49 protein-coding genes and 1 tRNA gene are annotated in these 56572 nt (G+C 65.4%); 20 read left to right on the top strand and 30 right to left on the bottom strand.

What is annotated here, in order from left to right; translation table 11 throughout:
- The first annotated feature begins 14 nt into the window (after positions 1-14).
- Positions 15-1013, top strand: coding sequence for a Bug family tripartite tricarboxylate transporter substrate binding protein (locus tag ACTJK4_RS21345; RefSeq protein ID WP_440076339.1), 999 nt, complete (start codon positions 15-17; stop codon positions 1011-1013).
- A 6-nt stretch (positions 1014-1019) separates the two neighbouring features.
- Here ACTJK4_RS21345 and kdpE read toward each other — a convergent pair whose 3' ends face one another.
- The 4 genes from kdpE to ACTJK4_RS21325 all read right to left on the bottom strand — a co-directional run bounded on the left by kdpE (position 1020) and on the right by ACTJK4_RS21325 (position 3743).
- Positions 1020-1724: a two-component system response regulator KdpE gene (gene kdpE / locus ACTJK4_RS21340; RefSeq protein ID WP_260803857.1), complete on the bottom strand. Its 705-nt coding sequence runs from the start codon at positions 1722-1724 to the stop codon at positions 1020-1022.
- 68 nt (positions 1725-1792) lie between these two features.
- The gene (locus tag ACTJK4_RS21335; protein WP_232041250.1) at positions 1793-2104 is read right to left on the bottom strand and encodes a high-potential iron-sulfur protein; all 312 of its coding nucleotides are present in this window, start codon (positions 2102-2104) and stop codon (positions 1793-1795) included.
- A 324-nt stretch (positions 2105-2428) separates the two neighbouring features.
- The gene (gene hisC, locus ACTJK4_RS21330) at positions 2429-3496 is read right to left on the bottom strand and encodes a histidinol-phosphate transaminase (protein WP_440818864.1); all 1068 of its coding nucleotides are present in this window, start codon (positions 3494-3496) and stop codon (positions 2429-2431) included.
- 171 nt (positions 3497-3667) lie between these two features.
- A tRNA-Arg gene (locus ACTJK4_RS21325) sits at positions 3668-3743 on the bottom strand.
- A gap of 381 nt (positions 3744-4124) precedes the next feature.
- Between ACTJK4_RS21325 and ACTJK4_RS21320 the strand changes: the two genes are divergently transcribed.
- Both ACTJK4_RS21320 and ACTJK4_RS21315 read left to right on the top strand, forming a co-directional pair.
- Positions 4125-5018: a c-type cytochrome gene (locus tag ACTJK4_RS21320; protein WP_316870685.1), complete on the top strand. Its 894-nt coding sequence runs from the start codon at positions 4125-4127 to the stop codon at positions 5016-5018.
- Between the two features lie 175 nt (positions 5019-5193).
- On the top strand, positions 5194-5607 hold the full coding sequence (locus tag ACTJK4_RS21315; RefSeq protein ID WP_440818863.1) for a surface-adhesin E family protein: 414 nt from the start codon (positions 5194-5196) through the stop codon (positions 5605-5607).
- A gap of 16 nt (positions 5608-5623) precedes the next feature.
- On the opposite strand, the gene ACTJK4_RS21310 is transcribed toward ACTJK4_RS21315, so the two are convergent.
- Together ACTJK4_RS21310 and ACTJK4_RS21305 are read right to left on the bottom strand one after the other, a co-directional pair.
- On the bottom strand, positions 5624-6697 hold the full coding sequence (locus ACTJK4_RS21310) for a DUF2993 domain-containing protein (RefSeq protein WP_440076337.1): 1074 nt from the start codon (positions 6695-6697) through the stop codon (positions 5624-5626).
- A complete protein-coding gene (locus ACTJK4_RS21305; protein ID WP_440818862.1) occupies positions 6694-7851 on the bottom strand; it encodes a hypothetical protein in 1158 nt (385 codons plus the stop codon). Before ACTJK4_RS21305 ends, ACTJK4_RS21310 begins: the two co-directional genes overlap by 4 nt.
- A gap of 86 nt (positions 7852-7937) precedes the next feature.
- Here ACTJK4_RS21305 and ACTJK4_RS21300 point away from each other — a divergent pair, with 86 nt between their 5' ends.
- On the top strand, positions 7938-8756 hold the full coding sequence (locus ACTJK4_RS21300) for a MerR family transcriptional regulator (protein WP_232041244.1): 819 nt from the start codon (positions 7938-7940) through the stop codon (positions 8754-8756).
- Positions 8757-8847: 91 nt separating this feature from the next.
- Here the strand turns inward: ACTJK4_RS21300 and ACTJK4_RS21295 are convergent, their stop codons facing one another.
- From ACTJK4_RS21295 to ACTJK4_RS21270, 6 genes are all read right to left on the bottom strand, one after another.
- Positions 8848-9744: a metal-dependent hydrolase gene (locus tag ACTJK4_RS21295; RefSeq protein WP_232041243.1), complete on the bottom strand. Its 897-nt coding sequence runs from the start codon at positions 9742-9744 to the stop codon at positions 8848-8850.
- Positions 9741-10763 (bottom strand): alpha/beta fold hydrolase, encoded by a 1023-nt coding sequence (locus ACTJK4_RS21290; RefSeq protein WP_440818861.1) that lies wholly within the window; start codon positions 10761-10763, stop codon positions 9741-9743. Before ACTJK4_RS21290 ends, ACTJK4_RS21295 begins: the two co-directional genes overlap by 4 nt.
- A gap of 10 nt (positions 10764-10773) precedes the next feature.
- The gene (locus tag ACTJK4_RS21285) at positions 10774-11664 is read right to left on the bottom strand and encodes an SDR family NAD(P)-dependent oxidoreductase (RefSeq protein ID WP_232041242.1); all 891 of its coding nucleotides are present in this window, start codon (positions 11662-11664) and stop codon (positions 10774-10776) included.
- Positions 11665-11692: 28 nt separating this feature from the next.
- Positions 11693-13315, bottom strand: a complete 1623-nt coding sequence (locus ACTJK4_RS21280) for a flavin-containing monooxygenase (protein ID WP_440818860.1) — start codon at positions 13313-13315, stop codon at positions 11693-11695.
- A gap of 145 nt (positions 13316-13460) precedes the next feature.
- On the bottom strand, positions 13461-17801 hold the full coding sequence (locus ACTJK4_RS21275; protein WP_440818859.1) for an ATP-binding protein: 4341 nt from the start codon (positions 17799-17801) through the stop codon (positions 13461-13463).
- A 4-nt stretch (positions 17802-17805) separates the two neighbouring features.
- The gene (locus ACTJK4_RS21270; protein ID WP_232041239.1) at positions 17806-18474 is read right to left on the bottom strand and encodes a response regulator transcription factor; all 669 of its coding nucleotides are present in this window, start codon (positions 18472-18474) and stop codon (positions 17806-17808) included.
- Between the two features lie 239 nt (positions 18475-18713).
- Here ACTJK4_RS21270 and ACTJK4_RS21265 point away from each other — a divergent pair, with 239 nt between their 5' ends.
- Positions 18714-19862 carry a cation diffusion facilitator family transporter gene (locus tag ACTJK4_RS21265; RefSeq protein WP_232041238.1) on the top strand — a complete coding sequence of 383 codons (1149 nt, stop codon included), beginning with the start codon at positions 18714-18716 and terminating at the stop codon, positions 19860-19862.
- Between the two features lie 10 nt (positions 19863-19872).
- Here ACTJK4_RS21265 and ACTJK4_RS21260 read toward each other — a convergent pair whose 3' ends face one another.
- Positions 19873-21087: a hypothetical protein gene (locus tag ACTJK4_RS21260; protein WP_440818858.1), complete on the bottom strand. Its 1215-nt coding sequence runs from the start codon at positions 21085-21087 to the stop codon at positions 19873-19875.
- Between the two features lie 273 nt (positions 21088-21360).
- On the opposite strand from ACTJK4_RS21260, the gene ACTJK4_RS21255 reads away from it, so the two are divergent.
- The 4 genes from ACTJK4_RS21255 (at position 21361) to ACTJK4_RS21240 (ending at position 23045) form a co-directional block, all read left to right on the top strand.
- On the top strand, positions 21361-21570 hold the full coding sequence (locus ACTJK4_RS21255; protein WP_024977449.1) for a hypothetical protein: 210 nt from the start codon (positions 21361-21363) through the stop codon (positions 21568-21570).
- A 44-nt stretch (positions 21571-21614) separates the two neighbouring features.
- Positions 21615-21842: a hypothetical protein gene (locus tag ACTJK4_RS21250; protein WP_260803847.1), complete on the top strand. Its 228-nt coding sequence runs from the start codon at positions 21615-21617 to the stop codon at positions 21840-21842.
- A gap of 337 nt (positions 21843-22179) precedes the next feature.
- Complete coding sequence (locus ACTJK4_RS21245; RefSeq protein WP_316870699.1) at positions 22180-22602, top strand: hypothetical protein; 423 nt, start codon at positions 22180-22182, stop codon at positions 22600-22602.
- A gap of 41 nt (positions 22603-22643) precedes the next feature.
- On the top strand, positions 22644-23045 hold the full coding sequence (locus tag ACTJK4_RS21240) for a hypothetical protein (protein WP_232041234.1): 402 nt from the start codon (positions 22644-22646) through the stop codon (positions 23043-23045).
- A 41-nt stretch (positions 23046-23086) separates the two neighbouring features.
- Here ACTJK4_RS21240 and ACTJK4_RS21235 read toward each other — a convergent pair whose 3' ends face one another.
- Positions 23087-23803: a glutathione S-transferase gene (locus ACTJK4_RS21235; RefSeq protein WP_316870701.1), complete on the bottom strand. Its 717-nt coding sequence runs from the start codon at positions 23801-23803 to the stop codon at positions 23087-23089.
- 119 nt (positions 23804-23922) lie between these two features.
- On the opposite strand from ACTJK4_RS21235, the gene ACTJK4_RS21230 reads away from it, so the two are divergent.
- Positions 23923-25176, top strand: coding sequence for an MFS transporter (locus tag ACTJK4_RS21230; RefSeq protein ID WP_316870702.1), 1254 nt, complete (start codon positions 23923-23925; stop codon positions 25174-25176).
- A gap of 66 nt (positions 25177-25242) precedes the next feature.
- Positions 25243-27507 (top strand): mechanosensitive ion channel family protein, encoded by a 2265-nt coding sequence (locus ACTJK4_RS21225; RefSeq protein WP_440818857.1) that lies wholly within the window; start codon positions 25243-25245, stop codon positions 27505-27507.
- 278 nt (positions 27508-27785) lie between these two features.
- Here ACTJK4_RS21225 and ACTJK4_RS21220 read toward each other — a convergent pair whose 3' ends face one another.
- Positions 27786-28832 (bottom strand): porin, encoded by a 1047-nt coding sequence (locus ACTJK4_RS21220; protein WP_440818856.1) that lies wholly within the window; start codon positions 28830-28832, stop codon positions 27786-27788.
- Between the two features lie 289 nt (positions 28833-29121).
- On the opposite strand from ACTJK4_RS21220, the gene ACTJK4_RS21215 reads away from it, so the two are divergent.
- Positions 29122-29985, top strand: coding sequence for a MurR/RpiR family transcriptional regulator (locus tag ACTJK4_RS21215; protein WP_232041229.1), 864 nt, complete (start codon positions 29122-29124; stop codon positions 29983-29985).
- A 70-nt stretch (positions 29986-30055) separates the two neighbouring features.
- Here the strand turns inward: ACTJK4_RS21215 and ACTJK4_RS21210 are convergent, their stop codons facing one another.
- Positions 30056-30832, bottom strand: a complete 777-nt coding sequence (locus ACTJK4_RS21210) for a PepSY-associated TM helix domain-containing protein (protein ID WP_440818855.1) — start codon at positions 30830-30832, stop codon at positions 30056-30058.
- A gap of 90 nt (positions 30833-30922) precedes the next feature.
- A complete protein-coding gene (locus tag ACTJK4_RS21205) occupies positions 30923-31873 on the bottom strand; it encodes a helix-turn-helix domain-containing protein (RefSeq protein ID WP_440076326.1) in 951 nt (316 codons plus the stop codon).
- Positions 31874-31990: 117 nt separating this feature from the next.
- On the opposite strand from ACTJK4_RS21205, the gene ACTJK4_RS21200 reads away from it, so the two are divergent.
- Entirely contained in the window at positions 31991-32911 is a 921-nt protein-coding gene (locus tag ACTJK4_RS21200) for an alpha/beta hydrolase family protein (RefSeq protein ID WP_440818854.1), read from the top strand.
- 12 nt (positions 32912-32923) lie between these two features.
- Here the strand turns inward: ACTJK4_RS21200 and ACTJK4_RS21195 are convergent, their stop codons facing one another.
- A complete protein-coding gene (locus tag ACTJK4_RS21195; RefSeq protein ID WP_440818853.1) occupies positions 32924-33721 on the bottom strand; it encodes a MipA/OmpV family protein in 798 nt (265 codons plus the stop codon).
- A gap of 202 nt (positions 33722-33923) precedes the next feature.
- On the opposite strand from ACTJK4_RS21195, the gene ACTJK4_RS21190 reads away from it, so the two are divergent.
- Both ACTJK4_RS21190 and ACTJK4_RS21185 read left to right on the top strand, forming a co-directional pair.
- On the top strand, positions 33924-34655 hold the full coding sequence (locus ACTJK4_RS21190; RefSeq protein WP_102065093.1) for a response regulator transcription factor: 732 nt from the start codon (positions 33924-33926) through the stop codon (positions 34653-34655).
- A 3-nt stretch (positions 34656-34658) separates the two neighbouring features.
- Positions 34659-35966, top strand: a complete 1308-nt coding sequence (locus ACTJK4_RS21185) for an ATP-binding protein (RefSeq protein ID WP_440818852.1) — start codon at positions 34659-34661, stop codon at positions 35964-35966.
- Between the two features lie 30 nt (positions 35967-35996).
- Here the strand turns inward: ACTJK4_RS21185 and ACTJK4_RS21180 are convergent, their stop codons facing one another.
- Positions 35997-36794, bottom strand: a complete 798-nt coding sequence (locus tag ACTJK4_RS21180) for an AraC family transcriptional regulator (RefSeq protein ID WP_316881077.1) — start codon at positions 36792-36794, stop codon at positions 35997-35999.
- Positions 36795-37076: 282 nt separating this feature from the next.
- Here ACTJK4_RS21180 and ACTJK4_RS21175 point away from each other — a divergent pair, with 282 nt between their 5' ends.
- Complete coding sequence (locus ACTJK4_RS21175) at positions 37077-38168, top strand: ABC transporter substrate-binding protein (RefSeq protein ID WP_260803837.1); 1092 nt, start codon at positions 37077-37079, stop codon at positions 38166-38168.
- Between the two features lie 912 nt (positions 38169-39080).
- Here ACTJK4_RS21175 and ACTJK4_RS21170 read toward each other — a convergent pair.
- Together ACTJK4_RS21170 and ACTJK4_RS21165 are read right to left on the bottom strand one after the other, a co-directional pair.
- Positions 39081-40382: an MFS transporter gene (locus ACTJK4_RS21170; RefSeq protein WP_440818851.1), complete on the bottom strand. Its 1302-nt coding sequence runs from the start codon at positions 40380-40382 to the stop codon at positions 39081-39083.
- 8 nt (positions 40383-40390) lie between these two features.
- Positions 40391-41629: an AGE family epimerase/isomerase gene (locus ACTJK4_RS21165; protein ID WP_440818850.1), complete on the bottom strand. Its 1239-nt coding sequence runs from the start codon at positions 41627-41629 to the stop codon at positions 40391-40393.
- 276 nt (positions 41630-41905) lie between these two features.
- Here ACTJK4_RS21165 and ACTJK4_RS21160 point away from each other — a divergent pair, with 276 nt between their 5' ends.
- Complete coding sequence (locus tag ACTJK4_RS21160) at positions 41906-43519, top strand: glucan biosynthesis protein (protein ID WP_440818849.1); 1614 nt, start codon at positions 41906-41908, stop codon at positions 43517-43519.
- Positions 43520-43784: 265 nt separating this feature from the next.
- Here ACTJK4_RS21160 and ACTJK4_RS21155 read toward each other — a convergent pair whose 3' ends face one another.
- On the bottom strand, positions 43785-44411 hold the full coding sequence (locus tag ACTJK4_RS21155; protein WP_440818848.1) for a DUF1415 domain-containing protein: 627 nt from the start codon (positions 44409-44411) through the stop codon (positions 43785-43787).
- Positions 44412-44603: 192 nt separating this feature from the next.
- Here ACTJK4_RS21155 and ACTJK4_RS21150 point away from each other — a divergent pair, with 192 nt between their 5' ends.
- Entirely contained in the window at positions 44604-44969 is a 366-nt protein-coding gene (locus ACTJK4_RS21150) for a hypothetical protein (protein WP_045205362.1), read from the top strand.
- A gap of 67 nt (positions 44970-45036) precedes the next feature.
- On the opposite strand, the gene glpK is transcribed toward ACTJK4_RS21150, so the two are convergent.
- The 8 genes from glpK to glpD form a co-directional block, all read right to left on the bottom strand.
- Positions 45037-46533, bottom strand: a complete 1497-nt coding sequence (gene glpK, locus ACTJK4_RS21145) for a glycerol kinase GlpK (RefSeq protein WP_232041217.1) — start codon at positions 46531-46533, stop codon at positions 45037-45039.
- Between the two features lie 129 nt (positions 46534-46662).
- Positions 46663-48399, bottom strand: coding sequence for an ABC transporter substrate-binding protein (locus ACTJK4_RS21140; RefSeq protein WP_232041216.1), 1737 nt, complete (start codon positions 48397-48399; stop codon positions 46663-46665).
- A gap of 168 nt (positions 48400-48567) precedes the next feature.
- Positions 48568-48849 carry a DUF2160 domain-containing protein gene (locus tag ACTJK4_RS21135; protein WP_232041215.1) on the bottom strand — a complete coding sequence of 94 codons (282 nt, stop codon included), beginning with the start codon at positions 48847-48849 and terminating at the stop codon, positions 48568-48570.
- A 144-nt stretch (positions 48850-48993) separates the two neighbouring features.
- Complete coding sequence (locus ACTJK4_RS21130) at positions 48994-49824, bottom strand: carbohydrate ABC transporter permease (RefSeq protein WP_316870720.1); 831 nt, start codon at positions 49822-49824, stop codon at positions 48994-48996.
- Positions 49817-50707: a carbohydrate ABC transporter permease gene (locus ACTJK4_RS21125; RefSeq protein WP_232041214.1), complete on the bottom strand. Its 891-nt coding sequence runs from the start codon at positions 50705-50707 to the stop codon at positions 49817-49819. The genes ACTJK4_RS21130 and ACTJK4_RS21125 overlap by 8 nt, the downstream gene beginning before the upstream one ends.
- Positions 50704-51801, bottom strand: coding sequence for an ABC transporter ATP-binding protein (locus ACTJK4_RS21120; protein ID WP_440076317.1), 1098 nt, complete (start codon positions 51799-51801; stop codon positions 50704-50706). The genes ACTJK4_RS21125 and ACTJK4_RS21120 overlap by 4 nt, the downstream gene beginning before the upstream one ends.
- Entirely contained in the window at positions 51788-52906 is a 1119-nt protein-coding gene (locus ACTJK4_RS21115; protein ID WP_232041212.1) for an ABC transporter ATP-binding protein, read from the bottom strand. The genes ACTJK4_RS21120 and ACTJK4_RS21115 overlap by 14 nt, the downstream gene beginning before the upstream one ends.
- Positions 52907-52971: 65 nt before the next feature.
- Positions 52972-54549, bottom strand: a complete 1578-nt coding sequence (gene glpD, locus ACTJK4_RS21110) for a glycerol-3-phosphate dehydrogenase (protein WP_440818847.1) — start codon at positions 54547-54549, stop codon at positions 52972-52974.
- Between the two features lie 143 nt (positions 54550-54692).
- Here glpD and ACTJK4_RS21105 point away from each other — a divergent pair, with 143 nt between their 5' ends.
- Positions 54693-55466 (top strand): DeoR/GlpR family DNA-binding transcription regulator, encoded by a 774-nt coding sequence (locus ACTJK4_RS21105; RefSeq protein ID WP_045205372.1) that lies wholly within the window; start codon positions 54693-54695, stop codon positions 55464-55466.
- Positions 55467-55575: 109 nt separating this feature from the next.
- Entirely contained in the window at positions 55576-56436 is an 861-nt protein-coding gene (locus tag ACTJK4_RS21100) for a CHAD domain-containing protein (RefSeq protein ID WP_440818846.1), read from the top strand.
- The last annotated feature ends 136 nt before the right edge of the window (positions 56437-56572 follow it).

The raw sequence follows: 56572 nt of genomic DNA, 5'->3' as shown, positions 1-56572 counted from the left end.
TCTGACATTGCGCCATGACTTCCGCACGTACTGCCCGCCGCCGCCTGATTGCCTCTGCCGTGCTGCTGTGCGCCGGCCTGCCGCTGTTTGCCGCTGTGCCCGCGCAAGCGCAGGACTATCCGGTCAAGCCGATCCGCATCATCGTCGCGTACCCGACTGGTGGCATTTCGGACAACGTGGCGCGTGCACTGGGCGAAAAGCTGTCGGCGCAACTTGGCCAGCCCGTGGTGGTGGAAAACCGCGCCGGGGCCGGCGGCAGCATCGGCATGGACGCCGTGGCCAAGGCGCCGCCCGATGGCTACACGCTGGGTTTTTCGTCGGTGAGCCCGCTCACGCTGAACCCGCATTTCAGCAAGCTGCCGTATGACCCGCAGAAAGACATCGCACCCGTGGCCAATGTCATGTACGCCCCGATGATCCTGCTGGGCACGCCCGCGTTCACGGGCAAGAGTTTTGCCGACATGCTGAGCCAGTCGCGCAGCAAGCCGGGCTCGATCCGCTGGTCGACATCAGGCCTGGGTACGGTGGGGCATCTCGCGCTGGAGCAGATCAAGTCGCAGGCGCATGTGGATATCACGCTCATCCCGTACAAAGGCGGTGGCCAGCAATTGACGGATGCGCTGGGCGGCCAGGTAGAGATCATGTCGACTAACGTTGGCCCGACGCTGATGCAACACATCGCGAGCGGCAAGCTGCGCCCGCTCGCGGTGGGCGCGCCGCACCGGCTCGATACGCTGCCGAACGTGCCGACCTTCACCGAATTGGGTTACGCCAAGGCCAACATGGCGTCGACCTTTGGCGTGTTCGCGCCGGCCAAAACGCCTGCGCCCGTCATTGCCCGCCTGAACGCAGAGATCAACAAGGCGCTGGCTGCGCCTGATCTGCGTGATCGCCTCACGCAGGCCGCCGTGGTGCCGGCCGGCGGTACGGCCGAACAGTTTGCCGCGGCCATCCGCGCGGAATACGACAGCAACGGCCGCATCGTCCGCGCCGCAGGCATCAAGGAGCAGTGAACCGGCTTACGCCGTGAAGCGGTACCCGACGCCGACTTCGGTCAGCAGGTGTTCGGGCCGCGCCGGATCGCGCTCGAGCTTGTGGCGCAGGTGGCCCATGTAGATGCGCAGATAGTGGCTGCTGTCGGAATGCGCGGGGCCCCAGACTTCGCGCAGCAGCTCGCGGTGCGTCATCACGGTGCCACGGCGGCCGAGCAGTACTGCCAGCAGCCGGTATTCGATGGGTGTGAGATGCACGGCTTGGCCATTGCGGCTGACCAGGCGGCGCGCGAGGTCGACTTCCACCTCGCCGAAGCGGATAACGCTGCCGCCGTCTTCGCCGCGCTTGGCGTGCCGCCGCAGCAGCACGCGCAGGCGCGCAACCAGCTCCCCCACGCCGAAGGGCTTCGTCAGGTAATCATCTGCGCCGGCATCGAGCGCGTCGATCTTGTCGCGCTCATCCACCCGGGCCGAAAGCACGAGCACCGGCACTTCCGTCCAGGTGCGCAATTCGCGAATCAACTGCATGCCATCGCCATCGGGCAGGCCGAGATCGAGGATCACTGCATCCGGCTGACGCGTGCCCGCTTCGATCAGGCCGCGCTCGACGCGGTCGGCTTCATGGACTTCGCAGCCTTCCTCCTCCAGTGCAGCGCGGACGAAGCGTCGGATGTGCGGTTCGTCGTCGATGACGAGGACGGTGGGTGTGAATGTGAACGGCATGGCACGCATTGTAGAGGGCGCCCATAAAAAAACGGACCCCGAAGGGCCCGTTTTGCCTGCATGCGATACCGCTCCGCTCAAGCCTTCTTGGCCCAGGCGCTGCACCAGCCCTTGTTTGCGACGTCCTTGCCGGCGAACAGCGGGCAGGCGCCTTGCGCAGCCGCACCGCCTTGGTACAGAGCGCAGTTGCCGCAATGCTGATCCGGCGTGTGCTTCGGGAACTTGGCCTTGTCGGCCTTGGTGGTGTCAGCCACGTAGCCCAGCGCTTTGGCTTGCGGGTCGGTTTCCGCCACCATCGGTGCAGCCAGTGCCAGGTCCGACATCGACATGACGGCGCCCGCGGCGGCCACGATGGGGATGCTCTTCAGGAATTGACGACGATTGGACATGCTGATTCCTTTTGTGGGAGTGTGTTGTGTGGCGTCCCGTGCCGCCCGTGCAATGCTCAGGCTCGCCCTAGGGGACAGCGGACGGCGTCGGCGCGCCATTTACCCGCTCGTGCATTCTGGCACAGCAATCGGCCGGCAGCATCTGCGTAGGGTCAATGTTCCGCATACCTGAGTGCAGCAATCGGTTGCTTTCGTGGCCTTCGATCCACACCACGCAATGCCGCGGATGCACCGTGTGGTCGAGGAATGCCGGCGTCAGCGCAATCGCAGTCGTCCAAATGGCTGGTCCACTCCAGTGGCAATTTGCCGCAGAGGCGTGGGTGCTTACGCCAGCAGACCTTGCAGCGCCTTTAAGAATGCGTCGCATTCATCATCGGTGCCGACCGTGATACGCAGATGCTGGTCGATGCGCGGGAGCTTGAAATGGCGCACGAAGATGGCTTGCTCTTTCAGCCGCGCTGCCAGCGTTGCCGCGTCGTGGGCGGGATGCCGCGCGAACACAAAGTTCGCCATCGACGGCACGACCTCGAACCCCAGCGACTGCAGCGATTGCGTCAGCCGCGCGCGGCTTGCCATCACGCGTGCGCACGTGGCGCGAAAGTACGCATCGTCTTCGTATGCCGCCTGGGCGGCCGCCTGCGCGAGGCGATCCAGCGGATACGAATTGAAGCTGTCCTTCACGCGATTGAGTGCTTCGATGAGCGCCGCGTGCCCAAACGCGAAGCCCACGCGCATGCCCGCCAGCGAGCGCGACTTCGACGTCGTGTGCACAACCAGCAGATTCGGATAGCGGTCAATGAGCGCAATGGCGGACTCGGCCCCGAAATCCACATAGGCCTCATCCACGACGACGACCGACGACGGGTTCGCTGCGACGATCCGTTCGATCTCCGCCAGCGGCAACGCGTGGCCGGTCGGCGCGTTGGGGTTTGGGAACAGCACGCCGCCTGCGTCGCCCAGATAGTCATCGGCGCGGATGGAGAAGTCGTCCGCCAGCGGCACCACTTCGCACTGCACGCCGTAAAGCCGCGCGTAGGTCGGATAGAAGCTGTACGAGATGTCCGGAAAGCGCAGCGGCTTGTCGTGTTTGAGCAGTGCCTGGAAGACGTGCGCCAAGACTTCGTCCGACCCGTTGCCTGCAAAAACCTGCTCGGGCTGGAGGCCCACCTGCGCGGCCACCGTCTCGCGCAGCCGGCGCGACAGCGGATCGGGGTAGCGGCGCAGGTTCTCTCCCGTCTCTCCCAGCTCTGCAGAGATCGCGGCCACCACGCGCGGCGACGGCGGGTACGGGTTTTCGTTGGTGTTCAGCTTGATGGGCCGCGCGATGGCCGGCTGTTCGCCCGGGACATAGGGCACGAGTTGCTGAACGATATCGCTCCAGTAACGGCTCACGACTCGACTCCTGATGAGGTGACTATTTTCTAAGCGTGCTCGCAGCGCGATCGACGAATCGAAAAAGGCAGAGAAGCTGAAAAGGTTCGGGAATAGGCAGGCCTGCACGTTGCGGCAGAAGCGCGGTTCTGGCGTCGGAAAACCGTACAAGTTGCGTAAATCTTTGATTTTTGGCGCGCCCGGCTGGGATCGAACCAGCAACCCCTGCCTTCGGAGGGCAGTACTCTATCCATTGAGCTACGGGCGCATATCGGCACAGAACGCACCGAAAGAGAAGCCCCGCAGGATAGCGCATTTGGGCGCAAGCGTCCATCGCACTCCCGTGGACCCCTGGGTATGAGGCCTGCTGCTGCAACGTTTCGTTGGGTTTTTGACGCAGGTCGAAAAGCGGCGCCTAGGGCTGTCCCGCGTGTCAAAGGCCAAAGCATTACGGATATAATCGCGCGTTATTTGCCAGAAGAAAGACGGGGACAGGTCTGTTTGGGCCGACGCGGCGATTGAATCGCCATGGTCTTCCTGCCCTCATCGCGATCCAATGCGGCCCCCACGCCCTGCCGGCGATGCTCGTGACCTTGCCGGCGGCGCTCTGAGGGCTCCAAGAGCGGTTTCACCATCCTGAGAGTTGAGCATGAGCGACGCGCAACACGACGAACACGAGCCTCTGATCAAGACCCCCAAGCAGCTGATCATCGCGGTGATCGCCGCCTTTGCCGTTCCCATTCTCATCATCATCCTGTTGGCCAATTACGTCGGCCTGGGTGCCAGGGAAGGCGCCGGCGGTTCAGGCATGTCGGAAGAGGCGGTCAACGATCGCATCAAGCCCGTTGCACAGCTCGAACTGAAAGACCCGAACGCACCGCACGTTTTCAAGACGGGCGAGCAACTCTACAAGGAAGTCTGTGCGACTTGTCACGCAGCAGGCGTGGCTGGTGCGCCCAAGTTCGGCGACGCGGCAAGCTGGGGTCCGCGCCTGCCGCAGGGCCTGGATGGCCTGACGAAGGTCGCGCTGGCCGGCAAGGGCGGCATGCCCGCACGCGGCGGCACGTCGCCGGATGACGTCAGCGACTACGAAATCGAACGCGCCATCGTCTACATGGCCAACTCCGCTGGCGGCAAGCTGCAGGAACCGGCTGCACCGGCGGGCGCGGGTGCAGCTCCGGCTGCAGCATCGGCATCGGAAGCATCGGCTCCGGCGGCGGCCCCGGCTCCGGCGGCTGCAGCGCCGGCACCTGCTGCAGCGCCGGCCGCACCGGCCGCCGCTGCCGCACCGCAAGCCTCGGCGGGGGAAGTTGGCAAAAAGGTCTACGAGTCGACTTGCCAGATGTGCCACGCCGCCGGAGTGGCTGGCGCGCCCAAGTTTGGCGACAAGGCCGCCTGGGCGCCGCGCATTGCCCAAGGCAAGGCCAAGTTGTATGAATCCGCGCTGCACGGCAAGGGCGCGATGCCGCCCAAGGGCACTTATGCCGGCTCCGATGACGACGTGAAAGCTGCCGTCGACTACATGGCCGCCGCTGCCAAGTAAGCCGTCCTGCATTCCCGAAGAAGCCCGCCTCGTGCGGGCTTTTTTGTTGCCTGCTCCGGCAGTGACACGCGCGAGGCATGCCATTTGCTACGCCTAATTCGAATGTGCGGAGAACGCGGCAACCATGCTGCTTCGTCCCGCATACGTCTGTGCAATGAGGCAAACGGAGGTTGCGATGCGAATGGAACGAACGACGCTGATCTACTGGGTGGCTGCCGCGCTGGCAATCGGTAGCTCGACCGCTATGGCGGCCGACAACTGGGTCAAGCTGGCCCCGCTGGCCGACAACGGCGGCTCGCTCTATCTGGACAAGGACTCCATCGAGCACAACAAGGATGGCACCGTGCGTGCCACGACGCGCGACGCCTATGACGCGCCGCGCAAGCTCTCGGACGGCAGGGCGTATCAGTACGACACGCGCACGTCCGTCTACGACTGCAAGGAGGGGCGCATCCTGCCGGTCAGCGCGCTGATCCAGGATAGCCAGCACGGTACGGTGCTCACCAAGACCATCGACGGCCCCCGCTGGGAGGCCATCGTGCCGCGTTCAGAAGGCGAGGCGATCCTGCGCGCCGTTTGCCAGAAATAGCGCGTTGACGACGGCGTTACTGGACGGCCGCTGCCGGCGCGAGGTCGACGCGCAGCGTCCCGTCCGCATCCATGCGCGTGGTGCCGCGCGCAGCGGCCTCGCGGTAGTGATACAGGTCGAAGCGCAGCGGCCCACGCGTTGATGTATCGGTCACGAGAATGCGGCTGTTGGTGACCAGCACGTTGTACATCTTCAGGTCGCCGGACTGGATCCAGATGCGGCTGGCCGCGTCGGTTGGCGCAGACGCGCACAGGGCCGGCGCGGGGCCGAAGCCGAGCACCAGCCCGTCTGGCGTGACACGCGCCGTTTTCATCTGACCGATCAGCCGCGGCGGCGGAAACACCGTGTATTGGTCCAGCACCATCTCATTGCCGTGCAGCTTGGCGCCGTCGCGATTGAGCGGCGCCAGCTGCGACAACTCCAGCCCCATCCCCTTGAGCAGCGCCAGCGTCTGGATGCCCATCACGCGGGCCTCGGTGGGCGTATAGACGAGGTAGCGCGATTCCTTCAGCGTCAATGTGCCGCGCATGCCGAACGGCAGCCACACGCCGGGAAAATGATTGCGCAGCTTGAGCCCACCCGACACGTCGAGCACGCCGTCGCCGGGCGTGAGCGACAGCGCATTGAGCGAGCGCGGCGAATAGTCGAGCAGATACCGGTTGAACAGCGCATCGAGCGAATCCTTGGGCACCGTCACTTCACCGCCGAGGATGCGGATGTCGAACTGGCTCGGGTCGTCCATGTCGACGGGCTGCCCCGGCTTGTGCGGCACGAGCTGCGCGGTGAGTTGGTGCACGCGAAAGCCGATGTCGCCGGTGATACGGAAATCCACATCACGCATCTGCACCACGGGCGGTGCCGTGCCCGAGTCGCGCGCAACGGCGGGGCCGCTGGCGTTGGGTGCACCGGAGGACGGATCGCAGCGTTGCCCCCATTGCTGGCGCACGGTGGTCAACTCCTTGCGCTGTGCGCCGGCCATGGGTGGCTCGGCGGCGCGGGCGACGGCGCTGGCAAGAAGACCGGTCAAGCCGAGCGTCACCACCACCAGGCGCAACATCAGGGCGGCGAGAGCGAAGGCGGGGGCGATCATGGCGCGGTCCTCTTGGCGAGTTGCAGGGCGGGCTTGCCCGCTTTGGCGACGGCAGGTGCCTTGGCGGCTCTGGCAGCGCTGAGTGTGTCGAACGACGGCATCAGCACGCGAATGCCGCCATCGGGCGAGAAGCGCAGTGACCCTGCCACCAGCTGATCGCGATAGCGGTACAGGTTGAACACGAACGGCTTGGCCGGATCGGCGACGACGATATCGATGCGCGCATTCATCGGCATCGAGCGCATGAAGCGGATGTCGCCGCCGCGAAAGAGGATGTACGGGCGCTGCGCGTCGGCGGCGGTGGCCAGTGGTGGCATCTGCGGGTTGCCATCGCCGATCTGCATGAGCAGCCCCTCGCGCGTGACGCGGATGGCGGAGAGCTTCAGATCCAGCGCGGGCGGCGGAAAGAGCTTGGGCACCTGCATGACGATCTCGCTGCCGGCCAACTGCACGGCCGGCGTGGACACCGGCAACAGATCGGCCAGTTCGATATGCGCGGCGCCCATCAGCGCGCTGGCGTCCTGGCCCCGGACTTTGACCACGTTGGGGCGGAACACGATGGTCTGCGGATCGCGCAGGACCAGCGGACCACGCAGCTCGATCGGCACCCACGCGCCGCGCCGGCGCATCTCGGCACGCATGTCGAGCGAGCCGTCGTCCAGTGAGAAAGTGAAGTTACGCAGCGGCGGATCATCGCCCGGCCCGCGCGCAAAGACCACGGTATTGAACAGTGCGGCCATGCTCTGAGCCGTGACGCGCACCGAGCCGCTCACCGGCTGCAGCGTGTACGACGACACATCGTCGAGCCATACCGGGTCGCCGGGCGCACGCGGCACCATGCGCAGCGCGAGCTGATCGACCAGGAAGCCCACGCCACCATCGAAGCGGAAATCGACGTGGCGCAGATACGAGATCGCATTGGGCTGGCCGGAGTCGCGCAGCGTGGCGGGCCGCACCTCGCGCGTGGCGAGATTGCCAGACTGGAATGGCGCGCGCGCCTGCGCCCGCGCGTCTTCAAGCTGTTTGGCTTTGTCAGCCTCGATGGCGCCGTGTCCGTCGCCGGCGGTGGCGCAACTTTGCAGCAGCAGCGCCGCAACCACCGCGCCCGCAGCCCGCAGCGCGCTATTTCGATGACGCAAGGTCAAGTCCCACATCGACGGTCTCCTCGTCGTGAGAAACGCACCGGAAACGTTCCGGTCACCGACGCGGTCTGTTGCCGCGCTCGTGTAGAATTTTTTGCATGCCTGCCCGCAAACCAACCGGCGACGCCGGTCCGCCTGCCAATCCGCCCGCCCGCGAGTTCACCATCGATGAACTCGCGCGCGCGGCCGAAACCACTGTCCGCAACGTCCGCTCGTATCAGGACCGCGGCCTGATCGATCCGCCCGAGCGGCGTGGTCGCGTGGGTATCTACACCCAGGCGCATCTGGGGCGGCTCAAGCTCATCAATCACCTGCTCGGGCGCGGCTACACGCTTTCCAACATCCAGGAGCTGCTCAAGGCCATCGTCGAGGGCCATGACCTGCGCTCCATCCTCGGGCTCGAATCCGCCATCGCCAGCCCGTGGTCGGACGAGTCGCCCAAGCATTACTCGCTTCTGGCGCTTGCCAAGCTGTTTGGCCGCGCCATGTCGCGTCAGGCGCTGGCGCGGGCCATCTCGCTCGGCCTGCTTGAACCCGATGGCCTCGGCTATCTGGCGCGCAGCCCGAAAGCATTGCTGGCCGGCGCGCAGATGGCAAAGGCCGGTTTCCCGCTCGTCGAAGTGCTCGACATCATCGAGCGTGCCCGGCCGCATACGCAGGCGGTGGCCGACGATCTCGTCTCGATGGTCGTGCGCGAACTCGACAAGTACGGCAGCGATCTGCCACCGGTCGAAGACGTGCCGCGTCTGGTCGACGTGATCTGGCGCATCCGTCCGCTGGCGCTGGTGGCGGTCGAAGCCGAGCTGATGCGCGCGCTTGAGACGGCCGCCAACAAATATCTGGGCGACCGTGTGGCGCAGGTCATCGAGCACATGCATGAACCGCCGGGCAGCACGCCCGGGCCGGACAAAGGCTAGTGTCTCCGGCGCGCCCATGCGTGGGGCGCGCCTTATCTATTTCTAGTTTGATCCTGATACGACGGGTGCTGCAGGCGTTTTGAATGCCTGCTCAAGATCCGGCCGCACCGGCCGTCGAGAGCTTGCGCCGGATCGACGGCGACGGTGCTTCCCCGTTGGCAGCCGCATAGGCTTCGATCTCCGAGATCAGCTTGGGCAGGCGTTCGAGTGCGGCGCGGTTGTCTTCATCCCACGGGTGGAAGGACGGCCGGAAGAAGTCGAAGAACTCCGGAATGATCTTGCGCAGCGGTGCCGGGTGGATCCACAGGTAATGGAACGCCTTGCCCAGACCGAAGAACTTGTTCTTGCAGGTGCGGTCGGCAAGGATCAGCCGCATGTGCACGTAGAACACCATCGCCCAGAAGGTGACGGTCGTCAGCAGCATCGTCGAGGTGCGCAGGATGTAACGGCGCAGGCCCGGCTTGATGGCGAGGTTCCACACGTCGTAGCTCACCGCCTTGTGCTCGGTCTCTTCCATGGCGTGCCACATCCAGACCTGGCGGTAGCCGGGTTCGGAGTTGCGGCCCAGGCCATCTTCATGGGCGAGTACCTGGCCCGCCAGCATTGCCGTGTAATGCTCCAGCGCAACCGTCACCGCCAACTGGTGCGACTTGGGCGTGTACTTTCGCAGCATGTTCAGGAACTTGCCGACAAAGCGGTCGATGCGCGTGGCGGGCAGGCCGGCGCGGTCGAGCAGGTCGTTGTACAGCACGTGTTCGCGCGTGTGCATCGCTTCCTGGCCGATGAAGCCGGCCACGGCCTGCTTCAGCTCTGGGTCGGTCACCAGATGGCGGTAGTTGCGCACGCTGTCCATGAAGAAGCGCTCGCCGGTCGGGAAGAAGATCGACAGCGCGTTCAGGAAGTGGGTGACATGCGTGCCTCGCTCGTGCCAATTGCTGATGCGATCAGCCGGCAGGTGAGGATGCACGTCGCGGCGGACTGGCATCATGGGCGGTTCTCCTGGAATGTGGTTTCTGAAAGGCGCGTCGACGCGCGCCCTTGGTCGAGGAATGCACAGAGGTCGGTCCCCACGCGTACGGGGTCTTCCTCCATCGGGATATGGCCGAGCGCCGGATACATGCGCAGCATGGCGCCGGGAATGCGGCGGGCGAATTCGCCGGCATGCGCGGGCGGGATCCACCGGTCGCGCTGGCCCCAGAGGATGAGCGTGGGCACTCGGATCGAGGCCAGCCCGCTGGTATCGACATCGTCAAAGCGGAACTTCGGCACCATCTTGCCGATGGCCTGTCGTGCACCGTCGGCATAGAAGAAATCGGCGTAGCGGCGCAGCGTGGGCTCGGACACGCGCGACGGGTCGCCATACACATCGCGCGTGGCGGCGCGGATGATGCCTTCGGGCAGCATCCACGGCGACGTCATCCGCACGCCAATGTGATTGAACAGGTCGATGTAGATCGGCAGCTTCATCGGAAAGCCGGCCGAGTCGATCAGCACGAGCTTCTCGACGCGGCCCGGGTGCCGCACGGCAAAGTCCCACGACACCATGCCGCCCAGCGAATTGCCGATCAGCGTGAGTTTCGACAGGCCCAGCGTGTCGACAAACGCGTCGATGAAGTCGCGATACAGCGGCAGTTCCATCGTGCGCGGGCGGCCTTGCGCATCGCGCAGCGGGCCGGTGATGCCGAACGGCGGCAGGTCGAGCCGGATGACGCGGTAGCGCCGCGTGAGCTGCGGCAGCACGCCATCCCACGTGTGCAGTGACGCGCCAAAACCGTGGATCAGCAGCAGCGTGCCTTCGGAGTTGGCTGCGCCTTCATCGGTGTAATGCACGCGCGTGCCCATCAACGGCAGATAGCGCGACTGCGGCTTGGCGTAGCGTGCGATCAGCACATCGCGGCCGATGCTGCGCAGGCCGATGCGGCCGGGGCGCAGCATGGCGCGTGCAACGTTGAGCAGGTTCGCGCGCGGGGGGCTGGCGAACAATTCTCCGGTGGTGGCCGTGTTCATCGGCGGCCTCCTACTTTGCGCGGGCGGTGGCCGGCGCCGTATCGTCGCGCAGCGCTTTCTTACGCGTACGGCGGGCTTCGCGCACGACCAGCGCCTGGTAGGCCGCCGGCAGCAAGCGGGCCATTACATCGGCGGCGTGGGCGTCGGGGCCGATCAGCACGCGGCGCTTGTTCTTGCGCACGCCATCCAGGATCACCTGCGCGGCCTTGTCCGCCGAGGTGATGAAGAACTTCTCGAACTCCGCCTTGCCCTGCTGTTCGTCGCGCACCAGGAAGCCGTTCATGCTCGGCGAGACGCGGCTCGACTTGGCAATGTTGGTCTTGATGCCGCCCGGGTGGACGCACGTGGCTGACACGCCGCAGTTCATCAGGTCCAGTTCCTGGCGCAGCGCCTCGGTGTAGCCGCGCACGGCGTACTTGCTGGCGTTGTAGGCGCCCATGCCCGGCTGCGCAAAGATGCCGAAGATGCTCGACGTGTTGATGATGTGGCCGTTGCCGGTCGCCTTTAGCAACGGCAGGAACGCCTTGGTGCCGTGCACGACGCCCCAGAAATTGATGTTCATGATCCAGGCCAGCTCGTCGTCTTCCATGCCTTCGATCGTGCTGGACAGCGCCACACCCGCGTTGTTGAAGATCAGGTTGACCTTGCCGTGCGCGGCGGCCGCTTCTTCGGCCCAGCGGTACACCGCGGCGCGGTCGGCCACGTCGACGGCGTGCGTGGTCACGCGGATGCGGTCGCCTTCGTGCGCGCGCACCAGTTGCAGCGTCTGCGCGAGCGCCGCTTCATTGCGATCGGCCAGTGCAAGGTGGCAGCCTTCGCGTGCCAGCTGCAGCGCCAGCGAGCGGCCCATGCCCGACGCGGCACCGGTGATGGCGGCAACCTGGTTGTTGAATGACTTCATGGCGTGGTCTCCGTGGGGCTGGCGCGCTTCAGACGCGGTCGAGCGCTTCTTCGTTGGGGGTGTTTTGGGCGGCCGGCACCGTGCGGGCGGGCACGCGCAGCGGCACACCCTTCGGGACGGCCATCGGGCGCGTGCGGTAATCCGCCAGCCGGAAATGCGCCGTCGCACGGCGGAACTGCCACGTGAATCCCGGCCACAGCGTGGTGTTCTTACCGGTCTTCGGGTCGAGGTACCAGCTCACGCAGCCGCCGGCCGACCAGATCGCATTCGACAGCCGCTTCTGGATGCCGTCGTTGAAGCGGCGCTGCACGTCGGGGCGTACGTCGATGGCCGCCACGTTGTGCGCACGCATCGACTTGAGGGCGTCGACGATGTACGCCACCTGCGACTCGATCATGAACACCATCGACGAGTGGCCGAGCCCCGTGTTCGGGCCCACCACCATGAAGAAATTCGGAAAGCCCGACACGGTGGTGCCCAGGTAGGCCTCGGCGCCGTGCTTGTCCCACGCATCCACAATGTCGACGCCCTGGCTGCCAAGCAGCACGCCGCGCGGGAATGGGTCCGTCGCATGAAAGCCGGTGCCAAAAATCAGGCAATCCACCTCGCGCCGCGTGCCGTCGGTGGTGACGATGGCGTTGGGCTCCACACGTGCGATGCCGGAGGTGATCACGTCGACGTTCTCGCGCGTGAGCGCCGGGTAATAGTCGTTCGAGATCAGTATGCGCTTGCAGCCGATGGTGTAGTCGGGCGTGACCTTCTCGCGCAGCACCGGATCGGCAATGCGGCGCTTGATGTGGCTGCGCGCCATGCGTTCCACCGCCTTCATCAGCTTCGGATGAATCACAAAGCCGAGCACGCGCGACTCCAGCATCCAGTAGATGCCCGTGCGCATCAGCTTTTGCGTGAACGGCAGGTGGCGGAAGAGCCAGTGCTCGGCGCGCGACACCTTGCGGTCGGGCTTGGGCAGGATCCACGGCGGCGTGCGCTGATACAGGTCGAGGCGGCCGACCTTCGGCGCAATCTGCGGCACGAACTGGATGGCCGACGCGCCGGTTCCGATCACGGCCACGCGCTTGCCGCGCAGGTCGTAATCGTGCTCCCAGAGCTGCGAGTGGAAAGCCTTGCCCTGGAAGGTTTCGATGCCGGGAATGTTCGGCCAGGCCGGACGGCTCAGGCCGCCCATGCCGGAGATGAGCGTGCGGGCGCGGTAGCGGCGGCCGTCGGCCATCTCCAGGTTCCACACGCCGGCGGCTTCGTCAAACGTGGCGCGCGTCAGTTCGTGATGGAAGCGCACGTGCGGGCGCACGCCAAATTCATCGGTGCAGCGCTCCAGATACGCGCGAATTTCCGGCTGCGGCGAATACATACGCGACCAGTCCGGATTGGGTGCGAACGAAAACGAATACAAGTGCGATTGCACATCGCACGCGCAGCCGGGGTAGTGGTTGTCGCGCCACGTGCCGCCCACAGACCCCGCTTTTTCGAAGACGAGGAAGTTGTCGATGCCGTTCTGCTTGAGCTGGATCGCCATGCCCAGGCCGGCAAAGCCCGTCCCGATGATGGCGGCATCGATCAGGGCGGGGGCGTCAGGGTTGCGCGGGGTCGGCGCAAAAGCGTCGGGGCGCGGAAAATCGGTCCGTGCGTTCACGTGGTGTCTCCGTGGGCACCACATGGGCGCCTCTTAATGTGACATTGGTCGATGTCATCGTAGGAGGCCGCCAGGACCGAGTCAATCGGGCGATTGGAGTGGCACGTCTAAAAGCGATGCATCGATCGCTTGAAACGGTTTTCCCTTATGAATCCGTCACTTGCGTGCGGTGCACAACGTCGGCTGACACCGGCAAGAAGGCGTTCAACAACGCGTTGATGTGCGTTAGCAGACGCAAAGCGCGCCTGCCGGCGGCGTGGATGTCGTCATGGGTGCCATCGTGCACGGCATGGCGGAAGGCTTCCGCCACAGCGTCGACGTCGGGGCTGTGCAGAAGTGCCAGTGCGCCGCCGGTGCGATGGGCCCACTGGCGCAGGGCGGGGCGGTCCATCGCGTCCAGCAGCGGCTGGAGCCGCTGCGCATCCTCGGCCAGCGACGACAGAAAGACCTGCGCCAACCCGGCTGCGGCCGGGTCCGTCCCGAGCGCGGCGTGCAGATCGTCGAGCGACAAAGTGAATGGATCTTCCGGGGGCGTGCCCGCAACCGCGAGACCATCGGGGCTCCACAGCGCAGACAGCGCTTCCTGCAGCGTGGCGAGGGTGGTTGGTTTCAGCAGGCTCGCGTCCATTCCAACGGCACGGCAGCGCGCGTGCTCTTCAGCGAGCGTCGTTGCGGTGATGGCGATGATGGGCAGGCGAGGCCCGTCCGCGCGTTCTTGTTCTTCGTGGCGGATGTGCCGGGCCAGGTCGAAGCCGTCCATTCGCGGCATGTGGCAATCGGTGAGCAAGGCGTCGAAACGGTGTTCGTGCAGACGCTCAAGCGCAACGACGCCATCTTCGGCCAGCGTGACCCGATAGCCGAGCAGACGCAGTTGCTTGGCGATCAGCTCGCGGTTGATCGGATGGTCTTCCGCCACGAGGATGTGTGCACCGGGCGCTTCAGTGGGTGCGGCGGCGGGAAGCGCGCGTACCGTCGCGCTGGGGGCTTGCGTGGATTCGGGTTGCGGGACGGCGCGTTCGCACGCCTGCACGAAAGCGTGCCAGCTCAGCGGATTGACGCTCAGCGCGTTGCCCGGTCCCGCATAGCCTGCTTCTGACGTGATGCGGATGGCGCGCGCGTCTGCCTGCGCCGCCGAGGTCAGGAGGATGTCGGCGTTCGGTGGGTGGCCGGCCTGCAGCCCGGCCGCAACCGCGAATTGCGTGAGGCTGTGGCGCACGGCAGGGTCGTCCACCACGATGGCGACGCTGCGGCCCGCCAGTTGCGGCAGCGCATACCGCGCTTGCAGAACCGGCACGGCCAGCCGCAGCGTGACAGCCGTGCCGTATCCGGGGGCGCTCTCCATGACCAGTTCACCGCCCATCAGGCCCGCAAGCTGACGAGAAATCGCCAACCCCAGACCGGTGCCGCCGTAGCGCCGCGTGGTCGAGCGCTCGGCCTGCACGAATGGCGCGAACAGCGTTGCCTGCACCTCCGGTGAGATCCCGATGCCCGTATCGATGACAGAGACGACGAGGTGCGCCGTGCCGTCCGTAACACGCGTGCAGTCGGCTGACAGTCGTACGCTTCCCGTGTCGGTGAATTTGATGGCGTTGGAAAGCAGGTTGAACAGGATTTGTCGTAGCCGAATGCTGTCGACAGAAACGCTGGCCGGCACATCGGCGCCCACATCCATGTGCACGGCGAGCGATTTCTCGTGTGCGCGGCTTGCCAGCAGGCCGACCGTGCCGTCAAAGACTTCGCGAAGGTCTGTGGCTGAGGGGGAAATATCCAGTCGGCCGGCCTCGACCTTTGCGTAATCGAGGATGTCATCGAGGATATGCAGCAGCGCGCGCCCCGAATCCTGTACCAACGAAACCATCTGCTTCTGCTCGCCCTCGAGCTTCGTCTGCTGCAGCAGTTCGACCAGGCCGAGCACGCCGTTCATGGGCGTGCGGATTTCGTGGCTCATCATGGCCAGGAAGCGGTCTTTCGCGTGCAGGGCCGATTCCGCTGCGTTCTTGGCGGCTTCCAGCGCGTCGGCCTGCTCGCGCTCCGTGGTGACGTCGCTCAGGTAGCCGTTCCAGACCGTGCGGCCGTCCGGCTCGCGGTGCGGGATCGAGCGCGCGTGCAGCCACCGCACCGTCCCATCTTCACAAACGTGGCGGAATTGCTGGTCGAACGGCGTCAGGTGTTGCGCAGAGGCAAGCACCGTGTCGATCATGCGCTGCCTGTCCTCTTTATGGATGAGCCGTTCAGGTGTGGACAGGTAGCTCAGCAGGTCCTGGGGTTGTGCGCCGAGTGTTTCGTGCGCTTTGCCGGCCACGTAGGTGATGCGGCCCTGCCCCTGGCCCGGCGGCAGCTCAAACTGATAGACAAGCGCGGGCAACGACTCGGTGACCTCGCGCAGGCGCTGCTCAAGGCGTTCGGCCCGCGCCTGCGTTTCACGGATCTCGCTGATGTCGACCAGCGAGGCCACGGTGCCGGCAGGTTGCCCGTCCGGCAGGTGAAACGGCTCGATCCAGTACAGCACGTTGCGCGATTGGCCGTCCGGCGTGTCGATGATGAGCTCTTCGCGCGTGCTTTCGCTGGCCTGCGCCGCGCGTCGGTCGATATCGGACAGCGGCGACGTGTCGCCGACCGAATACAGCCCCAGCTCCTGTGGCGTGTGCCCGAGCAACGACGCGCGTGTCCGGCCGAACATGTTGCAGAACGCCGCATTCACGGCAACGTAACGGTGTGCGGCGTCATGGGCGACGAGCGGGAACGGCACGGCCTCCATCAGCGCGCGTTGGAAGCTCAGTTGCCGCGCCAGGCTTTCCTCGGCGCGGCGGCGCTGGTGGTTCTCGCGGCGCAGTTGCATCTGCTTGATGGACAGTGCGACCAGTGCAGCCAGCACCAGCGCCGCCGCTGGCCCGAACTTGCCAAGCACAGCCGAAGTGGACGGCCCCAACTGGTAGCTGACCGACAGCCACTTGTTGCGGATGCTCACTTGTTCGCCTTCGGGCATGGCGAAGAGCGCGCGGTTGATGAGCGGCACCAGCGCAGCGTACCGCGACGATACCCCCACGCCGATGCTTTCGATCGTATTCGCAGAACCGGTCACCTTCAGCTCGCCTGGAAAGTGATGACGGATCAGCGCATCGGCCACCGGCAGGTTCACGATCGTGAAATCGGCTTCCCCGGTTGCCGTCATTGCCAATGCATCGCTGACCGAGCGTGCAGGCAGGATGCGAATCTTCGGCACATTCTGGTTCAGCAACGTGGTCAGGGTCTCACTTGCCGGCAGGGCGACGGTCTTGCCGGAAAGTTCGGGAAGCGCAGCCACCGTGAGCGCGTCGCTGCGCCCGACGATCACCATCGGTGTGGCATCGATCGGTTGAGAGAGTGTGAAGCCGGGCGGGCGGGAATCCTGATCGGATATACCGAGCAGGATGTCGACCTCGCCGCTGCGCGCCTTCGCGAGCGCTTCAGCCCAGTCGCGCACGGTCACCCGCTCGAAGCGCAACCCGAGCGTACGCGAGAGGAAGTTCTGATATTCCGGGAAGATACCCAGCATCCCGCCGCCCGTTCCGTTGAAGGTGTAGGGCATGTAGTCGGGGTCGGCGGCGTAGCGCAGGGGCGGGAGCGACGCGAGCATGGCCCGCTCGTTGTCCGACAGCTGCACGCCCATAAACGAACCGCCGCCTTGCGTGATCCACCGCGCGCGCAGCTCGCTCATGGTGGCGTCGGGCAACTGGGCGAGATGGCGGTCCAGATAGCGGATCAACATCGCCTGCCCGCGCGGCGCGGCAAAGTGCAGCGCGTCGACCTGCTGGTTCACAAGCTGCACGATGGAAAGCCGCCGATAGCGAGGCTGCGACATCAACTCCCGCGTCGGATAGGTCACGCCCACGTAAGCGTCTGCCGCGTCATGCAGCACGGCGTCCAGGGCGTCTGCCGCCGTGGGCGTACTGATCAGGCGGATGCTCGGGTATTGGCCAGCCAACTCTTCTTCGAGCGAAGAGCCCTGCTCGACGGCGATGCGCATGCCGGAGGCAAACGGGTTCTGCGCGACTTGCGTGTTGTCGTTGCGCGCGACCACCGCGGTGGGACGTTCGAGGTATGGCGCCGAATAGATGAGGCAATGGTCGTACTGCGAGCGCGGCGCCACGCTCATGATGATGTCGACGTCGCCGCGGCAAGCCGCCTTGAGCAGCTCATCACGCCGTGCAAAGACGTGCGGGATGACGCGTACCTGATCCTGGGGAATCAGATGCATCAGCAGGTCACCGGAGAAGCCGCTGAGCCGGTCGGCCTCGACGCCCTCCAGCGGAGCCATGGCATCACTGATGACGCCTACGGTCACCTTGGGCGGAAACTGCGTCAGCCGTTGAACGGCCTGCGCCGCATCTTCCGCATCGGCATTGGGCGAGCTGCCCAGCCAGCCCAGCGCAACGGCACAGGCGAGCAACCCCGCGCCGATGCCGATGCGCAGGCGAGCCGACACCGAAAGCGTGACGCGGGCCATCGTCTCAGGCCTCGCTGCTGCCAAGCAGTCCGTGGCGCACGGCAAAGTCGAACAGCGCCGCCTCGGTGCCAAGCTCGAGCTTGCGCATGGCCGTCTGCTTCTGCGAGCTGATGGTCTTGACGCTGCGGTTGAGCTGCAAGGCAATCTCGCTGACCGTCTTGCCGGTCACGTACATGCGCAGCACTTCCAACTCCCGCTTGCCCAATTTGGCGACGGGGTCGTCGTGGACAGCCTGTGGCTCGCCGTTACGGCAGAGCAGCTTGGCATTGAGCATTGGCGAGAGATAGATGCGACCGCCCGCCGCCGCATGCATGCCTTCGAGGATGTGCTGTGGCTCGTCGGATTTGCTGACAATGACCTTGATGCCCGCGCGCAGGATGTTGCTCATCAGTGCGCGCGTCTCGAGCATGGTGAGCACCATCACGCGCAGGTCGGGGTGGCGGCGCACGAGGAATTCGAGCAGGAGGATGCCGTCGCCGTAGCGGCTGCCAGGCATGGCGTAGTCGGTGATGACAAGGTCGCATCGCACGCGACCCAGCACGGCGAGCAGCTCATCGGCGTTGCTGGCTTCGCCCACCACCTCGAAGCCGTCGACCCCCGATACGAGGCGCCGCACGGCCGCCACCACGCCAGGGTGATCATCTGCAATGACGAGTTGGACGGGGTTCTGCATTCGACGTGTCTCCGAGCGTGTAACGCGCGGCAATGTGTTTGCCGCATTGCTGAGAATCGCCGAAGCCTCCAGGGCGGAACATCGGAAACGTCCTATAAATGCGCCCCAATCCGCGCTCTTCTGGTGCAAATTTGTCGCAGCACGTTGCGATCGTGGCCATCATTTCGGATCCGGGCGGTGTACCGGTGCGTGGCACAATGCTGGCGATTGCCTCGCACGCTTGATCGCACCGATTTCCCATGACGCCCACATCCTCGACAGCACCTTCTGCGGCCGCACGCAAGCAGAGCGCCGAGCGCTCCACCTTGGTGAGCGCTGGCGTCAATTGCCTGCTCTCGGCGGGGCAGATTGCGGCGGGCCTGTGGTCGCACTCGCAAGGCCTGGTGGCGGACGGGCTGCATACGCTGTCCGACTTGATTGCCGATGGCATCGTCTTCATTGCCAACCGCAACAGCCACAAGGGGCCGGACGAAGACCACCAGTACGGCCACGCGCGTTACGAAAACGCCGCGTCGCTGGGCTTGGGGCTGCTGCTGATCGGGGCGGGCGCGGGCATGATCTGGGCCGCAGTGGAAAGCCTGCGCTCGCCGCAGGGGCCGACGCCCGTGCATGGATTGGCGCTGGTGGTGGCGCTGATCGCGCTGGCAGCCAAAGAAGGGCTCTTCCGCTACATGCTGGCCGTGGCCAAGCGCATCAACTCACGCATGCTGATTGCGAATGCGTGGCATGCGCGTTCCGATGCGGTGTCGTCGTTGGTGGCGGCCGTCGGCGTGGCGGGTAACCTGATGGGCTATCACTGGCTGGACCCGATAGCCGCCTGCATCGTCGGGCTGATGATTGGCCGTGTGGGTGTGCGCTTTGGGTGGGAAGCGCTCAACGACCTGATGGACCGCGCCTTGCCGCCCGCGCAGGTGGAGGCGATCCGGACCAGTCTGGAAGCCACGCCGGGCGTGATCAACGTGCACGACTTGCGTACGCGTGTGACAGGCGACCAGGCATTGGTGGACGCGCATATCGAGGTCGATCCGCGCGTCTCGGTAAGCGAAGGCCATGCGATTGCCGTGCGGGCCCGCACCAACGTACTCAGTGCGCATACGGCGATGGCGGTGCTCGACGTGCAGATTCACGTCGACCCGCGCGAGCACATCGCAACCGACCCCGTGCCGCTACCCGACCGCGATGCGCTGCACGCCGTGCTGGCCCAACTGCTGCCGCCCGGCACGCCGCTGGACGCACGCCACTGCGTGCTCCATTACGTCGATGGCGCGGTGGAGGTCGACTTGGTCCTGCCACCAGCGCTGGCCGCCGAAATCGCCCGCATCGCCGATGCCATCCACACAAGGTGGGATGGTCTCGTGCGCCTGCGCGTGCTTGTTACGGACGCTTGAGGTTGTCGCGCTAGCGGCACTGGTCGACCGCGTTGGCCGGCTGCGTCTTGGCGGGGTCGAAGTGCAACTGCTCCAGCCCCTTTTCCGTCAGCGACATCCAGTCGATCGCGCCAGACGTGCGCAGCAAACCGGTGCTGCCGACCGGCCGCCATTGCACGCGCTTGCCGTCGGTGTTCAGCAGCGTGGCCGATAGCGTGAGCGAATCCGGCCCCGCGTGCAGTTGCAGCAGGCGGCCATCGGCGGCGGGCGTATAGGCGGTGTTCTGGTTCACGGCGATGCCCGCTTCGCGTACCGTTGCGGGCATGCACGGAATGGACGCGCGCACTTTGCCCGTCGTGTCGATCAAGTCGGCAAAGCCGTTGCCCTTGGCCACGCCCACCAGCAAGTACCGCTCGATCGCCGGCATCCACGTGACGCTGTAGGTGTAGTACTGCAGATGCTTGTGCAGAAGCTGCTCGCCGGTCACGCGTCCGCTAACGGGATCGAACACGGCGATTTTCAGATTGGCCTCGGTCTGGCCTGGCACGAACTGCTGCCAGGCAAGCAGCGCATTGGTGCTGCCGCCAGCCACCATGGGCCACCATTCGCGCCGGCCATCGGCAACATCGACGTTGTGCAGGCGACGGCCTCGCCCGTCGTAGACCTTCAGGTAGACGCCGTTGCCGCTGCCGAGGTTGTCGACGCCACCGCCAGTGATCCAGCCGTCGGAGTAGAACACCACGAAACGGTCGCCCACGGCCGTGATGTGGCCCGAATGGCTGCCGGATTCCACCAGTTGCGGATACGGCTTGATGGGCCGGAGCGCGGTGTCGTAGATGCCGAAGCGCTGGTTCACGTTTTCCGGCGCATTCCAGCCGTCTTCAAATGACACCATCACCTGGCCCGCGCGGTTGCGCGCCACCGTCACGGGCTCCTGCGCTTCGGGCTTCTGGATGAAGATGCGTGGGGCATCGAGCACGCCCGTGTCGGCATGCCATTGCGCGACATAGACATCGTGCGGCCAGTTTCCGCTGCGATCGGCACCGCGCGGCGGCAGGCCCGAGCTACTGAAGAACACGTTGAAGGTGTCGGCCTTGGCGCCAGGCACCGCGCTGATGCCATGCATGTATTGACGCGGATCGGGGGCGCCAGCCGTCGCAACGGCGGGCAAGGCCAGCGCGCACGCAACGGTCAGCAAGGTACGGTGCAGGAAAGACAGTCGGGACACGTGACGCTCCATCTTCATCGGTGGCTCGGGTGGCGGTTTCAGAACCGATTGGGCCACGGGCACCCGCCGAAGTTGCTGCGCGAATGGGGGAGCCCGTTTGGCGGAGAGGCGCTCAGTGGCACCCGATCCCGGGCGACCGGTTTACCCCCCGCCGAGGCGATCAAGTTTCAGTCCCGTGTGCCGTTCTTCACAAACAAGAGCGGAACCCATTCCGCCAATCCCTTCCCAGCGCGGCCAGAGTGGGCACAAGCCCGCCGCCCACCGCGCCAGAACCGACCCAACGAGAACAACATGACCCAGCGACTCGACGCCCGATGGCGAAGCGAAGTGACGGAGGCTCTACGTACCGTGGAGGCGCAGTTCGGCGTGGCACCGCAAAGCCTGCCCCGCGACGCGCTGATTGCGGCCTTGACCGACGCGATCTGGGCACAGCGTGCCGCTTATGCGCGTGTGCGCCGGACGCTGGTTGCGTGTCCTGAGCTGGCAGACGAATCGATGTAATCGGCGCACCGCGGTGCCGCCGCCATTTTGAAGAAGGTGATGTGATGCGGTACTGCGGTTCGCTGGATCTGAACCATCTGCTGCGCCAGCCGTTTGCCCAACTCGGCCGGCTGGTGCGCGATGAAAATTCGGGGCAGCCCCTGCCCCCGGTGGAGGTGGCCGCGCGCGCGGTATTGCTGCGCGCTGCCGGCTACGAGGTGATGCCCACCTGTGGGCACCATGACCGACGTGGCTTCTGTCTCGGCCACGCAGACCAGATCATCGGGATGTAAGCGCCGCACCTACGACGCATGCGCCACGTGCGCGCAGTCATGCGCACATGCTGTTGCGAACGCGCATCAGGGCATGCCAAATCGGCCCGCCTGCGTGGTCTCTGGAGCACCCGCAAAGCGTTGACTGGCGCACCTTTGCGGGCAATCCGTTGCCAAAAAGCAAACGGTAAAAATGACTTACATTCCGGTCCTTTTTCGGCCCATGGTTCTGGTGCATCCTGAACCAAGATAGATCGCACGGATGGCAGATTGTGCGACGTCGGACGCAACGTCAGGCCGTAAGTCGGAAGTGAATCGAAGCGGCGGCGCCTGCAATCTTGGGGTCAGGGGAAAGAACATGAAGACGCAATATCTCAGCAAGCAAGAAATCTACGACGGCGCGGTTCGCCATCTGTTCGGTCAGGGGGGCGCTGCCATCCTGCCGCGCGGCGGTGCGGCGTACCACGGCCAGGGCGGCCGCTGCTGCCCGATCGGAAACCTGATCGGCGTGCGTGACTACACGACGTCGATGGAAAGCGTGCCGGTGCGCTACATCCTCAAGCCCACCAACGAGATTCCGCGTTATATGGACGCGGGCGTCATGGCGTTGCGCCGAGCGCTCAAGCGCGCGCGCATCGATGTGGACGACCGCGACACCGTTGAGCTGCTCTCCAAGCTGCAGAACGCACATGACGTGTTCGGCACGTGGGAGTGGAAGGAACGCCTGCAGTCGATTGCGCGCCAATTCGGCCTCAGCGGCGCTCTTGTCGATACATTCTGACCGACCGGCCGGTCACAGATCACCCTATAGAAGGTGACACCATGAAAGGGAAGGGGACGTTCCTCGGCATCGAGGACATTTTTGAACGCGTGCGCGCACACCTGCTCGCACAGCAATGCCGCTCTGAAGACGCCGACGGCGAGCCGCGTTATCGCGGGCTCGACAACCGCCGATGCGGCGTCGGCATTCTTATTGACGATGCGTTCTACTGCGCCGCGATCGAGCGCCTGGGCGTGAGCCTGCTGCGTGTGCCGAGCGATGACCCGCTTGCGCGTGCGCTGCGCTGCTCCGGCGTGAATGTCGACGACGACCAGGTGGTCGATCTGCTGATCGATCTGCAGGACATCCACGACTTGGCGGCCATCGAAAGCTGGCCCGCGGCACTGGAAGACATCCGCCGTCGGTTGCCCGACCGATTGCCCGATACACCACTGGCAGCCTGAACGACGTATCCACCGCGAACCCGGCCCTGCGCCGGGTTTTGTCATTTCAGGGCATCAAGCTCCGGATAGTGGCGGAAGATGCCCATCGTATTGAACGGAATGCGCCGCGGCGATTCCAGATACGCCGCGATGTTCGGCTGTGCCGCCACGCGATCATGTAGCGCCACCAGATGCGGCAATTCGCGTTCGTAGCGCTGCATGTGGCGCGGAAACGCATACCGCAGCCCGGCCACGATCTGGAATAGCGACAAATCCACATACGTCAGTGCATCACGCACGGCCCAAGTCGGGCCGGCGGGGTTGCGCGCGAGCACGCGCTCGAAGTAATGCAGGAATTTGGGCGCGCGATTGTCGAGAAAATCCTGCGTGCGGCGCTTCGCTTCGGCGCGCTGGTCTTCGTAGTACTCGCCTGAAGCGATGGGGTGGTGCGTGTCGTGAATCTCCACCACGAAATCGGCAATCGTCAGTTGCAGGCCGTGCGTCCAAAGGCCGCCGGCTTCGTCGTGCGGAGCCAGGCCGTAGTGCTGGCCCAGGTAAAGCAGGATGTTGGCTGTCTGCGAGATCACCAATTGGCCGGCCACCAGGAACGGCGGCGCGAACGGCGGCGTGGGAATGCCCGCGTCGTTCAGAAACGCCTCGATGGCGGCTTCGTCTTCGCGGCCGAGATCGGTGTAGGGCACGGCGGCCTGCTCCAGCGCCAGCCGGACGAATTCACCGCGGCCCTGGATTTCGGGCCAGTAGTAGAGCGTGGTTTCCATGGTCGGGCGGATAAGCGAGGTGGGGGCTGCGCAGCAAGAGCGATGCCGCATCGCAGCGGGAACGGTGCCTGCGAACGATAATAGGCGCTTGCCCCTGCGCCTGTTTCAACCCCCCCGCCGTGAACGCTCCGCTTTCTCCTTCGCCCGCCATCGAACCCGCCGATCCTTCGCGCTGGCTGGTCCGGGGCCACCCCGGTTATCTGCGCGCCAATCTGGCGCTGTTCGCGGCGGGCTTCTCGACGTTTTCGCTGCTGTATTGCGTGCAACCGCTCATGCCGATGCTGGCGCACGACTTTGGCCTCACGCCCGCGCAGACGAGCCTTGTGCTGTCGGTGTCCACGCTGCTGCTGGCCTTTGCGATCCTGTTTGCGGGGCTGCTGTCGGAGTCCATCCATCGCAAGACACTGATGGGCGTGTCGCTCGTGCTCTCGTCGGTGCTCACATTGGCGGCGGCGGTCCTGCCGGGCTGGCACGGGTTGCTGGCCACGCGGGCGTTGCTGGGTGTGGTGCTGGGCGGCGTGCCGGCGGTGGCGATGGCGTACCTGGCCGAAGAGGTGCATCCGCAAGGGCTCGGCATGGCGATGGGCCTCTACGTCGGCGGGACGGCATTCGGCGGGATGGCCGGGCGTGTGCTGACCGGCGCCGTGGCAGATCACTTGGGCTGGCGTGCTGCCATGGGTTTTACCGGCACATTGGGTTTGCTGGCGGCGCTGGCATTCCTGTGGCTGCTACCGCCGTCGCGGCGTTTTGTGCCACGCAAGGGTGTGGCGCTGGGCGATCTGTTCGATACGCTCGGCGCGCATCTGCGCGAGCCGGGCCTGCGTTCGTTGTTCGCCATGGGCTTTCTGCTGATGGGCGGCTTCGTCACGATCTACAACTACGCGAGCTTCCACTTGCTCGATGCACCGTATGCCCTCAGCCAGACGGCGGTGGGCGGCATCTTCATGGTGTACCTGCTGGGTATTGGCGCTTCCGCCTGGTTTGGCCGATTGGCGGATCGCCATGGCCGCGGCCGCATGCTGCTGGCCGGCACAGCGCTGATGTCGGCGGGCGTGCTGCTGACCTTGGCGGGGCCGCTAGTGCTGGTGATTGGCGGCATCGCGTTGCTGACTTTCGGCTTTTTCGGCGCGCATGCGGTCGCCAGCGGCTGGGTCGGGCGCCGCGCGCAGCGTGCCAAGGGGCAGGCTGCGGCGCTGTATCTGCTGGCGTATTACCTGGGCTCCAGCCTGATCGGCACCACAGGCGGCAAGCTCTACGCACCGTGGGGCTGGCCCGGGGTGGTGGCCCTGGTGATGGCCTGCATGGCATGTGCGCTCGGCACGGCAGCGTGGCTCTGGCGGCGCGCTCCGCTGCCGCCGGGCGCCAAGCGCTGAAGTTGTGCACCCTGGGAATTCGCGTATCGTGCCGTGGTCGATGTCTGCACGATCGCTTTCCCTGTCATGCGTACTCATTCTCTCTTCCTGACGCGGCGACTGTGGCCGCTCGCATCGGTCCTGCTTTTGCTGATGGCGTGCGTCGCCAACCCGGCCGACGCTGCCCCGGTGTCGTTTTCCAAGCTGGCCGGGCTGCCAACCTCCACCGCCAGCGCATCGGCGCCGGCAGCGGACCCCGCGCAGACGCGCCAGTCGCTCGACACCGTCATCACGCTGCTCAACAACGACCAGCAGCGCACGGCTCTCGTCAATGAACTGAAGCAGTTGCGCGACGGCATGAGCGCGCAGCAGAAGGCGCAGGCCGAACAGGCGCCGGGTCTGTTGGGCGCGGTGGCGTCGCTCATCGAGAACGGCTCGTTGCAGGCCGATGTTGAAGCCGGTGCCCCGCGCTACTGGCTGCGCCGTATCGAGGCCGCCAGCGGTAACGCGAGCCTGCTCGTGGCGCCCGACAAACGCATGCCGCTGGCTGCGGACTTTGCCAGCACCGTGGGCATCTGGGCCGCCATCGCCGCTGGCCTGCTTGGCCTGGGCTGGTTGATCCGCCGCGTGTTCGGTCTCACCGCAGGCCTCGGGCCGCATCCGACCACGCGCGCACTGTTGATCGACGCGGCGCGCAAGATCGGCCCATGGGCGATTTCCTTTGCCGTCATCATGCGGCTGGAGCGCAATGCCTCGCCCGGCTTTGTCCTGGCGGTGGTGCTGGCCTACGCCATCGTCTGGGGCGCGATCATCACGGCCGGCGTGGCGATGCTGTTCTCGCTCTTTTCCGGCAGCGCGCACCGGCGTGTGGCGGTGGAATACCTGTTCAAGCACGGCATGTGGCCGATCTTTCTGACGGCCAGTCTGGGCGCCTGCGGCGACGCGCTGGTCGATCCGCGCGTTGCCTTGGTGCTGGGCGGCTCGCTCAGTCTGCTGCTGGCCACGGTGTGCAACGTGGTGGCGTCATTGATGCTGGCGGTGGGCGCGTTGTGGGCGCGCCGGCCGATCGGGCAGTTGATTGCCAACCGACCGCTGGAGCTGCGCAGCGGCGAACACACCGGCAACCAGATCCGCCGTCTGCTGGCCGCGTTCTGGCCAGTGCCCGTGGTGGTGCTGGCGAGCGCCACCGTCGTGGCCACCCTGACGACGCCCGACAACGTTGACGTCGTGGCGCGCCGCGCGGTGATGACGTCGCTGCTGCTGGTGGCGGCGTTCTTCCTATCGGCGCTCATCCGCCCCCGCGCCAACTGGCGCTCACACCTGCGTCTGGCGCGCAGCTCGCCTTATTTCGAGCGGCTCAAGCATTTCGTTGGCGCGCTCATCAAGCTCGTCATCTGGATCGCCTTCCTTGAGCTGGTGCTGCGCGTGTGGGGCCACACGCTGGTGGAGGTCGCGCACAGCTCCGTCAACGGTAAGCGCATCGCCGATGCCATGGTGGGCCTGATCAGCACCGTCTTTGCCACCTGGCTTGTCTGGATCCTGCTCGACACGGCGATCCTGCGGGCGCTGTCGCCGGCCTCGGCGCGGGCGCAGCCCAGCACGCGCGCGCTGACCATCCTGCCGCTGCTGCGCAATGGCCTGAAGGTGACGCTGGTGGTGACAGCCAGCATTGGTGTGCTGGCCAACCTCGGCGTTAACGTGACGCCGCTGGTGGCGGGCGCCGGGGTGATCGGTCTGGCGGTGGGCTTTGGTGCGCAGTCGCTGGCGCAGGACTTCATCACCGGCATCTTCATCCTGATGGAAGACACCATCAGCGTGGGCGATACGGTGGACGTGGGGGTGGCCACGGGCTCCGTCATCAACCTGACCATCCGGACGGTGCGGCTGCGCGATGGCACCGGCGCGGTACTGTCGATCCCGTTCAGCCAGATCAAGACCGTGCGCAATCTTTCGCGCGATTACTCGTTTGCCGACTTTGAAGTGCGCGTGGCGATGGAGGCCGAACCGCAGCAGGCGATCGATCTCGTGCGCACGGCGGCTGATCAAATTGCAGGTGAGCCGCGCTTTGCCTACACGTTGCTCGGCGGTGCGGAAATCTTCGGGCTGGACCGCTTTGAAGGTGGCGCGATGATCGTCAAGGGGCGGTTCAAGACGCGTCCGCAGAAGCAGGCGGATGTGCTGCGGGCGTTCAACGTTGTGCTCAAGGATGCGTTCGACAAGGCGCACGTGCCGCTGGCGGCGCCGGGGACGGTGTTGCGGACTTCTGCGGCGTTTGAGGCGTGGATGACGCGGGGTGGGCAGGAGAAAGGGGCGTCGGCTTCCAATGAACCACCTGCCGCGGCGCCAGCGTAAGGGCGTTGGTGGTTTGCTGCTGTTTCGTCCCCTGCTGGGGCCGACTCACTTTCTTTGTCTTGCCAAAGAAAGTAAGCAAAGAAAGGCGCGCCCGAGATGGCGACCCCCTCCTTGAATTTCTGTAACCGGGCGGAGAAGGAGGCAAACTCGCTGCGCTCAGACGGGCCTCCTTCTTTTTTCCGCCCGCTTACAGAAATTCAAGGCGCCATCTAGGGCAGGGAAAGTCAAAGGCCAAACCGTCTGGGCGCACGTCTTGGCGCCCAGGCCGTGTCTTCGTTTTAGAACCCGTGGCGCATGCCGACCATGACGCCGGTCTGCGAGGCTTTCGGCAGTGCGGCTGCCAGGACGGTGCCGGCGTCTTTCTGGTGGGTGTAGTCCATGCCGACGTACAGCCACGTGCGCTTGCTGACCACGTAATTCATGATCGCGTAGGCGGTGTAGCGCAGGCCGTCGGGGTCGCGCTGGCGCGTGGCCATGCCGCCCACCACGAGGTTGTACTGACCGCTGAAGTCGTATTTCACGCCGCCCAGGATGAGGTCGTTCTTGGTGGGCGTGCCATCGCGGTAGTTGATGTAGCCGAGCATCAGTTTGGCGGGGCCGACCTGCACGCTGCCGCCGGTGGTCCACGTGCGGGTGCCGACCGATTGCAGGTCTTTCTGCTGCTCCCACGCGCCGCCGAACGCGAACGGGCCGCTGGCGTAGTTGAGCGACAGCGCGCTGTAGTTGCCTGCGGAGAACGCGCCCGCCTGCTCGCCCATGCCGACCATCACGCCCGGGCGCCAGCCGTTGAAAACGCCCACGTACTTTACCGCGTTGTCGATGCGCACGCCGGTGGCGGTCACGTGCCACGCCGTTGCGCCGAGGTTGCCGATAGAAAGCGCGTCGTACTGGCCGGCCGTGTTGAAGACGAGGTTCTCTTGTCGGCCGAACGTCAGCGAGCCAAAGCCGCCTTCCAAGCCGACATACGCCTGGCGTCCGAACAGCCGCGACGTGGCGGGCGTGGTGGGCTTGTAGCCGCCCAGGCCCATGTCGTTGGTGGAGCCCACGCCGGTGTCCGGCGCGAAACCGCTGACCAGGTGGAACACGGCTTTGAGCCCGTTGCCCAGGTCTTCCGAGCCGCGAATGCCGAAGCGGCTGCCGCTGTAGTAGCCGCCCGCCATCTCGGCCTTGCCGTGGCCGTTGGCGTCATTGTTGGTGCTGTAGCGCAGGCCGGTTTCCATCACGCCGTACAGCGTGACGTTCGATTGCGCATGCGCGGTACCGCAGGCCAGCAGCGCCGACAGTGCAACAGCCGATAGCGGAATGGAACGGATCGAAGTGGTCATGTGGCTCCCTTGTTGTCGTAACGACTGTTGTGTCGGCCGGAACGGGTTTTCCGGCCTGGCTCGGGGGGCCGACTCTCAGGCAAGTCTGCTCTGTAAGGGTTGAAGTTACGCATGCACCGGCAAAGCGCCGCACACGTCGCGCAGGTTGGAGCGTTGCCCGCTGAAGAGGCATCGCGCGTAAACCGCGGGCTTACAGATTCTTGGGGGTTTTCCCTTGGGCAGGCGGCGTGGCGCGGGGCTGCCGCTACACTGGCGACGCTGATTTCCGTTCGCCGCCCACGGTCCCGCCATGCCTTCGTTCTCCGTTCCCCTGCTCAACGCCCTGCGCGACCAGTTGTCTGCGCTCTCGCCGGCGCAGCAGGGCGTGGCGCGGTTGATCCTGGAGGCGCCGGAGCTGTCGCTCGAGCAATCCGTGGAGACGCTGGCCGTGCGCGCAGGCGTGTCGATGCCGACGATCGTGCGGATGTGCCAGGCGCTCGGCTTTGAAGGCTTGCGCGAGTTCAAGGCCACGCTGGCCGCCGAGCTGGCGCACGCGCAGCCGACGCTGCCGGGGCATGTCGGCCGGGCGGACCCGCCTGCGCTGGTCGCCAGCAAGGTCATCGATGGCGCCACGCGGGCGCTGGCCAAGCTGCGTGAATCGCTGTCCACCACGCAGGTCGACGCCGCTGCCGAGCGCATTGCCCGCGCGCGCCGCGTCGATTGCTATGCGGCCGGTGCGGCTTCATCGTTCATGGCGAACGACATGCAGGCGCGGCTGATGCGGCTCGGGCTCGCGTCCAACGCCTACTTCGATGCGCATCTGCAGCTTGTGTCGGCGGCGATGCTGGGCGCGTCCGACGTTGTGGTGGCGTTCTCGCACGTGGGGCGCATGCCGTATCTGCTCGAGTCGATTGCCTATGCGGCCGAGCAGGGCGCCTGCGTGATCGCCATCACCCAGGCGGGCACGCCGCTGGCCGAGCGCGCGCAGATCGCGCTGACCGTGGACGTGCCGGAAGATGCGGTGATGCGGGTGGGCACCGAGGCGTACCTCGTGCATCTGACCGTCATCGAGATCCTGATGACGTGCGTGGCGCAACGCCGCGACGAGATGGTGCGCTCGCGCATGCGGGCAATCCAGCGGCTGCTGACCGAGCGCAGCGTCGATCGCCCGTAAGCGACGGCGACGAAGCGACCAAGGCAAAAAAATGGCGCCACGCGGGCGCCATCCACAACACATGCGGCACTCAAAGCCGCGAGATCGCCAGCCCGATCGCCAGCAGACTTCCCAAACCGAAGATCGTCCAGCCGACTGTGCGGCGTTTGGTGGTCATCACCCACAGCCACAGGCCCGAGATCGACAGGAAGATCAGGCAGCCGGCCAGCGTATCCACCAGCAGAATCCACGGCACCGTCATGCCGACGCCCTTGTGCAGGCTCATCAGCGTGCCGAGGAAGCCGTTGTCAGTCTGGCGGATCGCTACCGAGCGGTTGCCGGCCCAGTATTCCGCCTGGATCTGCGTGGTGGCGCTGCCGAAGTTGAAGGTCCATTGCTCGGGCTGCATCAGCGGTTTGGCGGCGGGTTCGCGCGGCGCGTCGGCGGTCTTCTCGTCCTTGGCGCCTTCCCCCTTGGCCGGGCGCTCGGCCCAGGCCACCGGCTTGGCCTTTTCTATGCGCGTGCGGGTGGCCGGCTCCGGCGTGTTCAGCGTCTGCTGCAGCCAGGCGGCCATCGCTTCAGGTGTTGCGGGCACGGGGTCGGGCAGGGCGATCTGCGTATTGATGCGCTGTTGCGCCACGGGCAGTTTCAACACCGCGCGGTGGTTCAGCCAGATGCCCGACACACCGAAGATCAGGCCCATCACCGCGCCCCACAGCCCGAACCATCCATGCGTCTTGCGTAGCCACCGGACGATCGTGGCGCGGCGGTTGGCTGGGTGTTCGGATTTGGCCTTTGCCGGGCGGGCGTTGGCGGCCGGTTTGGCGGCGGGCTCGGCCGAAAGCGGGGGATGGGACAGGTCGGTCATGAAGCACAAGGCGGCGTAACAGCCGCCGGAGGGAGGCAAATCGACCGGCCAATATAGATGAGAATGATTCTCGTTGCAATTGGGTGCAGCTTACAACGTAATACGCTCCAACGCCCGCCGCGACGCTTCATCCGCCGGATAGAAGCACTCGATGCGCATCTCCTGCAGCCCCGCATCGCGCGGGGTGCCCAGCGTGGTGAGCGTGGAGAACAGCGAGATCGTCACGCCGTCGCGCTGCAGTGAGATGGGCAGGAAAGGGGGCGGATCGCCGGCATCGTGCGCGGGTGCAGCGTTGGCTGCCGGCGCATCCGACGCATCGAACAGCGCCGGTTGCATCGCGCGGATGTCGTGCAGCAGCCGCTGCGTCGCCGGGTCGATGGCTTGCAGCGCAAGTTCTTGCCGCACGCGCCGGGCCAGGTACCGCCCGACGGCATCGCGGTTGGCGATGGCCGGCCATAGCGCGGTCGGATCGAATACCAGCTTCATCATGTTGACGGCACCCGGCGCGCCTTCGGACCGGTCGTCGCCGATGGCCCAGCGCATCAGGCGCCGGTGCGCGGCATTCGCATCGAGCACATGCCAGAAACGGTCGAGCACGATGGCCGGATACGGCGCCTGCTTGTCGAGGATCAGCTTCACCGCGTGGCGCACCGCCTGCATCATCGGCGAGCCCTCATCGGGCGGTGTGGCGAGGCCCTGTTCGGAATAGGCGGGGGCGAAACCGGCAGCCAGCAGCATCTGATTGCGATGGCGCAGCGGCACGTTCAGCTCCTCGGCCAGTTGCAGGATCATGTTGCGGCTGGGCGTAGCGCGGGCCGATTCCAGAAAGCTCACATGCCGCTGCGACACACCCGCCGCCAGGGCCAGTGCCAGCTGGCTATAGCCGCGCCGCGTGCGCCAGAAGCGCAGCAACTGCGGGAAGCGCGACAGCGCCGCCTCAGGCGGCTCGATCGCCACCTGGGCGCCATGGGAGGCATGGGCGTCTTCAAGCATGAGGGTGTCGTCGATGGACGAGGCGGAGGTGGGCTTGGTGGGCGTCATGTCACCTATTGAAGCAGAGTCAGGTAGCTGCCGCGATTACCCGCCGCGTAATTGTGACCGCCTCTGGCGTCGCCAATACTCGGTCCATCCCAACCCGATACCTCGAGCGGAGTGCCCATGCAGCGCGAACCGATCGACTACCCCGCCGATGCCCTTCCCACTCGCGACGACCACGTCCGCACGGCCGACGGCTGGACGCTGCCCGTGACGGTCACCAGCCCCGGGCTGGGCGCGCACGGCACGGTGGTGATCTGCTCGGCGCTGGGCGTGCCGCGTCAGTTTTACGCGGCGTTTGCGCGTGGGCTGTGTCTGGCGGGCTGGCGTGTGGTGACGTTCGACTACCGCGGCATTGGTGAGGCGGTGGCGACTGGCCCGGGCACGCCGCGCTTTGCCGACTGGGGCCGGCACGACATCGACGCGGTGCTGAAATGGGTGCACGACACGCTCGTCCCCGAGGGCTGCGGCGGCCGCAGGCTGGTGGTGCTCGGTCACAGCGCGGGCGGGCAACTGGCGGGGTTGGCGCCGCACATCGTGCATGCCGATGCATTGGTGCACGTGGCGGTCCCGCTGGCAGATGCGCGGTTGTGGCCGTGGCGCGGGCCGCTGGCCCGTCCGCACTTTGCTTGGCTGCTGCATGTGCGGATTCCCTTGGCGGTGGCGCGCGTGCGCGGCGGCATGCTGCCGCTGGCGGCCGTCGGCATGGGGCCGATGTCGATTCCGGCTGCCATCCTGGGTGATTGGGCGCGCTTTGCCCGCTGGCGCGGCTACATCTTCGGGCCGCGTGCCGGGCTGGATACCTCGCGCTATCCGAGGCTTGCCGTGCCGCTCCTCGCCTGGGGGTTTGACGATGATCCGATGGCGCCAGCCAGCCCCGTCGACGCGCTCATCGCGCAGTTTCCTGCCGCGCGCGTCACGCGCCGCCAGGTGAGCGGCGCTGCGCTGGGCGCCAAGGGCGTCGGCCACATGGGCTTCTTCCGGGCATCGTCCGGCGCGCCGTGGTGGCGCGAAACGGTGGCGTGGCTCGATGCCCTCGCTTGATTGAGGGCCCGCTCAGAAGGTGTAGACGAGGCCCGTGCCGCCAAAGTAGCTCTGCTTGTTCTGCACGATCGGGCTCTTGGCCGCGTTGCCCAGCAGGCGTGAGGTGCCCACCGCCGTCTGCACCGCCCAGTGGCGCGAGAACGTATGCGTCCAGGCCACCGTGAGCGTGGCCGCTTGGAGGCCGCTGCTCGCGCTGTACTGGGCGAAGCCGCTGTTGGCCGACTGCTGCCGCGTCACGCCAAAGTACGTCTGCATGTACTTGCTCGAGCCGAAATGCAGGCTGGGGCTCACGGTGATCTTGTCGCTGCCCCAGCTCACGACCGGCGCCGCCACGTCAACGTGGCCCGACCAGCCGCGCTCGCGGTGGGTGATGGGCACTTCCAGCGTGGCGCTGCCCGTGGTGTCGCCGATCAGCTTGCCGCCCACCGTGAACACGCCCAGCAGCGATCCCTTGACGGTGCCCATGCCCTTGAGATGGTCCGAGCCGGGGCGGCCATAGCGGTTGGTGTCGGAGCGGCCCGGGTCGTACGACAGCGCGGCCGAGGCGAACATGCCGTTCAGGAAGCGGAGGGCATAGCCCGCGCCGCCCTGTGTCGGGTCGATGAACCAGCCGTTGCCGAAATCTGCCCGGAAGCCTGGGCCGGCCGTTACGGTGTACTCCTTGCTGCCCTGATAGCGCGGCGCCACGCCCGCGTTGAGCGACAGCGAATACGACGATTCATCGGCATACACCGAAGACGGCGGCAGCCACATGCCGGAGAGCACGGCCAGATAAGCGACGGAAAACCGGGGGGAGAGTCGATTGAGCACGTAGGACCTCTTGTTGGACCTCTTGAGAGAGAGCCCGCAGTCTGGCGAGGTGCCGCACGCACGTCTGTCTGGAAATTGCCGGGAAGTTGTGCGCAATTGTGCGCGAGTGTCTGCAAGTTTCTCCGCCCCATCCGCTCGCAAGGCGGGCGCCGTACACTGCGCGCCAACACAAGAAGAAACGGGGGTACGGGCGATGAACGCGATGACCGACGCGCCGCTCAAGACCAAGGTGTTGCTGATCGAAGACGACGACCGTCTCGCACAGCTTGTCGGCGAATACCTGGGCAACTATGAATTTGCAGTTGAAGTCGTGCGCCGCGGCGACATTGCCGTGGCCGCCGTGCGTGAACACCAGCCCGCGCTGGTGATCCTCGACCTGATGCTGCCGCACATGGACGGCATGGAAGTGTGCCGGCGCATCCGCGCGTTCTCGCGCGTGCCGGTGCTGATCCTGACTGCGCGTGTCGACACGTACGACCAGGTGGCCGGCCTGGAAATCGGCGCCGACGACTACGTGCTCAAGCCCATCGAGCCGCGCCTGCTCGTCGCCCGGGCCCGCGCGCTGCTGCGCCGTTCGACGCCGGTCATGTCGACCTCCGAGCCGGTGGCGCCGCGCGACGACACGCTCGTCTTTGGCGAGCTGGCCATCTCGCCGCCCAACCGCACCGTCACGTGGCGCGGCCAGCCGGTCGATCTCAAGACGGCCGAGTTCAACCTGCTGCTGATCCTGGCGCGTGCGGCCGGCACCGTGCTCAGCCGCGACGACATCCTCAAGCAGTTGCGCGGCATCGAGTTCGACGGACTGGACCGTACCGTCGACTCCGGCATCTCACGCCTGCGCCGCCGCTTTGGCGATGCCTCGCCCGAGCCGCACAAGATCAAGACGATCTGGGGACGCGGCTATCTGTTCAGCCCGTCGGCGTGGGAGGACTGAACCGTGCTCAAGTCGTTACTGAAGCTGTACGCGATGGTCGTGGTGGCGGCGGCGCTCGCGCTCATCGGCGTCAACAAGTCGTTCGTCTGGCTGTTCCACGACACGCTCACGCACGGCGAGCGCGAAGTGCGCAAGGGCTACGCCTTCGTACTGCAGGAGTATCTGGACCGCGCCGATCGCACTGACCCCGCTGGCCGCGATGCCGCCATCGCCCGCTTGAACAAGAACGCCTGGGAGAAATTCGACATTGTCGATCCGGATACCGTGCCGGATTTCTCGGCGCAGCAGCGGCGCGACCTGGCCGACCACAAGCTTGTGCTGATGACCAACGGCAAGGACTACTACCTGCCGCTGCACGACGGCGCCGTGCTGCACGCTTACAGCGCCGATATGGACTACCTCGGCATCCAGTTGATCGCCTATTCGCTGATCGCCATTGCCGCGCTGCTGCCGTTGCTGCTCTGGGTCTGGATGCACTGGCGCGACCTGCGCGTTCTGGAAGATGCGGCGCGCGGCTTTGGTGCAGGCAATCTGGCCACGCGCGCCAATTTGCGCAAGCGCTCGAACGTGTATGCCCTGGCGCGCCAGTTCGATGAGATGGCCGAGCGCATCCAGGGCTCGATCCAGCACCAGCGCGAGATGATGAACGGCATCTCGCATGAGCTGAAGACGCCGATTGCGCGGCTGGAGTTCGGCATCGCGCTGCTGCAGTCGCCCGAGTCGGAAGCTCAGCGCAACGTGCGGCTCGATGCGCTGCGCCGCGATGTGCGCGAACTTGATGAACTGGTGAGCGAGCTGCTGGCGTTGAGCCGCCTGGAGCAGGGCGCCACGCATCTCGTGCTGATGCGCGTGGCGGTGGGCGAGTGGCTCGACAGCGTGGTCGCCAGCGTGGCCAACGACGTGGCCGACCGCCAGCTCACCCTGGCTGTGCATGCCGATACCGCCCCCGCGCACCATGTGTGCGACCCGCGCCTGCTGGCGCGCGCGTTGCTCAACCTGATCCGCAATGCCGCACGCTATGCCGGCAACACCATCACCATCCGCGCTGAAGCCGGCCCCGCCGGCGCGCTGCGCCTGACGGTCGAAGATGACGGCCCCGGCATTCCCGAGCCCGATCGCGCGCGCGTGTTCGAGCCGTTCCTGCGCCTGGATGCCAGCCGCGACCGCCACACCGGCGGCTTCGGCCTGGGGCTGGCGATCGTGCGTCGTATCGCGCTGGTGCATGGCGGTGATGTTCGCCTCGATGCGGCAACGGCGGGCGGTGCTCGCTTTGCGGTGCTGCTGCCCGCCATGACGCTTCCGCCGTTGTAGGCGCAGCAGGAGGTGGGCGTTCCAGGCGCGCTAAGCGTCTTCGCCGCCCGGTCGATGCAGAAACGCGCTCGGGCTGCTGCCGAACGCCCGGCGGAACATCGCAGAAAACGCGCTCTGGCTGTTGTAGCCGAGTTCCTGCGCCACGCGCGACAGCGGCATCCCCTGCGACATCATCGGGATGGCGCTGGCGAGCACGGCCTGCTGGCGCCACTGCGAAAAGCTCACGCCCAGCTCGTCCCGGAAGCGCCGCGCCAGGGTGCGGGCGCTGGCGCCTACATCGCGGGCGAGCGCGTCGAAGGTGAGCGAGGTGCCCGGGTCGGCCATCACGCGTTCGCACAGGGCGCGCAGGCGCTTGTCGGCAGGCATCGGCAAATCCAGCGGCAATGGGGCACTGCGGCGCAACTCGTCGAGGATCAACATGGCCAGCGCCTGCTCGCGCGCGGCCGGCAGTGGCTGGCGGACATCCATCGCGGCAATCAACTCGCGCAGCAATGGTGATACCTCCATCACGCGGCACTGCGCGAGCGTGCCGGTCACCACGGATGGATCGGCATACAGCGTGCGCAGGAAGGCGGCTTCGACCACCCACACTTCGTGCTCGATGCCGGGCGGAATCCAGATCGCCCGCGAGGGCGGGACCACCCAGGCGGTGTCGCCGGCCTGCACGCGCAGCACACTGTTGTGGCTATACGCCACCTGCGCCCACGGATGCGTGTGGCGAGGAAACCGCGTGTTGGCGTCCATCTGCCGCGTGTAAAGCCGCACCGGATGTGCCGCTGACGGCGGCGTGCGGCCTTCGATATCGGTTGGCAGGATGCGCTGTGGCATGGCGGGTTTGCGACAGAAACGGTCGGGCCAGTGTAAATGCGGCAGCAGGACTTGTCGAAGCCAGATGTCGATGGCAGGCTATCGCCCGGCGCCGGTGAAGTTTGGCGTCACACAACAAAGCGGATCGCTCAAGCGGTCTCGACAAAAACGCCGTCGCCCACGAGGCACGCGGCGACATGGGTGCGAACAATGCAAACGGGAAATCACACGCGTAGCCGGGGGGCGCGCGGGGCAATGGGATGGTTGCGGCCGTGGGCCGCGCTTGCCACGTGTGTGGCATGCATGGCGGCGCTGACAGCGCCGGCCGCCCGTGCCGACATCAGCATCATCCAGTCCTTGCCGCTGTCCGGCACACAAGCCGCGACGGGGCGGGCGCTCAATGCCGGGGCCCGGCTGTATTTCGACTGGCTCAACCTCGATGGCGGCATCAACGGCGAGACCATCCGCCTGGTCGCCCGCGACGACGAGCAGAAGGTCGAGCAGACCCTGCGCAACGTGCGCGACATGGCCAAGATCGACAACCCCGTGGCGGCGCTCACCGTGGTCGGCACCGCCAATGTGGAAGCGCTCATGCGCAGCGGCGTGCTGGCCGAAGCCAATCTGCCGCTGGTCGGCCCCGCCACCGGGGCCTCCAGCATGACCGGTGATCCGCTGGTGTTTCCCATCAAGGCGAGCTACCAGCAAGAGATGGACAAGATGGTGGGCGCGCTCGTCACCATCGGCGTCACGCGCATCGGGGTGCTGTATCAGGACGATGCGCTGGGCAAGGAAGTGTTGGCCGGCGTGGAGCGCACGCTCAAGCCCTATAAGCTAACGATTGCGGCCACCGCCTCATACCCGCGCAATACGGCCTCGGTGAGCGCTGCCGTCGACAAGCTGCTCGGCACCGATGTGCAGGCCATTTTCCTCGGCGCCACGGCGGAGCCCGCCGCGCAGTTCATCAAGCAGTACCGCGCGCGCGGCGGCGGTGCGCAGATCCTGGGGCTGTCGTCCATTGATCCGGGCATCCTGCTCAAGGTGGCCGGCATCGATGCGGTGCGCGGCTATTCCCTCGCACTTGTCATGCCGAACCCCGGCAAGAGCGTCAATCCCGTCATCCGCGAATTCAATCGAGCACGCACGGCCGTGGGCGCCAGAGATGTCGAACTTTCATTCCGCGCGGTAGAAGGCTTTGTGGCCGCCAAGGTGCTGGCCGAAGCCGTGCGCCGCGCCGGCCCCAAGCCCACGCGCGACCAGGTGCGCCGCGAGCTGGCCCATCTGCGCAATTTCGATGTGGGTGGCGGATTCATGGTGGACTTTTCTGACCGCACGCGGCCCGGCTCGCACTATGTGGAGCTGGGGGTGGTGGGGCCGAATGGGCTGGTGATTCAGTAACGCTCGCACTGCGATGATGGGGTTCGTGACGCTGAACGCCGAGTTCGGAACCTCATGCATGGCGTTCTGAACCTCAAGCGTGAGCCTGTTTGCTCGGCACGCCGAGTCCGGAACTCGAAGTGTGAGGTTTTTGACTCGGCCCGCAGAGTCGGGAACGCCACGCGTGAGGTTTTTTTCTCGACGGTGTGGGGTTCGGAACGCCGAGCGCGAGCCTTTTTGCTTGGCGTGTCGGGTTCGGAACGCCAAGCGAGGGGTTTTGTTCTCGGGGGATGGGGTTTGGGACGCGGCTGGGTGGCTGGAGTTTGGATTCTTTTGGTTTTGGTTTCTCGCTCGTTTCGTCCCCTGGCGGGGCGACCTACTTTTCTTTGTCTTGCCAAAGAAGAGTAGGCAAAAGAAAGGCGCGCCCGAGATGGCGACCCATCCCTTGAATTTTCGTAACCGGGCGGAGACGGGAAAAACTCGCTTCGCTCAGACAGTTTCCCGTCTTGTTTCCGCCCGCTTACGAAAATTCAAGGCGCCATCAAGGGCCTAACGTCAAAAGAAAAGGCCAACCCATCGTGCGGTTGGCCTTGTCGTTTGGGCTTGTGCTGCGATGGTTTCGCCTTTGACTTTCCTGCCCTAGATGGCGCCTTGAATTTCTGTTGCAGGGAGGAGAAAGGAAGGGAAACTGTCTGAGCGAAGCGAGTTTTTCCCTTCCCCTCCCTGCAACATAAATTCAAGGAATCTTTCGCCATCTCGGGCGCGCATTTCTTTGCTTACTTTCTTTGGGCAAGACCAAAGAAAGTGAGTCAGCCCCGGCAGGGGATGAAACAAGGGATGCACCACAAAAACAAATCCCCGCAGGAAGCAAAATGCAAAACGCCCCTCGGAGAGATTCCCCTCCAAGAGGCGTTCATTCGTTCCAATTACCCGTCAGGCCACAGGCGCCGTCCCCGCCCCATGCTCATGCCTGCCCGCCGGCTTCACAATCGCCAGCGTGGCAATCAACCCGCACAGCGCGGCGAACGACACCCACACGCCCGGCATCGCCTTGTTGCCGGTGGTGTGGATCAGCCACGTGGCAATCGCCGGGGTGAAGCCACCGAAGATGGCCGTGGCCAGGCTGTATGCCAGCGAGAAACCGGTGGTGCGCACTTCCGGCGGCATGATCTCCGTGAGGGTGACGACCATCGCGCCGTTGTAGCTGCCATACAGGAACGACAGCCACAGCAGCACGATCAACATGCGCGCGAACGACGGTGCGGCAACCAGCCACTGCATGGCCGGGTACGCCGTCACCAGCATCAGCACGGTAAAGAGGATCAGCAGCGGGCGGCGGCCGACGCGGTCAGACACCGCGCCCATCACCGGCAGCCAGAAGAAGTTCGAGGCACCCACGCACAGCGTGACGATCAGGCTGTCCATGTCGGACAGGTGCAGCACGCTCTTGCCGAACGTCGGCGTGTAGGCGGTGATCAGGTAGAACGACACCGTGGTCATCACGACCATCAGCGTGCCCGCACCCACCAGGCGCCAGTTCTGGCCCATCGAGCGGAACACGGCGCGCAGGTCCGGACGGTGCTTGCGCTTCTGAAACTCTTCCGTTTCCTGCAGCGAGCGGCGGATGATGAACAGGAACGGCACGATCAGGCAGCCGATCAGGAACGGCACGCGCCAGCCCCATGCGCTCATCTCGGACGGAGGCAGCAGGTACGACATCAGCACGCCCAGCAGCGCGGCAAACATGACGGCCACTTGCTGGCTGGCCGACTGCCAGCTCACGAAGAAGCCCTTCTTGCCCGGCGTGGCGATTTCGGCCAGGTAGACCGACACACCGCCCAGCTCCACGCCGGCAGAGAATCCTTGCAGTAACCGGCCGATCAGCACCAGCAGCGGCGCCGCCAGCCCGATGGTGGCGTAGCCCGGCACCAGTGCAATCAGCAGCGTGCCGCAGGCCATGAGCGCGAGCGTGACGATCAGGCCCGTGCGGCGGCCGTGACGGTCGATGTACGCGCCCAGGAAGATCGCGCCCAGCGGGCGCATCAGGAAGCCGGCGCCAAAAGTCACCAGCGAGAGCATCAGCGAGAGGAACTCGTTGCCGGCCGGGAAGAAGGTGTCGGCGATGGCCTTGGCGTAGTAGCCATAGACCATGAAGTCGTACATCTCCAGGAAGTTGCCGCTGACCACCCGGAAGACGGTGCGGGCCTTGGATTCGTTGGGGTTGGAGGTATGCATGATGGGTCTCACTCAACAGCTTGGGTACAACGTGCGGGCGAGCCAGACAGCGAGCTGCGGGCCGCCTCGTAAAAGGTGGTGATGTGGTACGGCGTGCTCGACGGCATGTCGGCGCGCAGGCGCTGGCCCGCGGGGTCGATCACCTCGTTCCAGCCTTGTGCGTGCAGGAAGCGTGCCGACCACGCCGGCAGCAGGCGCGCGAGCATGGCGCCTTGCGTTTCGGTGCACAGCGCTAGGGCGCGGCCGTATTCGGTCTGCGCCCAGATGCGCTGGCTGGCGTCGCGCATCGTGCCGTCCAGATTGAGTGACAGGCACACGCCCTGCGTCTCGGCATCCACGCCGTCGGCGCAGGCGGCATCCACCGCACGGGCGAGGCTATCGGCCAGATGGCGGCCGGCTTCGGAGCGCGTAAAGACGTCGGCGTGTGCGCGCACGAGATAAAACCATTCGAACTGGTGACCGGGTTCGATGCGGTTGTCGGTGCTGGCCTCGTCAACCGGCAACTCGGCGATGCTGCCCGTGCGCGTGTCGATGAAGCGCGCGAGGATGCCTTCAGCCAGCGTGTGCACGCCGGCCTCGGCCCAGGCGGGCGGTTCGTCCAGCGCGGCGGCGGCCAGGTAGGCCTCGGTCAGATGCATCACGGGGTTCTGTGCGACACCGGCCAGCGTGGTGCTGAACGTGGCGTCCATGGACGCAACCGGCAGCGGCTTGGCCCCGGCCCGCGCAAAGCTGCGCGCGATCACGTCGTGCGCGTCATGCATCAACGCGGCCGCGCGCGGATCGCCGCTCACGGCCAGCCAATGTGCGGCGGCAAACAGCACGAAGGCGTGCGTGTACAGATCCTTGGTGGTGTCGTGCGGGGCCAGCGCGCTGTCGATCGCAAATACCCAGCCGCCGTGGATCGTGTCGCGAAAGCGCGTGTCCAGCGCATGGCACAGCGCAGCGGCCCGTTCGGCGCAGAGATCGCGGTGGCGGCTGGAGAGCTGCGTAGCGCGCGCGAACGTATACAACTGTCGCGCACAGGCCATCGCCCGGTAGCGCGCGGTCGACGCTGGCACCAGCGCGCCGTTGTCGACGACGAGGGCCTCATAGCAGAGACCGGCCTGCGCGTTCCAGCCCGGGCCGAGCCACATGGGCAGCAGAACGTCGTCGTAATAGCGGTCGAATGACGCGAGCGCAGCCTCAGTGGCGGCGGACAGCTCGGTGGCCGTATCGGGCAGCGGGGGCGAGGAGGATTGTGAAAGCATGTGCGCCGTGATGATCGTGGCGGGCGTCGACCCGTTTCAGCCAGGCCGATTGCTCGAATCTGTTCTGTTCACCATAGGCGACGTACTTGCGTTGTACATGTGAACAGACCCGGGATTGTGCTCCAACTGGTTGCCCCGCGCCACGCACAACAGGGGCAATCCCGGTCATGGCGCAGGGTTGTGGGTCCAATGAAAGGTTTTTCCCGGATGCTGCCTGGGCGTGGGTTGTGCGAAGATGAATCACCCCCTGGCTCACCCCTGGTCCTGCCCCGATCCATGCACCGTCGCGACCTGCTCAAGCAGTTGGCCGCCGGGCTGCTTGCCCTGGCGCCTGGTTTGTCCCGCAGCGCCACGCCCGGCACCGCCGCTGGCGCCCCCGAACCGTTTGACGAAGCCCGCCTGCTGGCGCGCGCCCGTGCGTTGGCCGCAAGGCCGTACCGGCCGCGCAGCACGCAACTGCCCAAGCCGCTGGCCGCACTGGACTGGGACGGCTACCAATCCATCGGCTATCGCCCTGATCACGCATTGTGGGCCGGCCAGCACCTCCCGTTCGAGGCCAAGTTCTTCCATTTGGGGCTCTTCTTCAAGTCAGCAGTGCAGATGCACGAGGTGGTCGACGGCCACGCCCGCCTGATTGCCTATGACCCCGCCATGTTCGATTACGGCAAGAGCGGGCTGGATCGCCAGGCGTTGCCCGCTGACCTCGGTTTCGCAGGTTTTCGGCTGACCACCAAGGCGGAGCCGACGCGCGATGTGGCCGCCTTCCTGGGTGCGAGCTACTTCCGCGCTGTGGGCGGGCAGTGGCAGTACGGCATGTCGGCGCGGGGCTTGGCGATCGATACCGGCTTGCCCCGCGCAGAAGAGTTTCCGGACTTCACCGAATTCTGGCTGGTGCGACCGGCCGCCGACGCCGATACGTTGCGCGTTTATGCGTTGCTCGATTCGGCCAGCGTGGCGGGCGTCTACCGCTTCGACATCCGCCCCGGCGACACGCTCGTGATGGACGTGGGCGTCACGCTTTACGTGCGCAAGCCGATCGAGCGCCTGGGCATCGCGCCGCTGACCAGCATGTTCCTCTACGGCGAGAACGACCGCACCGACCGCGCCGGTGATCGCCACAGCGCAGCGCGCCGCTGGCGTGCATCGGACTGGCGCCCGGAAATTCATGATTCGGACGGCCTGGCCATCTGGCGCGGCTCGGGCGAATGGGTCTGGCGGCCGCTGGCCAATCCGCCCATGCTGCGCAGCCAGCGCTTTGCCGACGACAGCCCGCGCGGCTTCGGCCTGCTGCAGCGCGATCGCAATCCCGATCATTACCAGGACGACGGCGTGTTCTATGAGAAGCGCCCGAGCGTGTGGGTGGAGCCAACGCATGACTGGGGTGAGGGCGCGGTGGAGCTGGTGGAGCTGTCGGCCAACGATGAAACCTTCGACAACATCGTCGCGTTCTGGCGGCCGGCCGTGGCGCCGCATGCGGGGCAGGAGCTGGCGTTCGGCTATCGGGTGACGTGGGGCGCGCAGCCTGCTGCGGCCTCACCGCTGGCGCGGGTGGTGGCCACGCGCACGGGCATTGGCGGGGTGGTGGGGCAGCCGCGCAAATACTTCTCGTGGCGGTTTGTGGTGGACTTTGCCGGCGGCGAGTTGTCGCGGCTGGGGCGCAGCACGGCGGGGTCGACTGTGGAGCCTGTCATACGTGCCTCGCGCGGGCGGGTGGAGATTGCGTCGGCGCGACCGCTGGCGAGCATCGATGGTGTCCGGGCGATGTTTGATGTGGTGCCGGATGCTAGCAATGCGCCGATTGAGTTGTTGCTGACGTTGCAGTCGGGGGAGCGGTTGCTTTCTGAGACTTGGGCGTATCAGTGGACGCCGCCGGTGGATCGGGCGGTTTGATTCTTTGGCTTGCTTGATGGATGCGGGTGGTGCGCCCCTTGTTTCATCCCCTGCCGGGGCTGACTCACTTTCTTTGTCTTGCCAAAGAAAGTAAGCAAAGAAAGGCGCGCCCGATGCGGCGAAAGACTCCTTGAATTTGTGTGACCGTGCGGGGAAGGAGGCAAACTCGCTGCGCTCAGACAAGCCTCCTTCCTTTTTCCGCCCGCTCACAAAAATTCAAGGCGCCGCATAGGGCAGGGTACGGCTACACCGTCGCTGCTGTTGGTTAATCGCGGGGCGGTGTCTTGCTGAACCTCTTTGCCATTTCTGCCCAGCCTTCCGCGCCCAGCTTTTCCATCGTCGCGATATTGCGTTCGTAGATGTCCGCTGCGTCGGGTACGGCTGCGGCGGCGCGGGCGATGCTGTCTTCGCGCAGCAGGTGCAGGATGGGGACGGGCGCGCGGTTGGTGGCGTTGGCGATGTCGTCTGGGTCGGCATCGGCGAAGACGAAGTGGGGGTGGAAGCTGGCCAGTTGCAATTCGCCTTCGTAGCCGGCTTTAGCGAGCAGCGATTCGGCGCGCTCCGTGAGCGAGTGGAAATCGAGGAAGTCGGTCAGGGCGGGGACGATCAGCAGCGTGGTGTCGATCTGTGCGGCGGGCGTGGCGTGCAGCCGGTCGGCTTCGGCACGCAGGTGGTCGAGCACGTCGCCGTCCATCGTGGCGCGGCTGACGGCGTATCGAACCTGCCGCTTGACGTGCACGGCCTTGGCGAAGGGGCACAGGTTCAGGCCGATGACGGCATCTTCCAGCCAGCGCTGCACGGTCGCGACATGACGGGCGGCGGCATCCGCGTCCAAGTTGAGGACATCGGCGGGTGGATCGAGCAAGACGAAATCGAGGGCGTGATTGGACACGGCGTGCGGGGAGGGATGAGACAGCGCGCAGTGTAGTCGATGGTGTGGGAGCGCTTCTTGCGACGGAATGGGTGTTGTGATTTGCAACGTCCGGCGCGCGCCCTTGATGTGCGCCGAGATCACTTCGGGTGCTTCGCGCGCCGCTTATGTGGTCAGTCCATTCCCTGTTTTTGTAAAAGAAGGAGCTCAACCATGATTGAACTGCGCCTGAAAACCGCCCTCGCCGTGGCCGCCACGTTTGCTGCGTCGGCTGCTTTCGCACAGATGACGCCGGCACCGCAGACTTCTCCGCAGACCACCGGCACCGTGCAGGCCGCCCCACAAGGCGGGCCGGCCACCTCGTCGTCTGACCCGCTGGTGCAGAAGCGCATTGACGACAAGGCTGCCAGCGACGAATACAAGGCCCGCAAGTCCGACGCCAAGGCCGCGTACAAGGAAGAGAAGAAGGCCGCCAAGGCCAACCGCAAGGCCGAGAAGAAGGAAGCCCGCGCCAAGCGCAAGGAAGCCATGAGCGAACAAGGCGGCCCTGCCCAGACGCCGAGCAGCGAAGGCAAGTAAGCCGCCGGCCGAACATGAAAAAAGGCGATCCGAGGGTCGCCTTTTTTTCTGCCTGTTGCGTCTGCCGTCAGTGCCCGCGTGTCGTCGGCAGACGGACCTGCGCGACGGCCATTTCCCACTGGGCGATGCGATGCGCCGCCTCGTCGCGGCTGATCACGGGGTGGAACGTGCGAGAGGCACGCCATTGCTGGGCGACTTCGTCCTCCCCCTGATAGAAGCCGGTGGCGATGCCGGCCAGGTAAGCCGCGCCGAGCGCAGTGGTTTCGATGATCTCGGGGCGCACGACCGGAATGCCGAGCAAATCCGCCTGAAACTGCAGCAGCAGGTTGTTGGCCGATGCGCCGCCATCAACGCGCAGTTCCGAGATGGTGGAAACGGCATCGCGCGTCATGGCTTGCAGCAGCGCGGTGCTTTGGAAGGCAATCGACTCCAGTGCGGCTCGGGCGATGTGGCCGATGGTCGTGCCGCGCGAGAGGCCCACGATGGCGCCTTGTGCGGTTGGATCCCAGTACGGCGCACCCAGGCCCGTGAACGACGGCACGAAGACCACGCCGCCGGAATCGGGCACCGAGGCGGCCAGGCCTTCGACGTCGGCGGAGCGCTGGATGGCGCGCAGCCCGTCGCGCAGCCACTGCACCACCGCGCCGCCCACGAACACGCTGCCTTCGAGCGCGTAGCTGCGTTTCGGGCCGCTCTGACAGGCCGCCGTGCTGATCAGCCCGTTGTGCGACTGGACCGCCTTGTCGCCCGTGTTGAGCAGCATGAAGCAGCCGGTGCCGTAGGTGTTCTTGGCCATGCCGGGCTTGAAGCACGCTTGGCCGAAGAGGGCGGATTGCTGGTCACCGGCAATGCCGCCGATGGTGAGCGAGGCGCCGAGCCAGTCGGCATCGGTCTGCCCAAATTGATACGCAGACGGATGCACCTCGGGCAACAGGCTCGGGTGGATGTCGAGTGCGCGCATCAGGTCCGCATCCCATTCGCCGGTGTGGATGTTCCACAGCATCGTGCGGGAAGCGTTCGACACGTCCGTCACGTGGAGGCGGCCGCGTGTGAGTTGCCACACCAGCCAACTGTCGATGGTGCCGAAGGCGAGTTCACCACGCGCGGCGCGCTCGCGGGCGCCGTCCACGTGGTCGAGAATCCAGCGCAGCTTGGTGGCGGAAAAATACGGGTCGATGATCAGGCCGGTGCGCTTGCGCACCTCGTCTTCCAGACCCTCGGCGCGCAGGCGTTCGCAGATGGCTTCGGTGCGGCGGTCCTGCCAGACGATGGCGTTGAAGATCGGTTTGCCCGTGGCGCGTTCCCACACCATGGTGGTTTCGCGCTGGTTGGTGATGCCAAGCGCCGCCATGTCGGCGGCGGAGAGTTTGGCTTGTTCGAGTGCGGCGCGGCAGGTGGCGAGCTGACTGTTCCAGATGTCGAACGGGTCATGCTCCACCCAGCCGGGCTGCGGAAAATGCTGGGGAAACTCCTGCTGGGCACTGGCGACGATCTGGCCGGCGCGGTTGAAGACGATGGCGCGTGAGCTGGATGTGCCCTGGTCGAGCGCGAGGAGGTATTCCATAAGGCAGAGTCTGATGACTGTCGGGCCAGGTCAAGGTGCTCCCTGCCCGACAGTGGATGAAACGGAAACAAGCATGGTAGCCCGCAGGTGGCCGTCGTCAAAGACCGGCGCCCTGCGGGCGGCGCGTGATCAGCGCACCTTGCCGGCCTTCCAGGCTGCGAGCAGCTTGTCGTAGGCCACCGTCTCACCCTTCGGACGCTCGTTGTCGAGCTTCTTCCACGGGGCGTGTTCGGTCGACAGCCACTTCGACGGATCGCTTTCCGGGTTCAGCTTCGGCGCGCAGTTCTTCATGCCTGCGCGCTGCAGGCGACCCATCACCTGGTCCATTTCCTTGGCCAGGTTGTCCATCGCGCCTTGCGGGGTCTTCTCGCCCGTGACGGCCGTGGCGACGTTCTTCCACCAGAGCTGTGCCAGCTTCGGATAGTCGGGCACGTTGTTGCCGGTCGGCGTCCACGCCACACGGGCGGGGCTACGGTAGAACTCGATCAGGCCGCCGTACTTGGCTGCGTTCTTGGTGAAGTAGTCGCTGTGGATATCGGAGTCACGAATGAACGTGAGGCCGGTGATCGACTTCTTGAGCGACACGGTCTTCGACGTGACGAACTGCGCGTACAGCCACGCGGCCGAGCGGCGCTCGAACGGGGTGGACTTGAAGAACGTCCACGAGCCGACGTCCTGGTAGCCGTTCTGCATGCCGTCCTTCCAGTACGGGCCGTGCGGCGACGGGGCCATGCGCCACTTCGGCGAGCCGTCGGCGTTCACGACCGGGCCCGGCTTGGTCATCGGCGCGGTGAAGGCGCTGTACCAGAACACCTGCTGGGCGATGTGGCCTTGTGCGGGCACCGGGCCGGCTTCGTTGAAGGTCATGCCGGTCGCCTCGGGCGGGGCGTACTTCTTCATCCAGTCGATGTACTTGGTGAGGGCGTACACGGCGGCCGGGCTGTTGGTGGCGCCGCCGCGCGACATCGAGGCGCCCACCGGTGCGCAGCCTTCCACGCGGATACCCCATTCGTCGACCGGCAGGCCGTTCGGGATGCCCTTGTCGGCGGAGCCGGCCATCGACAGCCAGGCGTCAGTGAAGCGCCAGCCGAGCGACGGGTCCTTCTTGCCGTAATCCATGTGGCCGTAGACGCGCTTGCCGTCCAACTCCTTCACGTCGTTGGTGAAGAAGTTGGCGATGTCTTCATAGGCCGTCCAGTTGACGGGCACGCCCAGGTCGTAGCCGTACTTGGCCTTGAACTTGTCTTGCAGATCCTTGCGGGCGAACCAGTCGGCGCGGAACCAGTACAGGTTGGCGAACTGCTGGTCGGGCAGCTGGTACAGCTTGCCGTCCGACGCGGTGGTGAAGCTCGTCCCGATGAAATCCTTCAGGTCCAGGCCCGGGTTGGTGAACTCCTTGCCTTCGCCGGCCATGTAATCCGACAGCGGCATCACTACGCCATAGCGGTAGTGCGTGCCGATCAGGTCGGAGTCGGAAATCCAGCCGTCATAGATGCTCTTGCCGGATTGCATCGAGGTCTGCAATTTTTCGACGACATCGCCTTCCTGCATGATGTCGTGCTTGACCTTGATGCCGGTGATTTCTTCAAAGGCCTTGGCCAGCGTCTTCGATTCATAGGCGTGCGTGTCGAGCGTTTCCGACACGACGTGGATCTCGGTCACGCCCTTGGCCTTGAGCTTGGCCGCGGCGTCGATGAACCACTTCATTTCCGCCATCTGCTGCTGTTGATTCAGCGTGCTGGGCTGGAACTCGCTGCTGATCCACTTCTTGGCTTCGGCTTCGCCGGCATGGGCTGCGCCGACTGCCAGGGCGCTCGCCAGTGCAATGGCACTGATTTGGAGCGTCATGCGCCAGGATGTTTTCATCGGTATCTCCTCGTGCTTGTTGGCTTGTTGTTCTCCCCGCAGCGAAAACATCCGGCATTCCGACGCGGGGAGCGTGATGGAATGCCTGTGCCCGTACGTCAATTTGGGCGTGGAAGCATCAACGCGTGCCGATGCCCCCGGACCTGCAAATTCAAGTTCGATGACGCGTCAGCCGCGCCACATCACGATCAGCAGCACCACCATCGAGGCGATGAAGCCGCCCCAGGCGCTTGTCTCTTCCGACGTGAGCCCAACCCACGCCAGGTTGATATAGGCCGCGGTCAGCAGGCCGATGAAGAGGCGGTCGCCGCGCGTGGTGGCGATAGGCAGGAAGCCCTTGCGCTCCACGGTCGGTCGAACGACCTCCCACACCGTCATGCTGGCCAGCATCAAGGCGATGCATCCAAAGAAGATCGCCACTTCGGGCGTCCAGGCCATCCAGCTGAACATGTTCATTTCTCCAACATTCGTTCCCTCGTCCGTGGAAACGTGATCAGGGCGAAGCGCAGCGGTTCTGACGGTTCGGCGCGGCCGCAGACAGTACGTGTGGTACGGCAAGGCCGCGCCGGGCCGTCAGAATCGTCCTGATCGCGTTTACACGCGGCCCATCGCGAAGCCCTTCGCGATGTAGTTCCGCACAAACCAGATCACCAGCGCGCCCGGAATGATCGTCAGCACACCGGCTGCGGCCAGCACGCCCCAATCCATGCCCGAGGCCGACACCGTGCGCGTCATCACCGCGGTAATGGGTTTGGCATCGACCGAGGTGAGCGTGCGCGCGAGCAGCAGCTCCACCCAACTGAACATGAAGCAGAAGAACGCCGTCACGCCCACGCCGGCCTTGATGAGCGGCAGGAAGATCTTCAGGAAGAACTTGGGAAAGCTGTAGCCGTCGATGTAGGCCGTCTCGTCAATCTCGCGCGGGATGCCCGACATGAAGCCTTCGAGAATCCACACCGCCAGCGGCACGTTGAACAGCATGTGCGCCAGCGCCACGCCCAGGTGCGTGTCCATCAGGCCGACCGTCGAATACAGCTGGAAGAACGGCAGCAGGAACACCGCGGGCGGCGTCATGCGGTTCGTCAGCAGCCAGAAGAACATGTGCTTGTCGCCCAGGAAGCGGTAGCGCGAGAAGGCATATGCCGCCGGCAGCGCCACCATGGTCGAGAGCACCGTGTTCATCGTCACGTAGATGATGGAGTTGATGTAACCCCAGTACCACGACGGATCGGTGAAGATGATCTTGTAGTTATCGAACGTGACGAGCTTCGGCCAGATCGAGAAGCCGGCCAGCGTCTCCTCGTTGGTCTTGAGCGACATGCTCAGCATCCAGTACAGCGGCAGCACGGCAAACGCCACATACACCGCCAGCGTGATCGCACGGGCGATCTTGCGCTGGTGTTCGTTGTTGTTGTTCTTACGCATGGTCGTCTCCCACGGCCGTGCTGGCGCTGCCCATGCGTTGCATCCAGTTGTAGAGGACGAAGCAGAACAGCAGGATGATGAGGAAGTACACGATCGAGAATGCCGCCGCCGGGCCCAGGTCGAACTGGCCGACCGCCTTCTGCGTCAGGTACTGCGACAGGAACGTCGTGGCATTGCCGGGGCCGCCGCCGGTCAGCACGAACGGCTCGGTGTAGATCATGAAGCTGTCCATGAAGCGCAGCAGCACACCGATCATCAGCACGCCGCGCATCTTCGGCAGCTGGATGTAGCGGAACACGGCCAGGCGGCTGGCGCCGTCAATCTCCGCGGCCTGATAGAACGCATCCGGGATCGAGCGCAGCCCGGCATACGCCAGCAGCGCCACCAGCGGCGTCCAGTGCCACACGTCCATGATGAGCACCGTGATCCACGCATCGAACGAGTGCGACGTGTAGTTGTAGTCGATCCCCATCTCGTTGAGCCAGTACCCGGCCAGGCCGATATCGGAGCGCCCGAAGATCTGCCAGATCGTGCCGACCACGTTCCAGGGAATCAGCAGCGGCATGGCGAGCACCACAAGCGCGGCCGAGGCCTTCCAGCCCTTGGACGGCATCGACAACGCCAGGCCGATGCCCAGCGGAATCTCCACGGCCAGCACGCACAGCGAGAAAATCAACTGGCGCGTGAGGGCGTCCTGCAGATCGCCGTCGCGCAGGATCTGGCGGAACCAGTCGACGCCCACGAACACGTGCTGCTCGGGGCTGATGATGTCCTGTACCGAATAGTTCACCACCGTCATCAGCGGCAGGATGGCGGAGAACGCCACGCACAGGAACACCGGCAGGATCAGGAACCATGCCTTGTTGTTGAACGGCTTGTTCATCGGCCGATCCTCTCGTCATTGCTGTAGTACAGCGTCTGCGGCGCATCCAGGCGCAGCCATACGCGCGATTCGGTCACGCTCACTTCGTTCGGCAGCTTGGCCTTGATGGGCAGGCCGCCAGCCTCGCCCAGGCTTGCAGTCAGCAGCTGGTGCGTACCCAGTTGCTGCACCTGATGAACGTTGGCCGCCACGGTGCCGACTTCTCCCGGTGCGGCCAGCTGCACGAACTCCGGACGGATGCCGAGCTTGAGCGAACCGTTTGCGTTCTTGAGCGTAGCGAGCGTGTCGTGTCCGACCGTCAGGCGCTGGTCGCCCAGCGCGATCACATCGCCATCTACCGTCACCGGGTAGAGGTTCATGCCCGGGCTGCCGATGAAGTAGCCGACGAATGTATGGTCCGGCCGCTCGAACAACGCTTCCGGGCCGCCTTGCTGCACCACCTTGCCTTCAGTCATGACGACCACCTCGTCGGCAAAGGTTAGCGCCTCCACCTGATCGTGCGTCACGTAGATCAGCGTGAGCTTGAGCTGCTGGTGAATCTTCTTGAGCTGGCGACGCAGTTGCCACTTCAGGTGCGGATCGATGACGGTGAGCGGCTCGTCGAACAGGATGGCCGCCACGTCCTTGCGCACCAGGCCGCGGCCCAGCGAGATCTTCTGCTTGGCGTCCGCGGCCAGGCCCGAGGCGCGGCGCTTGAGCGCGTGCTGCAGCTCGAGGATCTCGGCCACTTCCTCCACGCGCTTCTTCACTTCGGCTTCCGGCGTCTTGCGATTGCGCAGCGGGAAGGCGAGGTTGTCGAACACGGTCATCGTGTCGTAGATGACCGGGAACTGGAACACCTGCGCGATGTTGCGCTCGCGCGGGCTGGCGTGCGTGACGTCGCGGTCGTCGAAGAGCACCTGGCCTTCGGACGGCGTCAACAGCCCCGAGATGATGTTCAGCAGCGTGGACTTGCCGCAGCCCGACGGGCCGAGCAGCGCGTAGGCACCGCCGTCGCGCCACGTCATGTTCATCGGCTGCAGCGCGTAGTCGTTCAGACTTTGCGGATTGGGGCGGTAGCTGTGCCCCAGGTTGCGGAATTCAATGCGCGCCATGTGCGCCTCCCTGCTTGGGCGCGCTCACCAGCTTGCCCGCTTCATCGAACAGGAACAGTTCGGCCGGATCGACAAACACGTCCAGCGCCGCGCCGAGTTCGAACTCATGCACACCCGGCAACTGCGCGACCAAGCCGATCGTGCTCGACTGGCCGGCGGCGTGCGCGCGCACGTGCAGATACGTTTCGGAACCCGACAACTCGGCCAGCTCCACCGTGCCCGGCAGGGCAACCGCACCAGCATTGCGCGGCGACAGGCGGATGTGGCTCGGACGCAGGCCGATGCGGCAGCGCGTGCCGGCCGCCATCGGCAGCGGGCGCGTCCATGCAACGTCAATGCCTTGCGGCAGGCGGATCTGGTTGCCCTCAACCACGGTGGCGTCCAGCACGTTCATCGGCGGGTCGTTGAAGATGGCCGCTGCGTTGACCGACACCGGCACTTCATACATGTCGAGCGTCGGGCCATCCTGCAGCACGCGGCCTTCATGCATGACGACGGTGTGGCCGCCCAGCAGCAGCGCTTCCTGCGGCTCGGTGGTGGCGTAGACGACCGTCGTGCCGCCATCGGCAAAGAGCGATGCCAGCTCGGCACGCAGTTCTTCGCGCAGCTTGTAGTCGAGGTTGACCAGCGGCTCGTCCAGCAGCACCAGCGGCGCACGCTTGACGAGTGCCCGGGCCAGCGCGCAACGCTGCTGCTGTCCGCCGGACAACTCGGCCGGCAGGCGCTGCAGCAGGTGTTCAATGTGCAGCTTGGCGGCGACGGCACGCACACGCGTGTCGATTTCGCCCTTGTTGGTGCCCTGCAGGCGCAGCGGCGAGGCGATGTTGTCGAACACCGTCATCGCCGGGTAGTTGATGAATTGCTGGTACACCATCGCCAGATTGCGATCGCGCACCCCCACGCCCGTCACGTCCTTGCCATCGACCAGTACGCGGCCGGTGGTCGGCCGGTCCAACCCGGCCATGATGCGCATCAACGTGGTCTTGCCGGCTTGCGTCGGCCCCAGCAGCACGTTGATGGCGCCGGGCGCCAGCCGCAGGCTGGTCGGGTACAGGTGCGTCTGCGCCCCGACCATGGCCGTAACCTGGTCCAGTTCCAGAATCAATTGATGTCTCCCGTCTTACTGCTTTGATTTCTTGATGTCTTGGCGCGTGCGCCCGGCCCGGTGCGTCAGGGCGCGCGTTCCGCAACTGGCGCGGTCTCGCCTTCCGGCAGATGCCGAGCCAGCCAGCCTTCCAGGCGGCTGCGGTCGGCATCGCTGGCGTGCAGGCCCAGCTTGGTCCGCCGCCACAGGATGTCCTGCGCCGTGCGGGCCCATTCGTGTTCGATCAGGTAACGGATTTCGGCTTCATACAGGCCGGGCGTCACTTCGGCGCCCAGCTCTTCCAGCCGCGTGGCGCCCGCCAGCAGCGTGTTCAGGCGCGTGCCGTACTGGTGCGCATAGCGCATCGCCAGTTGGGTCGGCAGCCACGGCAAACGTTTTTGCAGGCGCGTCACAAAATCGTCGAAGGTGTATTCGGCAACCAACTGCCCTGGCGCTTCCAGATCGCCGCCCGGCAGCGATGCAGTGGCTGTCCACGAAGGCTTGCCGGCCAGCGGCAGATGCGGGGCCAACTGGTCCAGCGCTTCTTCAGCCAGCTTGCGGTAGGTCGTGATCTTGCCGCCCCACACGTTGACGAGCGGTGCGCTGGTGCCGTCGGCGCCGGTCTCGCATTCGACCAGGTAATCGCGCGTGATGGCCGAGGCGTTGGCAGCGCTGTCGTCCAGCAGCGGCCGCACGCCCGAGTAGCTCCACACCACGTCGGCCGGCGTCAGCTGCTGGGTGAAATAGCGGCTGGCCATTTCGCACAGATATTGGATTTCGTCCGCGTCGATGGCGACTTGGTCCACCGAGCCCTTGTATTCCAGATCCGTCGTGCCGATCAGCGTGAACTCGTTCTGGTACGGGATCGCAAAGACGATCCGCCCGTCCGGGTTCTGGAAGATGTAGGCGAAGGGGTGATCGAACATGCGCCGCACGACGATGTGGCTGCCCTTGATCAGGCGCAGGCCGCGCGTGCTCGGCAGCGCGTGCGCAGAGCGGGCGAACTCCGCCGCCCACGGCCCGGCGGCGTTGACGACTGCCTTGGCGCGCACGGAGCGGATGCCGTCCGGGCCAGCCAGAGCGGCGTGCCACCCATCGGCGCGGCGCTCGGCGTTCAGGCAGCGCGTGCGGGTGAAGATGTGCGCGCCGCGGTCCGCCGCATCGCGGGCGTTGAGCACCACCAGGCGGGCGTCGTCCACCCAGCCATCGGAATAGACGAAACCGCGCGTGTAGCCTGCCTTAAGCGGCTTACCCGCCGGATGCTGGGCGAGTTTGATGGATTCCGAACCGGGCAGAAAGCGCCGGCGCGCCAGATGGTCATAGAGGAAGAGGCCCGCGCGGATCATCCACGCCGGGCGTTGGGCCGCGTCGTGCGGCATCACGAAACGCAGCGGCCACATGATGTGCGGCGCCATGCGCAGCAGCACCTCGCGCTCCTGCAGCGCCTTGCGCACCAGGCTGAATTCGTAATATTCGAGGTACCGCAGCCCGCCGTGGATCAGCTTGGTTGAGGCCGAAGAGGTGTGCTGGGCCAGGTCGTCCTTTTCACACAAGACCACCGACAGGCCACGGCCTACAGCATCACGCGCAATACCCACGCCGTTGATGCCGCCTCCGACCACCAGCAGATCACAGTCCAGATGCGACGCGTCAGAAAGTTGCATGGGTTGGAATCTGTTGATTTGCGCGTCTTTTCTTGCGAATAGTGACGCGTTGGCGGATAGTTTAGTGAAGGGCGAAAATAAAGCAACATAGGGAATCGCCTAATCCGCTCATATGTGTTCGTTTGTGTTCATTTCGTGACTTGATGCTTCCGCGACACCGCCAGATCCTCGAATACGTCCGCCAGCACGGCGATGCCTCCGTTGACGCGCTTGCCCGCGTGCTCGGTGTCACGACGCAAACCATCCGTCGCGATATCCGTCAGCTTGAAGACGAGCGCCTGCTGGCGCGCTACCACGGCGGCGTCGGCTTGCCGTCGTCGGTCGAGAACATCGACTACGACCAGCGCCAGGTCTTGCACATCGACGCCAAGCGCCGCATCGCCGAAGTCGTTGCGCGCCACGTCGAGCCCGGCCGCTCGCTCATCATCAATATTGGAACGACCACCGAAGAAGTTTCCAAGGCGCTGGTCGGCCAGAACGGCCCGCGCGGCCTGCGCGTCATCACCAACAACCTGAACGTCGCGTCGATCCTCTCCGGTAGCCCGGATGCCGAAGTCATCGTCGCCGGCGGCCTCGTGCGCAACCGGGATCGCGGCATCGTCGGCGAGGCCACCATCGACTTCATGAAGCAGTTCCGTGTTGACATCGGCATCATCGGCGTCTCCAGCATCGACGAAGACGGCACGCTGCTCGACTACGACTACCGTGAAGTACGCGTCGCCCAGGCCATCATCGAGCAGTCGCGCGAGGTCTGGCTCGTCGCCGATCACTCCAAATTCGGCCGCCGCGCCGTCGTCCGCCTGGGCCACGTCTCGCAGATCGACAAGTTCTTCACCGACGTCCCGGTGCCCGAGCCGATGGCCGAAGTCTTCCGGGCTGCCGAGGTCGACGTGATCGTCGCCAGCGAAACGCTCTGATGTTTGATCTGGCGCTCCTGAAGTCTTCGCCCCGTCGACTACAGTGAAATGACAAGGCGCGCACCTTGCGAGCCGCTCTGTCGTCCAGACTCGTCATACGGGGAGCATCGTGAGCGAGCACTCACATGCGGCAATCCTTTCGATCTTCGCGGGCATCGTCACCGAGCAAATCATTGCTTTGCGCGAGGCCCTTGCCAAGCTGGTCGCGCCCAGCCCCAGCGATGAAGATCTCCATCAATTCCGAGTCACGTTGCGCCGTCTACGTTCGGCTTGGGTGACGTTCGCGCCCGTTTTGCCGCGCAGTTTTGCCGCAGAGTGGAAGCCTCGCCTGCGTGCACTTGCCGCATCCACTGGCCCTGTGCGCGAATGGGATGTGCTGCTTTCCGATTGGCTGCCCGCGGCTCAGCAGTTCTTATCTAATGACGATGATGTAGGCCGGGCGTGGTTGGACCGGGCGCTCACGAAGTCCAAAGAGGCGCGCAATCGAGCTTGGGAGGCGTTGCGAGCCGAACTGGCGTCGCCTGATGTGGCGGAAACGCTGCTCGAACTTGAGCGTGCGGTCGCGGCATTTCATATAGAAGGCGAGTCGGAGCAGCATCCCCGTTTCGCTCGCGCCCAGGCCCGGGCGCTCAGAAGGAAGCTGATCCATCGCGGCCGCCATCCCAAGCGGTCGTCCGCAACACGGCTGCATCGCGCCCGAATCGCCGCCAAGCAGTGGCGCTATCTGTATGAAGCGTTCTACCCGGCGCTTGGAGCCCACGCAGCCAAGCGCTACCGCAACCATTTGCGCAAATTGCAAGACGCCTTGGGCGAAGTGCACGATGCGAGCGTTGCTCTTGATTGCGTTGCCGACTTATTGGGTGCGCCACCACCGCTTTCTATAGTGAGCGCCGTTCACAAGCGCGCCTGTACTGCGCGGGACCGGGCCGCGAAGGGGCTGCGATGGATACGGTCTAACAAAGCGCCGTAAACCCAGAAAAAGCGCAGAAAAACCCTGTCGCAAGAAAGGGCTTGCACTGTTCGAGAAACCCGCCTATAGTTCGCCCCTCGCTGCAAAACACAGCGCCGAAACGCAAGTGGAGGTGGTGGTGTTGAGTGGTGGAGAA

Source organism: Ralstonia sp. 22111, from assembly GCF_052045895.1.
Taxonomy (GTDB): domain Bacteria; phylum Pseudomonadota; class Gammaproteobacteria; order Burkholderiales; family Burkholderiaceae; genus Ralstonia; species Ralstonia wenshanensis.
Note: the sequence above shows the minus strand (reverse complement) of the source record. Positions and strands in the feature narration are given on the sequence as shown.

Coding starts and splice junctions, on each gene's coding strand:
- ACTJK4_RS21345 (WP_440076339.1), top strand. CDS start 15: ATGACTTCCGCACGTACTGCCCGCCGCCGCCTGATTGCCTCTGCCGTG.
- kdpE (WP_260803857.1), bottom strand. CDS start 1,724: ATGCGTGCCATGCCGTTCACATTCACACCCACCGTCCTCGTCATCGAC.
- ACTJK4_RS21335 (WP_232041250.1), bottom strand. CDS start 2,104: ATGTCCAATCGTCGTCAATTCCTGAAGAGCATCCCCATCGTGGCCGCC.
- ACTJK4_RS21320 (WP_316870685.1), top strand. CDS start 4,125: ATGAGCGACGCGCAACACGACGAACACGAGCCTCTGATCAAGACCCCC.
- ACTJK4_RS21315 (WP_440818863.1), top strand. CDS start 5,194: ATGCGAATGGAACGAACGACGCTGATCTACTGGGTGGCTGCCGCGCTG.
- ACTJK4_RS21310 (WP_440076337.1), bottom strand. CDS start 6,697: ATGATCGCCCCCGCCTTCGCTCTCGCCGCCCTGATGTTGCGCCTGGTG.
- ACTJK4_RS21305 (WP_440818862.1), bottom strand. CDS start 7,851: ATGTGGGACTTGACCTTGCGTCATCGAAATAGCGCGCTGCGGGCTGCG.
- ACTJK4_RS21300 (WP_232041244.1), top strand. CDS start 7,938: ATGCCTGCCCGCAAACCAACCGGCGACGCCGGTCCGCCTGCCAATCCG.
- ACTJK4_RS21295 (WP_232041243.1), bottom strand. CDS start 9,744: ATGATGCCAGTCCGCCGCGACGTGCATCCTCACCTGCCGGCTGATCGC.
- ACTJK4_RS21290 (WP_440818861.1), bottom strand. CDS start 10,763: ATGAACACGGCCACCACCGGAGAATTGTTCGCCAGCCCCCCGCGCGCG.
- ACTJK4_RS21285 (WP_232041242.1), bottom strand. CDS start 11,664: ATGAAGTCATTCAACAACCAGGTTGCCGCCATCACCGGTGCCGCGTCG.
- ACTJK4_RS21275 (WP_440818859.1), bottom strand. CDS start 17,801: ATGGCCCGCGTCACGCTTTCGGTGTCGGCTCGCCTGCGCATCGGCATC.
- ACTJK4_RS21270 (WP_232041239.1), bottom strand. CDS start 18,474: ATGCAGAACCCCGTCCAACTCGTCATTGCAGATGATCACCCTGGCGTG.
- ACTJK4_RS21265 (WP_232041238.1), top strand. CDS start 18,714: ATGACGCCCACATCCTCGACAGCACCTTCTGCGGCCGCACGCAAGCAG.
- ACTJK4_RS21260 (WP_440818858.1), bottom strand. CDS start 21,087: ATGAAGATGGAGCGTCACGTGTCCCGACTGTCTTTCCTGCACCGTACC.
- ACTJK4_RS21255 (WP_024977449.1), top strand. CDS start 21,361: ATGACCCAGCGACTCGACGCCCGATGGCGAAGCGAAGTGACGGAGGCT.
- ACTJK4_RS21250 (WP_260803847.1), top strand. CDS start 21,615: ATGCGGTACTGCGGTTCGCTGGATCTGAACCATCTGCTGCGCCAGCCG.
- ACTJK4_RS21245 (WP_316870699.1), top strand. CDS start 22,180: ATGAAGACGCAATATCTCAGCAAGCAAGAAATCTACGACGGCGCGGTT.
- ACTJK4_RS21240 (WP_232041234.1), top strand. CDS start 22,644: ATGAAAGGGAAGGGGACGTTCCTCGGCATCGAGGACATTTTTGAACGC.
- ACTJK4_RS21235 (WP_316870701.1), bottom strand. CDS start 23,803: ATGGAAACCACGCTCTACTACTGGCCCGAAATCCAGGGCCGCGGTGAA.
- ACTJK4_RS21225 (WP_440818857.1), top strand. CDS start 25,243: ATGCGTACTCATTCTCTCTTCCTGACGCGGCGACTGTGGCCGCTCGCA.
- ACTJK4_RS21220 (WP_440818856.1), bottom strand. CDS start 28,832: ATGACCACTTCGATCCGTTCCATTCCGCTATCGGCTGTTGCACTGTCG.
- ACTJK4_RS21215 (WP_232041229.1), top strand. CDS start 29,122: ATGCCTTCGTTCTCCGTTCCCCTGCTCAACGCCCTGCGCGACCAGTTG.
- ACTJK4_RS21210 (WP_440818855.1), bottom strand. CDS start 30,832: ATGACCGACCTGTCCCATCCCCCGCTTTCGGCCGAGCCCGCCGCCAAA.
- ACTJK4_RS21205 (WP_440076326.1), bottom strand. CDS start 31,873: ATGACGCCCACCAAGCCCACCTCCGCCTCGTCCATCGACGACACCCTC.
- ACTJK4_RS21200 (WP_440818854.1), top strand. CDS start 31,991: ATGCAGCGCGAACCGATCGACTACCCCGCCGATGCCCTTCCCACTCGC.
- ACTJK4_RS21190 (WP_102065093.1), top strand. CDS start 33,924: ATGACCGACGCGCCGCTCAAGACCAAGGTGTTGCTGATCGAAGACGAC.
- ACTJK4_RS21180 (WP_316881077.1), bottom strand. CDS start 36,794: ATGCCACAGCGCATCCTGCCAACCGATATCGAAGGCCGCACGCCGCCG.
- ACTJK4_RS21175 (WP_260803837.1), top strand. CDS start 37,077: ATGGCGGCGCTGACAGCGCCGGCCGCCCGTGCCGACATCAGCATCATC.
- ACTJK4_RS21170 (WP_440818851.1), bottom strand. CDS start 40,382: ATGCATACCTCCAACCCCAACGAATCCAAGGCCCGCACCGTCTTCCGG.
- ACTJK4_RS21165 (WP_440818850.1), bottom strand. CDS start 41,629: ATGCTTTCACAATCCTCCTCGCCCCCGCTGCCCGATACGGCCACCGAG.
- ACTJK4_RS21160 (WP_440818849.1), top strand. CDS start 41,906: ATGCACCGTCGCGACCTGCTCAAGCAGTTGGCCGCCGGGCTGCTTGCC.
- ACTJK4_RS21150 (WP_045205362.1), top strand. CDS start 44,604: ATGATTGAACTGCGCCTGAAAACCGCCCTCGCCGTGGCCGCCACGTTT.
- glpK (WP_232041217.1), bottom strand. CDS start 46,533: ATGGAATACCTCCTCGCGCTCGACCAGGGCACATCCAGCTCACGCGCC.
- ACTJK4_RS21140 (WP_232041216.1), bottom strand. CDS start 48,399: ATGAAAACATCCTGGCGCATGACGCTCCAAATCAGTGCCATTGCACTG.
- ACTJK4_RS21135 (WP_232041215.1), bottom strand. CDS start 48,849: ATGTTCAGCTGGATGGCCTGGACGCCCGAAGTGGCGATCTTCTTTGGA.
- ACTJK4_RS21130 (WP_316870720.1), bottom strand. CDS start 49,824: ATGCGTAAGAACAACAACAACGAACACCAGCGCAAGATCGCCCGTGCG.
- ACTJK4_RS21125 (WP_232041214.1), bottom strand. CDS start 50,707: ATGAACAAGCCGTTCAACAACAAGGCATGGTTCCTGATCCTGCCGGTG.
- ACTJK4_RS21120 (WP_440076317.1), bottom strand. CDS start 51,801: ATGGCGCGCATTGAATTCCGCAACCTGGGGCACAGCTACCGCCCCAAT.
- glpD (WP_440818847.1), bottom strand. CDS start 54,549: ATGCAACTTTCTGACGCGTCGCATCTGGACTGTGATCTGCTGGTGGTC.
- ACTJK4_RS21105 (WP_045205372.1), top strand. CDS start 54,693: ATGCTTCCGCGACACCGCCAGATCCTCGAATACGTCCGCCAGCACGGC.